The organism is Gordonia sp. DT30, assembly GCF_049844915.1.
Classification (GTDB): Bacteria; Actinomycetota; Actinomycetes; order Mycobacteriales; family Mycobacteriaceae; genus Gordonia.
On record NZ_JBNCLY010000004.1, the window covers coordinates 230687 to 287543 of the forward strand.

Consider the following 56857-nt stretch of genomic DNA (forward strand, 5'->3'; position numbering starts at 1 on the left):
CACATCCGCACCACCGACCGCTCGATGGTCGGTGGGCATCGCGAGGTCACCTTCACCGATCTCTTCGTCCCCGACGAGGATGTCCTCGGCGAGGTCGACGAGGGCTACCGCTACGCCCAGGTCCGCCTGGGCCCGGCCCGCATGACGCACGTGATGCGGTGGATGGGTTCGGCGGTGCGCTGCCAGGACGTCGCCGTCGACTACGTCTCGCGCCGTGCGGGTTTCGGCGGCAAGCTCGCCGATCTCGGCATGATCCAGCAGATGATCGCCGACAACGAGATCGATCTCGCCGCCGCCCGCGCCCTACTGGTGAAGGCCTGCGCCGAGCTCGACCGCGGTGCGCATGCATCAAACGAGACATCGATCGCCAAAACCTTTGCCGCCGAGGCGTTCACCCGGGTCGCCGACCGCGCCATCCAGATGTGCGGCGGGACGGGCGTCTCCGACGAGCTGCCGCTGGCCCGTTTGCAGAACGAGCTGCGACCGTTCCGGATCTACGACGGACCGTCCGAGGTGCATCGGTGGGCGATCGCACGCCGTGCCGTCGGCCGCGCCCGTAAGGCCGCGGCGGCCGCGGAGGGCCGGCGATGAGCACGGCCATCGACCCGCGCCGGGTGCTCGACCCGGTGGCATTGCGGAAGTTCTTGGAGCACAACGGCGTCGACGTGCAGGGAGACCTGCAGATCGACCTGATCAGTGGCGGCAAGTCCAACCTCACGTTCGCCGTCACCGACGGTGTGACGAGGTGGATCGCCCGACGGCCCCCGACCGGCGGCCTGACGCCCTCGGCGCACGACATGGCCCGTGAGTGGACGGTGACCCGGGCCCTCGGCGCCACCGACGTCCCCGTCGCACCGACGGTGGCCTTCGATGCCGACGGCGAGGCCCTCGGCGCCCCGTGCACCATCGTCGAGTTCGTCGACGGCGTCGTCATCCGCACCGCGGCCGAACTCGATGCGCTCTCCGACGACGAGGTGGATCGCAACGTCGACGGACTCGTCACCACGCTCGCGGCCCTGCACGCCGTCGACCACGAGCAGGTCGGCCTCGGTGAATTCGGCCGTCCCGCAGGATTTGCCGCCCGCCAGGTGAAGTTATGGGCGCGCCAGTGGGGGATCGTCAAGACCCGCGAACTGCCGGACGTGGAACGGTTGTGCGCAGTTCTCGCCGACCGCGTGCCGACGGACACGCGGGCGACCATCGTGCACGGCGACTACCGCGTCGACAACACCATCCTCGATGCCGCCGACCCGGGGCATGTTGCGGCGGTGGTGGATTGGGAGATGTCGACGCTCGGTGACCCGATCACCGATGTTGCGCTGATGTGCGTGTACCGGCAGCCGATCTTCGACACCGTTCTCGGTTTCGACGCCGCCTGGACCAGCCCACGCTATCCGAGCGCCGACGACATGGCGCAGCGCTACGTCACCGCGACCGGAAACGACCTGGGTGACTGGGACTTCTATCTGGCGCTGGCGAATCTCAAACTCGGAGTGATCGCCGAGGGCATCAGTCACCGCGCCCGCGCGGGTGCGTCGACGGAGGCGGGGGCCGAACAGGCGTCGGAGGCCACCGCCGAATTCATCGCCGCCGGCCTGCGGCACGTCGGGTAGTCAGCGGAAGGTCGCGACCCCGCCGTCGCGGTCGTCGAGGTGGGCGTGCTCGTTGAACGACACCACCGAGACACCACGGCGGCCGACGATCAGTTTGGTCACCGACGCGTTGATCATCGCGCGGGCCACCGTCGGCCACTGTTGCGGCGGCACACCCCAGAGATCGGCGATCCACTGGGCGATCACACCCGCCGAGGACACCACCACCACGGTCTGTCCGCTGCCGGCGTGAGCGGCCGCGTCGTGGCCGGCGGCGTCCACCCGATCGCGGAAGCCCCCGTAGGTCTCGCCGCTGTGATCGTGGGCGGCATCGGGTTTGTCGTTGCGTGCGACCCAGGCGCCGAGCGAATCGTCGAGGCGCTTCTGATAGTTGCGCCCGTCGTCGAACTCCGCCGCACTCGTCTCGCCGACCAGCGCCGGCAGCGCGTACTCGTTCCAGCGCGGATCCACGATCGGCTCGGGGGCGTTGTCGAAGCGGCCGAGCACGCCGGCGAGGGTGTCGCGCTGCCGTGGGAGGTCACCACAGATGGCGGTGGTGACCGACGGGATCTGCGCGGCGAGCAGGTCGCCGGTGAGTCCCGCCTGGACGATGCCCATCGCGGTCAGGCCACCGACCTCGCCGGAGGCACTCGCGGCTTCTGAGCCCACGATCCCGTACGCCTTCGGATCTGCCTGACCATGCCGCACCACATAGATGACACCCATGACCGAGGAGCCTATTGGCCATCCCGGCGATGAATTCGGGCGGGCCGGGTGGTCTGTCCATCGAGAGAACCCGCAGCGCGGGTGCGCCCGACAAATCGGAAGAGGTGACGGTGGCGCCGATGATGTTCGTCAATCTGCCGGTCGCCGACGTCGCGCGCTCGCGGGCCTTCTTCGGCGGCCTCGGATTCGTCTTCGACGAGATGTTCTGCGACCCCTCGACGCTGTGCATGCCGGTGAACCGCCAGGCGATGGTGGTCATGCATCGGCGAAGCCGATTCCGTGGCTACGCGTCGGCACCGGTCGCCGACCTCGGCGCGGGACGCGAGGCGGTGCTCGCCATATCCGCACCGTCGCGCGGCGCGGTCGACCGATACGCGGACGCCGCCTTCGGCTCCGGTGCCACCCCGTTGCGGGCGGCCGAGGACCTCGGCTTCATGTATTCGCGCAGTTTCTGCGACCTCGACGGCCACGCCTGGGAATTCGTGTCGATGGATGTGTCGTGAGGCGCCCGCTCAACCGCAAATGGTTCAGCGGGAGGACTCGTCCGAGGGAGGCGTCGCCGGGAGCCCGAATCGGGCGAAGTCCTCGATCATCGTGTCACTGAAAAAGGCGACGACGTGGGCTACCGACCGGGTCCGCGGGTCGAGATCGAGTACCTGCAGCTGGAACGGGCGGTGCACACCGTCGCCGGGGTCACGCATGTACAGGCCCAGCGCCGGCTGTCCGTTCGCGATGGTGGGCAAGAGGATCTGATCGCCGGCCTTCTCGGCCGGGCAGTTGCCCCGGATGAGGGCGCCGATGGCCGCGCCACCCCGATACCAACCGGTGAACGGCGGCATCTCCCAGATCGATGAGTCGGTGAACAGGTCGACGATGGCGTCGACGTCGTACCGTTCGAACGCCGAGACGTACTTCGCGAGCAGCTCGCGATTCCCCTCGTCATCGAGGACAGTGGACGAATCATCGTCGGCCCGAACGGTTTTCAGTTGCTCGCGGGCACGCTGGAGCAGACTGTTGACGGAGGTGGTGGTGACGCCGATGGTATCGGCGACCTCGGCGGCCTTCCACTGCAGCACATCCCGCAGGATCAGCACGGCACGCTGCCGTTCCGGCAGATGCTGGAGCGCGGCGATGAACGCGAGCCGGATGGATTCGCGCGCGCCGACGACGTACGCCGGGTCGGCATCGTCGCCGGGACTGATCTCGTCGACGGTGCCGGCGAACGGTTCCAGCCACGGCACCTCGTGGTCCTGCAGAAGGGTGTCGGTGGGATCGAAGGCGTCGGTGCCCAAACCCGACGGCAACGACCGGCGTTGCGCGCTGCCCAGCGCGGTGAGGCAGGTGTTGGTCGCGATCTTGTGCAGCCACGTGCGCACCGACGCCCGCCGGTCGAATTTCGGGTAGCCGCGCCACGCCCGCAAGTAGGTCTCCTGGGTGAGGTCCTCGGCGTCGTGATGCGACCCCATCATGCGGTAGCAATGCGCGTGGATCTCACGTCGAAGCGGCTCGGTCGCCGCCAGGAATTCGGTATCGGACGGCTGCGTCGGGACGGTCGCCGGGGCGCTGGTGGCGGGGATGCCGGGCATGGTGTCCAGGGTACGGCGACCCGTGTTGAGCGCGCTCCCGCTCAACGATTTACTTCCCGCTCGACGATCTCGGTGAGCGGGAAACAAATGAGTGAGCGGGAGTGCGCTCTCGGGTCCGATGGCCTGTCGCCGGGTGTGACGTCCTCGGCGCAGGCTTGCGGCGACGCACCGGCCGTTGCTAGCTTGGCTCCCATGACGTGCAGCGAACAGAGCCGCATCCCGGAGGTGTCCTACGTGATCACCGCCTTGGGCTGCCGCCTGCCCTTCGCTCGTGTTCTGTGTTGTTGTCGAATGCACTGAGTCGCCTGTTCTGAGCGTCATCTGCTGATGCCCCGAGCGATTCGATAATCCCAGCCGACAACCCCTTCCCACTTGGTCATCCACCACCGCCGCATTGATCGGTACCCGAGTGGCCGTCCGCCGCCGAGATCGACTCGAGCGTTGGACGACGATGACCGCCTGTGGCACATTCACGAGGACGCATTCACTCATGACCGCAACGATCGACCACCGCACCCGCACCGCAACCACCCCGGCCCGCACCACCCGGCCCCGACCGGTTCGGGCGGCACCCGCCCGGGTCGACGCGCGGACGTCACACAAAGGGGGTCGAGGCATTCAGATCGCGACCCCGCAACTCGAACTGTCGACCAAACCCGCCGCGCTCGTGCTGCGTACCGCACGGCTGTCGGGTCCGGTCTTCCGCGACGAGGCCGCCGAACTCACCGGACTGTCCATCTCGACCGTGAACCGGCAGGTCGGCGCACTTCTCAAGGCCGGACTCCTGCGTGAGCGCACCGACCTGGCACCCGCCGGTGCGATCGGGCGGCCGCGTCTGCCGTTCGAACTCAACGTCTCGACGTTCCTGACCCTGGGTATCCACATCGGATACAAGGTCACCTCGATCACCACCCACGACCTGCTGCATCGGGTGGTCGGTGCGATCCAGATCCCGACCCCCATCGGCGACTCGCCGGAACAGACGCTCGCCGCCATCGGCGAGAGCGCCCACCGCTTCCTCGGCCGCTGGACCAATCGCCGCGTGCTGTGGGCAGGTGTGGCCGTCGGCGGGCGCGTGGCGCGCGGCGGCCTCGTCGATCACCCCCGGCTGGGCTGGGTCAATGCACCCGTCGGGCAGGTCATCGCCGAGTCGGTGGGCCTGCCCGTGTCGGTGGCCTCACATGTGGAGGCGATGGCCGCCGCCGAACTCGTGGTGAACCCCAGCGGGTCCGACGCCGATCAGCGCTCGAGCTTCCTGTACTTCTACGCCCGCGAAATGGTCGGCATCGCCTTCAGCGTCGACGGCACCGTGCACACTCCGGCCGGTGGGCCACCGGTGATCGGCCACTTCCCGGCATCGGGTACCACGCTGCTGGATCCCAACCGGACGGGCCGGCTCGAACCGACCGTCTCCGACACCGGCGTGGTCGAGGCCGCACAGTCGCTGAACCTGGCGGTCACCGACATCGAGGGCGTCCTCGCGCTCGCCCGCAATGGTGACGCCACCGCTCGCGCCCTGTTCGAGGAGCGCGCGCAGGTGCTCGGCCGCACGGTGGCACTGATCGCCGACATCTTCAACCCCGACCACGTGATCCTCGGTGGCCAGGCCTTCACCGACAACCCGACCACCCTGCCGATCGTGGCGGCCTCCTTGCGTGAGACTTCCGTCGTACCCGGACGCGATGTGCGAGTGTCGCATTCGGGAACGACAGTGCAGCAGCAGGCCGCCGGTGCGGTGTCGCTCGACGCCGTCTACAGCGACCCGCTGGCCGCGCTGGGGGCCACCGAGTAGTCGGCGGCGGGCAGCACGGGGTCAGTCGGCCGTGCGCTTGGCGTAGTTGCGCAGCGCGAACGGGGCGAAGACCGCGGTCAGGATGATCGCCCAGATCAGTGTCGCCAACTCCGGGTGGCGCATCGGCCACGCGGCGTCGGCGGCGGCGTCGGAACCGTTACCCCACAACACGCGCATGGCCTGCACCAGCGCCGACATCGGATTCCACTCGGCGATGGCGCGCAGCCACGGCTGCATGTTCTGGGTCGGCACGAAGGCGTTGGACACGAAGGTGATCGGGAACAGGATCGAGAACATGAACCCGTTGACCGCCTCCACCGAACGCAGCCAGGAGCCGATGAGCACCCCGAACCAGATCATCCCGAAGCCGAAGAGCAGCACCAGTGCGAAGCCGAGCGCGCCCTCGCCGACCGAGGTGGTGATCCGCCACCCGATGATCAGACCGGTCACCGCCATCACCACGATGCCGATCGACGAGTGGATCAGGCTGGCGAGACTGCGGCCGACCAGGACCGACGAGCGGCGGATCGGCAGTGACCGGAACCGGTCGACGATGCCCTTCTCGATGTCGGCGGTGATGCCGGTGGCGACGATGAATGCGGTGAACACGATCGTCTGGCCCATGATGCCGGGCAGCAGGTATTCCTTGTAGCTCACCCCGGGTACCCCGAGGCTGATCGCCGGCCCGAAGACGAAGGCGAACAGCACCACGAACATGATCGGCTGGATCGTCACATCCGAGAGCATCTCGGGCATGCGTCGGGTGTGGATGAGGTTGCGGCGCACCATTATCCATGATTGCTGCGCCAAATTGGTCTGGTGCACCGCCGGGCGGTCCGGAAGTGGCCCGGTGATAGCGGTGGGCGGGGTCTCGGTGGTGGTCATGCTGCTCCTTCGTTCACCGCGGTGTCGGTGTCGGTCGAGTCCTGTTCGGCGCGATGGCCGGTGAGGGAGAGGAAGACGTCGTCGAGGCTCGGCCGGACGAGGCCGAGATCGTCGACGGCGATGCGGGATTCGTCGAACCATCCGGCGATGCGGGTGAGATCCGACAGTCCGGCGGCCGCGGTGGTGACGGTGCGGGCATTCTCGTCGACGAAGACCTCATTGCCGCTGCGTGACAACAGTTCTCGGGCTTGTGGTAGATCGGCGTCGTCGGAGACCGTGACCACCACGCTGGCAGATCCGGCCTGCTGCTTGAGCTGCAACGGGGTGCCGTGGGCGATGATCGTGCCGTGATCGATGACGACGATGTCGTCGGCGAGCTGATCGGCCTCCTCGAGGTACTGGGTGGTCAGCAACAATGTGGTACCGGCCTTCACCAACTCCCGCAGCACATCCCACAGTTCGTTGCGGCTACGCGGATCGAGCCCGGTCGTCGGCTCGTCGAGGAACAGCACGGGCGGCGCGGCCAGCAGGCTCACCGCGAGGTCGAGTCGCCTTCGCATGCCGCCGGAGTACGAGCGGACCTGCTTGTCGGCGGCGTCGGTCAGCGAGAACTGTTCGAGGAGCTGATCACCCCGTCGCGCCAGGTCACGCCGGCGGATCCCGTAGAGGCCACCGATCATCTTGAGGTTCTCGCGGCCGGTGAGGATCTCGTCGACGGTGGCCGCCTGACCGGTGAGACCCATGTTGCGGCGAACGGCTTCGGGCTCGGCGATGACGTCGTGTCCGGCGATCCGGGCGGTGCCGCTCGTCGGGGTCGACAGGGTCGTCATCATGCGGACGATGGTCGTCTTGCCCGCGCCGTTGGGGCCGAGCAGGCCGAGTACCGAGCCGGGCGCGACGGAGAAGGAGACACCGTCGACGGCGGTGAAATCGCCGAACGTCTTGACGAGGTCGACGGCCTCGATCGCGGGGCGGCCGCCACCGGTGGTCGGGGTAGAGGAGGGTGCGGTCATGGTTCTCCACGCTAGTTGACGGGGTGGGGTGGTTGGCCAGCGATTTTTACCATCGCTTGACCTTTCGGCGGTATAGACGGTCGCCGCCGCGAGAACTCATCGGTTGTGAGGAAGTCGATTCGACTGGGTCTGCATATGCGGGGTTCGATGCAGAATTTCTCCGAATGTGCGGCTAAGGTACGTCCATGGCTCCGATTCGGATTCGTGACGCGGCGCTGCTGCTGGGCGTCAGCGACGACACCATCCGTCGGTGGATGGCGGCCGGAACACTACCCGCGGGCTCCGACACGGCCGGTCCCGACAAGGGGGTGACCACCGTCGACGGCGCGCACCTGGCGCAACTAGCGGTCGCGCGGGCTCGCGCGGTCACCGATTCCTCGCCCGCGCTGACCTCGGCGCGCAACCGATTCACCGGACTGGTCACCGACGTCGAGATGGACGGTGTGATGGCGAAGGTCGGCCTTCAGTGCGGGCCGTTCGCCGTGACGTCGCTGATGAGCGCCGAGGCAGCCCGCGAACTCGGACTCGAACCCGGGGTCGTGGCCACCGCGGTGGTCAAGGCGACGACCGTGATCGTCGAGCGCCCCGCCCCGCAACACCGACCACAGGAGAACCGATGACCGCTGTTTCGAGATGGACCCGGTGGGTGTGTGTGGCGGCCTCGGCGGCGCTGATCACCGGTGTGGCCGTGGGGTGTTCGTCGTCGGATGACGCCGACGCGAAGACCCCGCTGAAGGTGTATGCGGCGGCGTCGCTGAAGAAGACCTTCACCGAGATCGAGAAAGCCTACGAGAGCCAGCACCCGGACGTGGACGTGACGATCAACTTCGACGGATCCTCGGCGCTGGTGAACCAGATCAAGCAAGGAGCCGACGCCGACGTCATCGCGACCGCCGACGAGGCCACCATGAGCAAGCTCGGTGATCTCGTCGATCCGCCGAAGATCTTCGCGCGCAACACCCTGGTGATCGTCACCGCGGCGGGAAACCCCAAGAACATCACGAACTTCGGGAGCCTGGCCAACCCGTCGATCCGCACCGTGGTGTGTGCGGTCGAGGTGCCCTGCGGGGCGGCGACCGCCCAGGTCGAACGCAACACCGGGATCGTCATCAAGCCGGTGAGTGAGGAATCGTCGGTGACGGCGGTGCTGACCAAGGTGACCTCCGGCGAGGCCGACGCCGGGCTCGTGTACGTGACCGACGCCAAGAGCGGCCCCGACACGATCGCGGTGGTCGGCGACCGAGCTTTCGCGAAGGTGGTCAACAACTATCCGATCGCCACCCTCAAGACGAGCAAGCACCAGCAGCAGGCGCAGGAATTCATGGATCTCGTACTCGCGCAGACGGGGCAGAAGATCCTGACCGACGCGGGCTTCGTCACGGCCGGGTGACGCCGGTTCGGTGACTGTATGAGACGCGTTCCCCGGTGGGTTCATCTGCCCGCGCTGCTCGGCGTCGCTCTGATCCTGATCGGACCCGTCGCGATCATCGTCCGGATGCCGTGGGCGATCTTCTGGTCGTCGGTCACATCGACGGAATCGGTTGCGGCACTGAAGCTGGGCTTCGGCACCGCCGTGGTCAGCACCGTCGTCTGTGTACTGCTCGGGGTGCCGATGGCCGTCGTCTTCGCGAGATACGAGGGCGTCGTGATCCGAATCGTCCGCGCGCTGGTGCTGTTGCCGCTGGTGTTGCCGCCGGTGGTCGGCGGCGTGGCGCTGCTCTACGCCCTCGGCCGGTATGGCCTCGTCGGCCAGTATCTCGACCGGGCCGGGATCACCCTCGCGTTCACCACCCCGGCGGTGGTGATCGCGCAAACCTTTGTCGCGCTGCCCTTTCTGGTGATCAGTGTGGAAGGTGCACTGCGCAGCGGCGACGATGGTTTCGAGCGGATCGCGGCGACCCTCGGGGCGTCCCCGACGCGAACCCTGTGGCGGGTGACGCTGCCGATGGCGCGGCCGGCACTGATCGCCGGTGGGGTCCTCGCATTCGCCCGAGCATTGGGTGAGTTCGGGGCCACCATCACCTTCGCCGGCAACCTGCCCGGCACCACCCAGACGGCTCCGCTGAAGATCTACCTCGACGCGATCAACGACCCCGCGCAGGCACTTCCGCTCGCGCTCGTGCTGATGGTCGTCGCCCTCGCGGTGGTGATCGGCGTCCATCTACGCCGCAGCCCGGAGGTCTCATGACCGAGACCGTCCCCGAATCAGCCGGAACCCCAAGATCGTCCGCAGGCGCCGAGGGATTTCGTGCCTCGGTGCGGTGCTCGGCTCCCGAGGTCACCGCACGCATCGACGTCGCGCCCGGCGAGACCCTCGGCATCATCGGACCCAACGGCGCGGGCAAGTCGACGCTGTTGTCGGTGCTGGCCGGACTGCGCCGCACCCCGGATTCGCAAATGTCCATGGGCGACCGTGAGCTACAGGGGCACAACACTTTTGTCGAACCGCATCGCCGGTCGGTGGTGTTGCTCGAGCAGAAGGCGCGGCTCTTCGGCCATCTGTCGGTGCGGCGCAACGTCGCCTTCGGTCCGGCCGCGTCGGGACTGGGCCGGGCGGCGGTGCGCAACCGGACGCAGAAGTGGATGGCGGCTGCCGGGGTGGCCGAGCTGGCCGACCGGATGCCCGCGCATCTGTCCGGTGGGCAGGCGCAGCGGGTCGCGATCGCCCGCGCGCTGGCGACCGAGCCCGACGTGCTGCTACTCGATGAACCGTTCGCTGCGCTGGACATCAGTGTGGCACAACAGATGCGGACGTTGATGCGGTCGTTGCTCGCGGAGCGCGACGGCATGACGATTCTGGTCACCCACGATCTGATCGATGTGGTGAGCCTCGCCGACCGGATCGCTGTGCTCGACGACGGGCACGTCATGCAGTCCGGACTCACCACGTATGTGCTCACCCATCCCGAAACGGCGTTCGCGGCGACGCTGGCGGGCACCAACCTGGTCGTCGGGGCCTATCGGGACCCCGACACGGTCGTCGCGGCCGACGGTCTGCCCGTCGTCGGCACCGCAGTCGAATCGTTGCGACCGGCCGCCCGCGCGGCGGGCGCCTTCTCGCCTCGTGCGGTCGCCGTGTATCCGTCGCAGCCGCACGGCAGCCCACGCAACACCTGGCCTGCGGTGGTGGGAGAGGTGGTGCCGCAAGGGGATCGGGCGCTGATCCGATGCCGTTGCGGTGACCACGACGTCGCGGCGGAGGTCACGTGGGCGTCGGTGGCCGAACTCGGGCTGGGAGCGGGTGTGGCGGTGCATCTCTCGGTCAAGGCGACCGAGGTGCGGATCTATGGTGCCGCAGAGTCGCGCGAGTAGTACTTGTTGGGCTCGAGCACCTTTGCGCGGAGCCGACGGTAGCCGCGCACCGACAATGACGGCATCGACCGCAGATAGAAGCGATCGGAGTCGGCGAGGTCGGCGGCCAATACCTCGTCGACGAGGATGGTGCCCGGGCGCGCCGACCCGCACAGCCGGGCAGCGATGTTGACCGGCTCACCGAACAGATCACCGAGGCGGCTCAGGACGGGTCCGCGGGCCAGACCGACCCGCAACGGGGGGATGGGGTCGGCGTCGCTCAGCCGCTGGATCGCCAACGCGGCGGCCGCCGAGCCACCGGCGGCCTCGAAACTGAACATCACCGCGTCGCCGAGAGTCTTGATGACCTGCCCGCCACGATCGGTGACGATGTCGAACGTGCGCTCCTCGAATTTCTCGAGCAAGTCCTCGAGTTCACCCATCCCGATGCGGCGGGACAGGCTGGTGTAGCCGACGATGTCGGCGAACCCGACCACCAGATCGTGTTCCTCGTCGGATACCCGTGTCGCATCGCGCTCGAGTGCGAGTTTCAGGTGGCGACGCCAGATCAGTCGTTGGATGACGTCGATGGCGTTGATCATCTGATCCTGCGTCCACGGAACGTCGGGATCGCGTTGGAGGTCGGTGATCTGATCGGCCTGCCATTCGGTCAGACGCGACATGGTCTGTCCGATCGCACGGGCGGTGGCGACCTGCGCCCGCTGCGGCATCGAACCCTCGGAATCGGCGAACAGTCGCAACGCGGCCACCTCGTCGGCGGTGAAGATCTTGTCGTCGGTGGTCCGATGTGCGAAACCGAAGGCATTCCACAGTCTTTGGGCGTACTCCGGCGAGACGTCGAGCTCGGCGATGAGTTCGTCGCGGGAGTATGTGGGCTCGTCGGATCCTGTGCCGGCACTCATCGGTCCCCGTCCGTCGTCGTGGTCGCGGTGAGTCTAGCAGGAGGTCCCGGGGCCGGCGCCCTATGAAGTTCTCAAACAACAGATGCGGTCCCGGCGGGCCGGGTGCGGGGGTCGGGAAGTCTTGTGGGCAGGCCTGTTTCGGGCGGCCAGTGTGGTCAGGCAGCGCTGTCGAGGCGTAGGGTGCGCCGGTTGTAGGCCGGTTGTGGTCGTCGTCTGGGGTCGACGGTGGAGGGCGGGATGAGCCACGGATGCCGGTCGAAGCCCATGACCACATCCCAGTAATCATTCGGCCCGCTCGCTTCGCTCCCGGCGCCGGCGCGGTCGTGAACGTCGTGGTGGCATGCGGTGCAGAGCAGGCACCCGTTGTCGAGGTCGGTGGCCCCGCCGTCGGCCCAATGCCGCAAATGGTGTGCTTGGGTCCGCGATGCGGGTGCACCACATTTGATGCAGCATTCGTCGCGCAGGATGAACGCTTTGCGTTGGGCGTTGGTGAACAATCGTTTGCGGCGTCCGAGTTGTAGGGGTGCTCGTTCGTCGTCGAGGATGGCGACGGTCAGTTGGGCGTCACACGTCAATGTGGTGGCGAGTTGGTCGGTGACCGGACCCATGTATTGCAGCGCGGATTGGTCGGACTGTTCGGCGTTGAGCGTCAACAGGACGTCATACCGTGATGTCGTCGACACCGTGTCGTCGGCGAGTCCGCGGGCGGCGGCTTCCAGCAGTGTCTCGAGTGCGTCGGCCTGGCGTTGCTGGACCGTGCGTGGGTCGTGGGAGCCGTCGGGCTGGGGCGTGGGGGCGGACAGCGTTTCGAGGGTGGTGCACAGCTTTTCGCCGACACTCATGTCGAGGTCGGCACGCATGTCGAGGCGGCCGTCGCTGGTCTTGGCGAGGGTGACGCTGTTGAGGGAGCGGTCTTCGGCGGCGGGTGTGCCACTGGTGTCGTCGGCGAGGGTATTGCCGAGTTGGCGTGCGTGCTTGCCGATTTCGGCGGGACTCATCCCGGACAATGCTTGCGAGACGAGTGCGCGGGTGTGGTCGCGGCGTTGTTCGGGGGTGACGGGTTCGCCGGCGCGGGATTCGATGTGGGTGAGTCCGAGGACGATGGCGTCGGCGTGGTCGAGGGATATCGCACCGTCGACGGTATGGATACGCACACCGTCGACATCCGTGGCGGTTCCGACGCGAACGAGTCGGCCGGCGACGGCGGGCGCAATTCCCATGGTGATCAACAGTTGTCGCACCGAGCGGCCTTGGGGTGCGGTCATTTTGAGGCGGTCGAACTCGCCGGTCAACGTCGCGGCGAGGTGATCGATCATGTTGCGCAAGGTGATCAGTTGCTGCATCGCCGCGAACGCGTCTCGTGAACCGATGTCCGCACGGAAGGTGCGGTCGTCGAGCTGCGCGATGAGGCCCGCGAACAGGTCGGCCGAAAGCTCTGCGGACCGTGAAGCCGAAGGCGTGGTGGCGTCGATCATGAATCCCCCCTGGATGATCTTGCGATGGGTCCAGTGTAGCAGAAGATTTGTTCGACGCGCAAGGGCTGCGAGGATTAATCCACAAGGGCTGCAACGGCTTTCGTACCACCAGTGAACAGTTGTCACAGCGGTGAACGGCTTTCCCTGCGGTGAACAGAAGTCACGCCGGTCGGCCGCGGACACGGACACGGACGAGCACGCTCAGACGTCCAGGAGCCCTTTCATCAGGTATGCCATCCGGGCCGGGAAGTCGGGACGTGACGTCCCGCGGCGCACGCGGACGGCGTCGTTGACGATCGACAGGGCGGCGTGCGCGGCCACGGCAGCCTCGGGGCGGGGCAGATCGGGATCGGTCTGGGTCAGCAGGTCGATCCAGCGCGCAACGTAATTGCGTTGTACGTCGATGAGGTCGGCGGCGGCGGACTGCCCGATGAAGACCGCGGAGTTGTTGAACCCGACCGAGAGATCCGGACTGGAGGTCAGTACGCCGACGTACGAATCGATCAGCAGGGCAAGGAGTTTGGCGCTGTCGGAGGTGGAGCCGTAGGCGGCCATCGCACCGGTCTCCAGTCGGGTGGCGCTGCGCCGGCCGATTCCGACGAGGATGGCCAGCTTGGAGCTGAAGTGCCGGTACACGCTCGGTCCGGTGATGCCGACGGCGGCGCCGATGTCGTCCATGCCGACCCCGGCGTAGCCGCTCGTGGCGAACAGTTCCGCTGCTGCGTCAAGGATCTCGTCGCGCCTGGTCCGAGAACCGGTGGAGATCAACGGTGCCGGGGTCAGTGGTGGCGCCGAATCGGGGCGCAGGGTGAGGAGCCGGTGGACGAGTGTCTTGATCGCCGCGAGCGAGCGGCCGGCCGACAGCCGGGTGTTGTGGACGCCGAGACTGCCGACGACACTCAGCGTTGCCCAGCACAATTCGACCGCCTCGCGTTCGGGGATCCCGGTGCCGGCGGCAAGTACCCCCGCCCACCGGTGGATCACCCCGCGGATGTGCAGGACGATCTCCCGATTCTGCTCGTCACTGAGATGCTGGCTCGCCGAGCGCCACAGCGAGGTGGCCGCCGGGCTGCGGACACCGATCGAGCAGACCGCGTCGACGAGGCCCGCCGGCGAGGAGTCGGCCGACAGCACCTGATCGGTGCAGGCCTCGAGTTCGTCGACCCCGCTGCGCACCGCGGCCACCAGCAGGGCGTGCTTGTCGGCGAAGTGCCGGTACACCGACGGTGCGGTGACGCCGGCGGCCCGCGCGATGTCGGCCACGGCCACCTGGGGGTAGCCGCGCTCGGCGAACAGCGACGCGGCATGGGCGACGAGTTGCCGCTTGCGGTCGGCCGGGCGGGCCCGCGGGGATGGCTTTTCGGTAGGCATGGTGAATCGACCATAGCTCAGATATGGCGGCTTCGATCAAGTCTTGACCTCGGGGTATGGTCAAGGAAGTTATTCCGCGTTAGCCTGACGGAGTAACCGTCGACAAGGTTCGTGTGAAAGGAACAGAAGCATCGTGGCCGATCAAGCATTCATCTACGAGGCGCTCCGTACGCCCCGTGGCAAGCAGCGTGGTGGTTCGCTGCACAGCGTCAAGCCCGTCGATCTCGCATCGGGCATCATCAACGAGGTCCTCGCACGGCACGGCGGGCTCGATCCCGCCGAGGTCAACGACGTGATCCTCGGTGTGGTCTCGCCGGTCGGTGAGCAGGGTGGCGTCATCGCCCGCACCGCCGCCCTCAACAGCGGTCTGCCCGAGACCGTCCCCGGCACCCAGATCGACCGCTTCTGCGCGTCGGGTCTGGAAGCCACCAACCTGGCCGCCGCGAAGGTGGCCTCGGGCTTCGACGATCTGGTTCTCGCCGGTGGCGTCGAATCGATGTCGCGCGTGCCGATGGGCAGCGACGGCGGTGCTCTCTTCACCGACCCGGCCACTGCCTACGACCACTACATCACCCCGCAGGGCATCGGCGCCGACACCATCGCCACCATCGAGGGCTTCTCCCGCGAGGACGTCGACGCCTACGCCGCCGAGTCGCAGGCCCGGGCCGAGAAGGCCTGGACCTCGGGCTACTTTGCCAAGTCGGTGGTACCCGTGCGCGACATCAACGGCGTCATCGTGCTCGACCACGACGAGCACCGCCGGCCCGGCAGCACCGTCGAGTCGCTCGGCAAGCTCAAGCCGGCCTTCGCCGCACTCGCCGAGATGGCCGGATTCGACGACGTCATCATGCAGCGCTACCCGCAGCTCGAGGCCATCAACCACGTTCACACCGGCGGCAACAGCTCCGGCATCGTCGACGGCGCCGGAATCGTCCTGATCGGTAGCGAAGCCGCGGGCAAGCGCAACGGGCTGACCCCGCGCGGTCGCGTCGTCGCCTTCGCCGAGGTCGGCTCCGAGCCGTCGATCATGCTCACCGGTCCCACCCCGGCCACCGAGCTGGCGCTCAAGAAGGCCGGCCTGACCGTCGACGACATCGATGTCTTCGAGCTCAACGAAGCCTTCGCCGCGGTTGTCCTCAAGTGGATGAAGGACCTGAAGATCCCGCACGAGAAGGTCAACGTCAACGGCGGCGCGATCGCCATGGGCCATCCGCTCGGCGCGACCGGCGCAATGATCTTCGGCACCGTGCTCGACGAGCTCGAGCGCACCGGCGGCCGTTACGGCCTGGTCACCCTGTGTATCGGCGGCGGAATGGGCGTCGCGACCATCATCGAGCGTCTCTGATACTCCGCCACGAGAGAAAGAATCTTCGAACACCATGAGTGACAACATGATCAATTGGGAGAAGGACGCCGACGGCGTCGTCGTCCTGACGATGGACGACCCCAACCAGGGCGCCAACACGATGAACGCGCTCTTCCAGACCTCGATCGCCGAGACGGTCGATCGGCTGGAGGCGGAGAAGGACGACATCACCGGAGTGGTGCTCACCTCGGCGAAGAAGACGTTCTTCGCCGGCGGCGACCTCAAGGACATGACCGCCGAGCGGACCCAGTCCAAAGAAGAGATCGCCACCCAGATCACCGAGACGACCAACGCGATGAAGAAGGTTCTTCGTCGGCTGGAAACCCTCGGCAAGCCCGTCGTGTCGGCCATCAACGGCGCCGCCCTCGGCGGTGGCCTGGAGATCACGCTGCATACCCATCACCGCGTGATCGCCGACGTCAAGGGCGCTCAGGTCGGCCTGCCCGAGGTCACCCTCGGCCTGCTGCCCGGCGGCGGTGGCGTCGTGCGTACCGTGCGACTGCTCGGCTTCCAGAACGCGCTGATGAGCGTCCTGCTGCAGGGGCCCCGTCTCAAGCCGGCCAAGGCCAAGGAGATCGGTCTCGTCGACGAGGTCGTCGGCTCGGTCGACGAGCTCCTGCCCGCCGCCAAGGCGTGGATCAAGGACAACCCCGAGGCGCAGCAGCCGTGGGATGTCAAGGGCTACAAGATGCCCGGTGGATCGGTGACCAACCCGTCGGTCGCGGCGAACCTGCCTGCCTTCCCGGCCTTGCTGCGCAAGCAGATCAAGGGCGCCAACATGCCGGCCCCGCGCGCCATCCTGGCCGCCGCCATCGAGGGTGCCTACGTCGACGTCGACACCGCCGACCTCATCGAGACCCGCTACTTCGTGTCGCTGGTGACCGGTCAGGTCGCGCAGAACATGATCAAGGCGTTCTTCTTCGATCTGCAGCACATCAACAACGGTGGGTCGCGGCCGGACGGCTACGAGAAGTACACCGCCAAGAAGGTCGGCGTCATCGGCGCGGGCATGATGGGTGCGGCGATCGCCTACGTCTCGGCCAAGGCCGGCATCGAGGTCGTGCTGAAGGACGTCTCGCTCGAGGCCGCCGAACGTGGCAAGGGCTACGCCGTCAAGATCGAGGAGAAGGCCCTCTCCCGCGGCAAGACCACCCAGGACAAGAGCGACGAGCTGCTCGCCCGCATCCACCCGACCGAGAAGGCCGAGGACTTCAAGGGCGTCGACCTCGTCATCGAGGCCGCCTTCGAGTCCGTCGAGGTCAAGAACAAGGTATTCCAGGAGATCGAGGACATCGTCGAACCCGACGCCATCCTGGGCTCCAACACCTCGACGCTGCCGATCACCATCCTCGCCCAGGGCGTCAAGCGCCAAGAGGACTTCATCGGCATCCACTTCTTCTCGCCGGTCGACAAGATGCCGCTCGTGGAGATCATCCGCGGCGAGAAGACCTCGGATGCGGTGCTGGCCAAGGTGATCGACTACACCCTGCAGATCCGCAAGACCCCGATCGTGGTCAACGACAGCCGCGGCTTCTTCACCAGCCGCGTCATCGGCACCTTCATCAACGAGGCCATCGCGGCCGTCGGTGAGGGCGTGGAGCCGGCACTGATCGAGCATGCAGGCACCCAGGCCGGATACCCGGCCGCGCCGCTGCAGCTCTCCGACGAGCTGAATCTCGTGCTGATGCAGAAGATCCGGACATCCGGCCAAGAAGGTGCCAAGGCCGAGGGCATGGAATTCCCGCACCACGGTTCCTTCGAAGTCATCGACTACCTCGTCGAGCAGGGCCGCCCCGGCAAGAAGGACGGTGCGGGCTTCTACGAGTACGACGAGAACGGCAAGCGGGTACGTCTGTGGCCGGGTCTGCGGGAGAAGTTCGACTCCGGCAGCAGCGAGCCGTCGCTCGAAGAACTCAAGGAGCGCATGCTCTTCGCCGAGGCCGTCGAGACCGCACGCTGCATCGAGGAGGGCGTCATCACCTCGGTGCCCGACGCCAACATCGGCTCGATCTTCGGCATCGGCTTCCCGGCGTGGACCGGTGGCGTCGTGCAGTACATGAACCAGTACGAGGGCGGCCTGCAAGGCTTCGTCGACCGCTCGCGCGAGCTGGCCAAGAAGTACGGCGCACAGTTCGAGCCGCCGGCCTCGCTGGTCGAGAAGGCGAGCAAGGGCGAGAAGTACTGAGCTCCTGCGTCGTCGAGCTGAGCTGAGCTGAGCCGGTAGCCAAAAGTGGGGGACGAATGTTCGTCCCCCACTTTTGTTTTCGTCCTCCAGAAGTTTCCGGGGGACGAATACGAAACCCACGGAAGAACGATTCTTCCGTGGGTTTCGTCGTCAGCGGATCAGGCCGCGCTCGAAGGCCACCCGCACCGCCGCTGCCCGGTCCTTGACGCCGAGCTTGGGATAGAGCCGGAGCAGGTGTGTCTTCACCGTCGCCTCGCTGATCATCAGTTCGGCGGCGACCTGCCGGTTGGTGCCACCGCGGGCAACTGCCCGCAGCACCTCGCATTCCCGATCGGTCAGTGTGTCGAAGCGGTTGCGGCTCATCAGACTTGCCGCCGCAGTCGGGTCGAGGACGTGCCGGCCGGCAGCCGCACTCCGCACCGCGCCGATCAGGTCCGCCCGCGGTGTGGCCTTGAGGAGGTAGCCGTCGGCGCCGGCGTCGACGGCGGCATGGATGTCGGTGTCGGTGTCGTAGGTCGTCAACACGAGGATGCGTGGACGATCGGGATCCTGCGCGCGCAGTCGCCGGATCGCGGTCACCCCGTCGGTCCCCGGCATCCGCAGATCCATCAGCACCACATCCGGCCGCAGCCTTGCGATCTCGGTGAGTGCCTGTGCGCCGTCGGCGGCTTCACCGACCACCGACATCCCGGGCTCGCGTTCGAGCATGCCCCGGATTCCGTCCCGGACGACCGGATGGTCGTCGACGACGACGATGGTGATCGGGGTGTCGGGTTCGGGGTTCATCGGGGCACCGACACCGAGATCACGCACCCCGCACCGGGTTCGGATTCGATCGCCAACTCGCCGCCGATGAGGCCGGCGCGCTGGGCCATGGTGGTGAGGCCGAAGCCGTTGTCCGTGCCGCGTCGCACAGCATCGGGGATGAAACCGCGCCCGTTGTCGCGGATGTCGAGCAGCAAGGTGTCGTCCAGATAGGTCAGCGTCGTCACCACCTGCGTGGCACCGGCATGCTTGGCGACATTGGCGAGTGACTCCTGTGCGATCCGCAACAGCGACTCGTCACCAGGAAGGTGCCGTGGGTTGCCGTCCACGCGCAGGGTGGCCGCGATGGCGTTGCGGCGGGAGAAGGCGGTGAGAGCCTCCTGGAGTGCGGTGGCCAGCGGCCGGGATTCCAGTGGCACCGGGGCGAGGGCGTTGACCGCCCGCCTGGCTTCGCCCAATCCCTCGCGCGCAAGCGATTTCGCGTTCTCGACCCGCTCACGTACCGGCGGCGACAGGTGATCCTCGTCGATCGATTCGAGCTGGGTGACGACGGCGACGAAGCCCTGCGCGACGGTGTCGTGCAGTTCGCGTGCGAGCCGGGCACGTTCGTCACGCACCCCGGTGCGCATGGCCTGCCCGACGAGTTCCTCCTGTAGTTCGGCGTTGCGGGAGCGCTCGGCGATCAGCTCGTCGGTGAGTTCGCGTCGACGCAGGAGTGTGCTCTCGCGGGCGTCGATGACGGCCACCGCCGCGACTCCGACGACCACGTTCAGCACCCAGCACAGGATCGACACCCACCACGGGTCGGCGATGTGGTGCCAGCCGTTGCGCTGGGTGGCCGTCATCAACACACACGACACCCCGACGCAGAGCAGCATCGGGGCACCGGTGAACAGCGAGGCGTAGAGCATGTATCCCGCCCACGACGCGATACCGGCCATCGGGGTGACCGCGATCGCTGCCGCGAGCAGTGCGGTGTTGACACCGAATACGGCGCACCGTCGCCACATCGGTCCGATGTCGATCCGGATCCAGAACTCGGTGAAGAGTATCAATGCGACCATCAGGGCCGCGCTGATCAGATGATGGCGCTGGCCGGCCGGAACGCATTGGGCGACAATGAGTCCGGCGACGTTGAGGATTCGCAGGCCCCATACCTCCGACTCCGGTGGCAGCAGGGTGTCGGGCCACGACAGCCCCGAGCGGGCATCGATCCACCGGCCGTGGGGTTCGCGTTCGGGGATGCGGTGCAGGGTGATGCTGCCGGTGGCCAGGTGACCGCGCGACACGGCTACTCCCACTTGAAGGTCCGTATCGCGATGACCGTCGCGAGCGCTCCCCACACGATCAGTGTGCCGAAGAAGCCCACCGGGGGCCATCCGCTGGTCGCGGTGTCGGCGAGGGCCTGGGTGCCGGCCCCCGATGCCGTCAGATTCGAGATCGTGTGCAACCAGCCGGGCATCGTCGAGCGCGGAATCCACAGACCGGCGAAGAACATCAGCACGAAGAACATCAACGTGCCGCACCCGGCCGCCACCTTCGCGTTGCGGAACAACGACGCGATCACCATCCCCAGGCCCAGAAAGGCCCAGCAGGACAACAGAAAGCTGACGACGAAGCCCAGCAGGTGATGCGGCCATTGTCCGGAGATGATGCCCGGGATCACCACGATCAACACCAGGCAGACGATCGAGACGCCCGTGATCAGCACGAAATGCGCGACGAGCAGGAGGGCAGGGGAGACGGGCGTGGTGCGCAACCGCTTGAGAACTCCCATCTCTCGATAGCGGGTCAGCATATCGGGCATGGCCTGCACGGCGAGCAGCGACAGCACGAACAGCACCAGGATCGGTTGGTACACCTGAAATGTGCTCAGACCGCCGAAGGCGGTGACGGGTCTGCGCGCGGCCGGAATCGACGCGATCACGATCGCCGCCGCCACCGGCAGTATCGCCGTCCAGATGACGACACCGGGATTGCGGGCCAGCAGACGTGCTTCCGAACCGATCATGGCGGTCACTGCGCTCATCGGTGAACTCCTCAGTTCTCGGTTGCGCCGGGGTCGGTTGCATCGGTACGGGTCAGGGCGAGGAAGGCGTCGTCGAGACTCGGTTGGTCGACGCGCAGTTTCTGGCATGCGATGCCACGCTCGTGCAGGGCGATGACGACCGCGGCGGCCACGTTGTCGGTGCCGGTGGCGATCACCCGGTCGCCGACCCGATCGATCCGGTGGACGTCGGGCAGCGTGCTCAGCGCGGCGGTGTCGACGGGTGCGGTGGGCACGAACGACATTCGCTGATCGGCGTGAACCGAGGCGGCCAGGTCGGCCGGGGTGTCCAGCGCGACGACCCGCCCGTCGTCGATCACCGCGACCCGGTCGCATAGTCGCTCGGCCTCTTCCATGAAGTGGCTGACCAGCAGGAGCGTCACGCCGGTGTCCTTGAGATCCTCCAACAGGCCCCAGACCTCGCGGCGGGCACCGGGATCGAGGCCGGTGGTCAGCTCGTCGAGGATCGCGACCTTCGGATTTCCGATGAGCGCCAACGCCACCGAGAGCCGTTGCTTCTGTCCGCCGGAGAGTTTGGCGAAGTATGTCCGCTCCTGCGATGCGATGTCCAGACGCTCGAGGAGCTCGCGCCAGTCGCGGGGCGCGGAATAGAAACTCGAATACAGCCGAATCGCCTCGCCGACGGTCTGCTTGTCCGGAAGCCGGCTCTCTTGTAACTGGATTCCCAGCTCCTCGCGGAGTCCGCGGTCCTCGTCGGCGGGGTCGAATCCGGCGACGCGGATGTGGCCGGCGTCGCGGGTGCGCAGGCCGCCGATGCACTCGACGGTCGTCGTATTTCCGGCACCGTTGGGACCGAGGATCCCGAAGATCTCGCCCTGTTGCACCTCGAAGTCGATGCCGCGCACCACCTGGCTGTCGCCGTAACTCTTGGTCAGTCCATGGACCTCGATCATCGCCATGTTCTCCAGTCTGGACCCGAGACCGGTGGATGTGGATCCACCGGACGGTCGGACGTGCGTCAACCGATCGGTGGACGTCGGGCGAGACGATGTGGGTGGCGGCGCATCGCCGGCCGAAAGTGGGGGAGGAAAGTTCGTCCCCCACTTGTGGTTTCGTTCCCCAGAAGTTTCTGGGGAACGAAACCAGAACCCACGGAAGAACCGTTCTTCCGCGGGTTTCGGTCGCCAGGAAAAGGCGGCTCAGCTCGCCAGGAACGCGGCGACGGTCGCCTCGAAGGCGTCGCTGGCCTCGATCATCACCCAGTGACCGCAGCGGGGAAAGATGTGCAGCTGCGCGTCGGGGATCAGCCGCATCGGCGCCAGCGCCATGTCGGGCGGGCTGACGCGGTCGTCGCGTCCCCAGGTGAGCAGCGTCGGACAGGCGATCTTGTGCATCATCGACCAGTAGGGCGGGGTGTCGGCGCTCGCCAGGAACTGTTGCTGCATCTCGAAGGCCGCCGACCCGTACATCGCCCGCCCGGTCGCCAGGGCGTCGGGGTTCATCGCGGCCTCCCAGCGTTCGGCGATGAGTTCGTCGGTGACCAGGGCGCGGTCGTAGACCATCGCGTTGAGCCACCGGACGAGTTTGTCGCGATCGGGGTCGTCGGCGAACTCCTGCAGCAGGCGCAGGCCCTCGCTGGGGCTCGGGCTGAACAGGTTGGGCCCGACCCCGCCGATGGTCACCAGCTTCTCGACGCGGTCCGGTTTGCGGATCGCCAGGTTGACGCCGACGACGCCGCCCATCGAGTTGCCGATCATCGGCGCCTTGTCGATACCCAGGGCGTCGAGGAAGGCGATGACGGACTTACCCGCGGTCAGCACCGGCATCCCCTCCCACGGATCACTGACGCCGAAGCCTGGGAACTCGAGGATGTAGCAGTGGTGGGTGCGGGCGAAGAAGTCGAGGTTGCCGCGATAGTTGCGCCAGCCGGTCACGCCGGGACCGGAGCCGTGCAGCAGGATCAGCGGCGGGGCGTCGGCAGCGCCGGCCTCGTGGTAGCGCAGCACGCCGCGGTCGGTGGTCAGCTCGCGTCGGGTCGATTCGTAGGAGACATCCACCCCACCAGACTAGAACGTGTTCTAGTTGGTTGTCATCGGGGCTCGCGCCTGCTCACCCACCGAGCGACTCGGCCTCTTCCTCCCCGAAGCGTTCTTCGAGTTCGGCGGGCGAATAGTCCAGATCGATCTCGGCGACGTCGCGTCCGCGGGCGGATTCGATCGCGTGCAGCCGGCGTTGGGCGCGGTCGGCGGCGAACCCGAGGAATTCGTTGTTGTCCAGGCCGAACGGCTGCTCGTCGAACTGCTCGTTGACCCAGGTGATCATGCCGAGGGCCATCGGCATCAACTCGGCCATCCGGGCGTTGACGACCTCCCACAGCGAGTCGTCGGCGGCCACGTGGCGCCGGCAGGTGAACGTACCCCACGCCATGTGCCGGCGTTCGTCGTCGCCGATGAACCGGATCAGCCGCTGCATGCCGGGAAAGATGCCGTGCCGGGTGCACACCGTCTGCCAGGCGTGATAGCCGGTCAGCGCGAGCGATCCCTCGATGACGTGGTTGTAGGTGACGCTGGCGCGGATCTGGTTGCGCGGTGACGGATCGTGGTCGAGGACATGCAGACTCTGGGGCAACTCCTCGTAGAACAGCTGCCGGTAGTACGGATTGTCGGCGACGAACGACTGCAGATCACCGTCGAGGCCGACCGCATCCATCCACCGCCGGAACACCTGGGTGTGTTTGGCCTCCTCGAAGCAGAACTGCGACAGAAACATCTCGTCGCCGAATCGCCCCTCCGCGGCCATCGCCTTCATGAACGGCTGGATGTCCTGGGTGACCGCCTCCTCGCCGGCGATGAACTGACTGACCAGAAATGTGGAGCTGCGGCGCTGTTCGTCGGTGATCGCCTTCCAGTCCTCGGCGTCCCGGTCGAAATCGATGGCGGCCGGATCCCAGAAGCGCGCATTGCCCTTCACGAAGAGGCGCAACGGGAACGATTCCCAGTTCAGGCCGCCGCGGCGCAGCGAGGCGAAGTCGGCACGCATCGGCGTGGAGTGTTCGGCGAGGGTCATCGGGTCACCTGCTTTCGCATCGCGATGAATCCGACGCTATCGGGTTACCCGCGGGTTGTGGCCGGAATGCCACAAGCCTTGGCCGTCGGGGTCCTCGGACGAGGAATCGCCATCGGCTGTCGCTCCGGTCGAGAATGCCGGAGTCGGAGTGCGGCAACAGATCTCGCCGTTCCCATGCCGATGGCCGCATGGATGGACGACGATGGCCGCAGGGCGCCGCAGTGCGCCGAAAAGGAGCAGAGCATGAAGACCAAGGGCGCGATCCTGCGCGAAACCGGCCGGCCGTGGCAGATCGAGGAGATCGAGGTCGGTGACCCGATCGCCGGTGAGGTCCAGGTGCGCCTGGCCGCCTCCGGACTGTGCCACTCCGACCATCACCTGCGCACCGGCGACAGTCCGGCCCCGATGCCGGTGCTCGGCGGGCACGAGGGCGCCGGCGTCGTCACCAAGGTCGGGCCCGGAGTCACCCGACTGCGCGAAGGCGATCACGTCGTCACCGCGTTCATCCCGGCGTGCGGCACCTGCGAGCCGTGCTCCCGGGGTCTGCAGAATCTCTGCGACGAGGGCTCCCGGCTGTTGACCGGGATGTCGATCTCCGACGACACCCATCGCCTGCACACCGCCGACGGGACACCGCTGACGCCGATGTGCCTGCTGGGGACCTTCGCCCCCTACATCACCGTCAACGAGGCGTCGCTGGTGAAGATCGAGGACGACATCCCGCTCCGCGAGGCGGCACTGCTCGGATGCGGGGTGGCCACCGGCTGGGGGTCGGCGGTCGAGATCGGCGACACCCACACCGGTGACACGGTCGTGGTGATCGGCATCGGCGGCGTCGGGATCAACTCGGTCCAGGGCGCGGCCGCGGCGGGCGCCCGCTATGTGATGGCGATCGATCCGGTGCCGTTCAAACTGCAGATGGCCGAAAAGCTGGGCGCCACCCATACCTTCGCGTCGATCGAGGAGGCGGCTCCGGTTCTCGGCGAGATCACCTGGGGCCGGATGGCCAACACCACGGTGATCACCGTCGGCGAGATCTCCGGCGACATCATCGCACCGGCGCTCGGACTGACCGGCAAGGGCGGCCAGGTGATCGTCACCGGCATGGGCAATTTCGCCTCGCTGGACACCAAACTCAACCTGTTCGAGCTGACGCTGCTGCAGAAGCGGGTACAGGGAGCCATCTTCGGTGGCACCGGCCCGCGTACGCAGATCCCCAACCTGTTGCGCGAGTACCGGGCCGGTCGACTCAACCTGTCCGACCTGATCACCACCACCTACCGACAGGACCAGATCAACGAGGCCTACGACGACATGCTGTCGGGCAAGAACATTCGCGGCGTGATCGTCTACGGCGACGACGACTACTGACCCCGGCCTCTCAGTCGCCGACCGGGCCCGAGTGCCCGGTCGGCCGCCGCCGGGCGTTGACGAGCAGGGTCAGGAAACGGATTCCGAGGCCCAGTAGGACGAAACTGCTGACCATCTGCACCGACACCACGATGCGGGCACCCTGCGATACGGCCACGATGTCGCCGAACCCGGTCGTCGTGAACACGGTGAGACTGAAGTACAGCGCATCGACGCGGGTGAGCTTCTCGGTGAAGCTGTGCGCGGTGTATTCCGAGGACACGAAATACGCCGTGGCGAAGGCGACGATATAGAAGGTCGCGAGTGCCACGAGCATCTCGAGTGCGGTCACCACCGGGTAGCGCGACCGCAGGAAATGCCGGATCTCGTAGGCGCAGAACGCCATGAGCAGTGCGACGCCCGCGACGAAGCCGATCAGTTTGGAGTTGCTGGCCGCGTTGAAGGGCAACAGGAAATAGCCGACCAGCAGGAGCACCCCCGCCGCGATCGGCCGCAGGACGGCCGAGACCATCTCGCGGCGGGTGATCTCGTGCCCGTCGATGGTTCGACGGCGCCGCCGGTCACCAGATCCGGACACGGTCGGCGTCCGGGAGATACAGGGCATCACCCTCGGACACGCCAAACGCGTCGTAGAACGCGTCGATGTTGCGGACCACGCCGTTGCACCGGAACTCCGGCGGTGAGTGCGGGTCGATCGACAGCCGCCGGATGGCCTCGGCGTCACGGGTTTTGGTGCGCCAGATCTGCGCCCACGAGTAGAACACCCGCTGAACGCCGGTCAGGCCGTCGATCACGGGGGGCGGCGAAGATGTCGTGGCGAGCCGATAGGCGACGAGCGCGATCGACAGCCCGCCGAGGTCACCGATGTTCTCGCCGATCGTGAACTCGCCGTTGACCTTGTACTCCGTGTCGAGGCCCAGTGGCGTGAACTCGTTGTATTGATCGATGAGTTTGCGTGTACGCGTGGAGAATTCGGAGCGGTCCGCATCGCTCCACCAGTTGACGAGGTTGCCATCACCATCGTATTTGGCGCCCTGGTCGTCGAAGCCGTGGCCGATCTCGTGCCCGATGACCGCGCCGATCCCGCCGTAGTTGGCGGCGTCGTCGGCATCCGGGTCGAAGAACGGCGGTTGCAGGATCGCCGCCGGGAACACGATCTCGTTCATCCCCGGGTTGTAGTAGGCGTTGACCGTCTGCGGGGTCATGAACCACTCGTCGCGATCCACCGGTGCCCCGATCTTCGCAAGCTCCCGTTCCTGCTCGAAAGATGCTGCACGGGCGACGTTTCCGACCAGGTCGCCGCGATCGACGGTCAGCGCGCCGTAATCGCGCCAGCGGGCCGGATAGCCGATCTTCGGGGTGAACTTGCCGAGCTTGGTCAGGGCCTTCTCGCGGGTGGCCGGGGTCATCCAGTCGAGGTCGGAGATGTTGCGCCGGTAGGCCTCGACGAGATTGTCGATCAACTCGTCCATCCGGGCCTTGGCCTCGGGCGGGAAGTGTTGTTCGACGTAGAGGCGCCCGACCGCGAATCCCATTGCGTCCTCGACGAAGCCGACACCGCGTTTCCACCGGTCGCGGATGGTCTGCGCTCCGGTCAGGGTGCGGCCATAGAAATCGAAGTTCTCGTCGACGAACGCAGACGAGAGATATGGTGCGGCCGAGCGCAAGAGACGCCAGGTGAGCCACGTCTTCCAGTCCGCGAGCGGGGTCTCCTCGACCAGGGTGGCGACGTCGGTGACGAACGACGGCTGACCGACCACCACCTCGGCGAAGGTGTCGTCGCCGACGGTGCCGAGCCCGCCGAACCATGCGTGCAGGTCGAAACCGGCTGCAGCGGAGGAGAATTCGTCGAGACTCATCAGGTTGTAGGTGAGCTCGGCGTCGCGGCGGCGCACTACATCCCAATGGTGTCCGGCGATCGCGGTCTCCAGCCGCAGCACGGTCTGTGCGCGCTCGTCGGCGCCGTCGAGCCCGGCGAGGCCGAACGCCCGGCCGATGTGCGCGACGTACTGGTCGCGAGTCTGGGCGTGCTTGTCCTCGCGGTAGTAGGACTCGTCGGGTAAGCCCAGTCCTGATTGCACGATGTGGACGAGGTACCGGTCGGATCGGCGGGCGTCGGTGTCGACGTAGAAACCGAACAGCCCGCCGACGCCGTGTCGCTGAAGCCGTCCGATCCGGGCGGACAGTTCGGCGACATCGGAGATCGCGGCGATCTTCTCCAGTTCACCGGAGATCGGTCCGATGCCCAGGGCCTCGATGTGCTCGGTGTCCATGAACGACCCGTAGAGATCGCCGATCTTGGCGGCGTCGGTGCCGCTCGGCGCATTCGACTCGGCGGCGTCGGTGATGATGTCGCGGACGTTTTCCTCGGCGCGGTCGCGCAGCACGTGAAACGCGCCGTCGACCGAGCGGTCCTCGGGGATGACATGTGATGCCAGCCATTTACCGTTGACGTGGGCGAACAGGTCGTCCTCGACGCGCACGGCGTCGTCGACCCAGTCGAGGTCCAATCCGGATTCGGGCAGAGAATGCTTCGACACAGTCACGCCGTCCATCCTGTCATCGCTGTGGCGATTCGTCACCGGGTAGTGCGCTCGGCGGTCATATCTCGCCCCGGCTCAGAATTCACCCAGTGCGCTGTCCATCGCCCAGTAGAGGATCTCGGCATCCGAGCGCGCCACCAACCGGACGTCGCCGACGTCGGTGCCGCGGGCGGCATCGCCGGCCGACAACTCACCGGGCCCGTCGAGCTGCACCGATCCGTTGACGACGAACAGATGCGTGAAGCGGGCGCCGGGCAGTGTCAGTGTGCGACCGGACGCCGGGCGGGCGGCATAAAGGGTCGCGCCGGCGTTCGCGATGGCGATCGCGGCCGCATGGTCGGGATTGCCCGAGGCGACCGGCACCAGCTCGCCGGTCGCCAGCTCGGTGGAGATGTCGCGCTGCGCGTATGAGGGGGCAAGGCCATGCCGGTCGGGCATGACCCACATCTGGACATAGTGCGTTCTCGTGGTGCCCGAGCCGGGAAGGTCGGGCCAGGGTTCGTTGCGTTCGGAGTGGTCGACACCGCTGCCTGCGCTCATGCGCTGGGCCAGACCCGGGGGCACGACTCCGGAGTTGCCCGCGGAATCGCGATGTACAAGCGATCCCGAACTGACCCATGTGACTATCTCGGATTCTTGGTGATGGTGTGTTTCGAACCCGCATTTTGGCGGTAAATATTCTTCGTTGGATGCAATTAAGGCACCATGGTGGGTGTTGGCTGGATCGTAGTGATCGCCGAAGGAGAAGCAATGGTAGGAGGTGAGCCAGGCGGTCGACGTCAGGCTCCTGTCTCCGGCCCGGATGACCGTGTAGCCCATACCCCATTATGGGCACCCGAGAGCGACGCGGACGCGGGCCCACCCCGGCCTGCTCGGATGCGTGGCCGCATTCCGGCGAATTCTTCTCAGATCCCGCGCACCCCACCTGCCCCGAGGACGCCGCAGTCGGGCCGCCACCGGGCCGGCGATGACGATCCGCAGCCCGCCGTCGATCGGCGGTCGACGAGTTCGCCCCGTGCCCGGTCCGGTTCTGCTGCCCGGTCCGGTTCTGCGGCCCGGTCCGGTTCTGCCCAGCGCCCGCGCGCCACGGCGGGCCCGGCCGCGGCCGGGCCCGCTGCGGGTTCGGCGGCGAAGGCGTCAGCGAAAGGCAAAACTGCAGTACGAGACCCGATCGTGACCGGTCCGAAGCCCGACTGCAAGCCTGCGGCATCGAATTCTCGTGTGACTAGAGTGAAAATTGTGACTATGGGTACTCGGGTGAAATGGGCGGCGCTCGCCGCGTGCGTGGTGCTGATCTGTGCTGCCGCGTTCGGGATCAAGGAGTTGGTCTCGCAGACCCCCGATACCGGCGCCAAGGCCACCGCGAACGAGTTCGCCGCGGCCTGGGGTCGCCAGGACGCCGCCGCGGCCGCAAAGTTGACGACGGCGCCGGGACAGGCCGGTGAGGCGCTGACCCAGACCTTGCAGGCGATGAATGCCCGCGAGGTCGATGTCGCGGTGGAGAAGCCGGTCGAGTACAGCGACGGCACCGCGTCGTTCTCGCTGCGGACCACCTGGAAGTTCGATTCCGATCACACCTTCACCTCGAACAGTTCGGGCTCCGCGCGGCATCTGTCGACCGGGTGGAAGATCACCTGGGAGCCGAGCGTGATCTACCCGGGACTGCCCGTCGGTGGCAACCTGCGCGAGATCCGCACCGACGCAACGCCTGCGCCGACGGTCAACAGCCGCTCGGGTAAGCCCCTGATGTACCTGCAGCCGGTCAACGAGATCGTCCTCGACCCGTCCCAGACCCGCGACGTCAATGCGTCGGCGAAGGCGCTGGCCACCACGCTCGCACCGATCGCCCCGCTGGTCACGACCTCGGTCATCGGCGAGAAACTGGCCGCAACGCCCGGTAAGCCCATCACCGCGGTGACACTGCGCAACTCCGATATGGGCGTTCTCACCAGCGACCCGGCCTCGGTGCCGGGCGTGACCGTGCGCAAGGCGGGCATGCTCGTCATGGCCGATCGTCGGCTCTCCTCGCCGCTCGAGAGCGGTCTCACCAACTACTGGCAGGCGATCCGCAACGCAACCGCCGGGTGGCAGGTACAGATGGTCGGCCCAGGGATGGCGCCGCAGCGGCTCGCCGGCGAGCAGGGTCCCCCCGGCCCGAACGTGCCGACGTCGGTGGACCAGGGCGTACAACTCACGCTGGGCGATGCCGCGGTCGAGGTCGGGCAGCCGGCCACCATCATGGCGCTCGACGCGAAGTCGGGTGCGATTCTCGGTGCGGCACAGAACACCTACGCCGCCGAGCGTGGCAACAACCCCGACGCCGCGTATCCCGTCGGGTCGACTCTCGACCCGGTGCTCGCCGCCGTCGACCGCAGCGCGCGGGCCAATCAGGAGACCCCCGACTCGGTGCTCGACCGGCTCGGTCTGGGCGTGCAGTTCACCGTTCCGGGGGCCAGCGCTCCGGCCACGGGCACCGGGGTGGCGACGATCGATCTGCGCTCGGCCGCAACACAGATGTCGATGACGAACATGGCCGCGCTCGGTGTGGCCATGGCACGCAGCGCGTCCGGAACCGCCGACTCGGTGGCGCCCTACGTCGTCGACGGGGTGCCGACCAAGGTGGCCGGTGGCCGACTCGGCGGCTTGAATCCCGATCTGACCGGTCCGATCTGGGATGCGATGACCACCACCGCCAAGACCGGTGACGCCAGCGACCTCACCAACGATCCCGGACTGCGGGCACTGGTCGGCACCAACGGTCCCGATGGGCCCGGGTGGTTCGTCGGAGTCCAGGGCGGCAAGGTCGTCGTGATCTATACCGAGGGCCCGAAGTCGGGAACCGCGGCGCTTCAGGTGGCGCAGAAGTACTTCCGCATCCAGTGAGCGGCGCGGGCCGCAGGTCGCGGACCGTCAGGGGGCCGCGTCCGCGGCCGGTGTCGGCCGGTGCGACTCGAGCCGCCGCAGGATCAGAGCGGTCAGCGCGCGCCAGCCGAGCAGGAACAGGCCGAGCACGACCGTGGTGACGACGATGAAGCTCACCTCGGTGCCCTCGTGGAACAGGTAGCGCAGGATCATGCCGACCGTGACCGCGCAGAACCAGATCGCCAGCCCGGCGGGCACCACCCGCTCCGGGCGGAAGTCGCGGCCGAACCAGTCACTGGACCGGACGTGGGAGTACACGTAGACGATCGACCAGCCGACGGCGGCGCCTGCGACGAACGGCCACAATGTCTGGACAACCGACAGCGGTGCGTAACCGTGATGATGCGACCCGCGACCGATCAGCACGAACACCGCAATCGCGACGACGTCGGCGAAGGCGGTGACGGGCAACCGGACGGTGGTCGACGCGTGCGATGTGGACCGGGCCACCCTGCTGGCCATGTCAGAACTCGACATGGTGACCAACGGTAGCCGAAGTCGGCGTCAAGCCGAATTCGCCTCGTCGTCCGGAGGGTCGACATCGCGTTCGGCGTGTGACCGGCGCCGGTCCCCGGGGTCTGATTCGCCCGGGTCTGATTCGCCGGGCTCCGATCGGCCGGGGTCTGATCGGCCGGGGTCTGATCGGCCGGGGTCTGATCGGCGGGAGTCTGATTCGTCGAGCTCTTCGATGGTCTGTTCGCGGTCGTGGTCGTACTCGGCCTCGAGTTCGGCCTTGTCGCGGATCCCCGACCGGAACTTCGCCATGATCACCACCCACCCGAGCACGGAGATCAGGACGTAGCTGACGATGCGGTACACCAGTACCGCGGTCAGTGCGTCCGCCGCGGGCATCCCGGCCGTGGTCAGCGCCGGCACGAGGACGGCGTCGACGACGCCGATGCCGCCCGGCAGCAGCGGGACCGCGGTACCCACCGCCTTGCCCGCGGCATAGGCCACCATCACACCGGAGTACGACGGATGGACACCGACGGCCCAGCACGCGAACATCAGGCAGGCGATGTCGGTGATCCAGTTGAACAGGCTCCATCCGAACGCCGTCGCGGTGTCGCGCCGGGTCAGCTTCACCGCCCGCAGCTGCTCGAGGATCTCGTGGAGACGTTCCTTTCCCGAGTCCTCGGGCTTGTTGCGCAGGTGGTTGTACCAGCCCAGCATCCGCTCGCCGGTGGACCGTAACGACTCGGGATGGGTGGCCAGGTATTGCAGGACCAGGGCGACCGCGACGAATCCGACGATGGAGAACACCAACGTGAACGGATTGGTCTTGGCCCCGGCGAGGACCGCACCACCGAAACCGAGGACCGCGAGCCCGACACCGGCCAGCAGCCCGGACATCACCACCTGCCACGACGCGACGACCGGGGTGGCGCCCCACTTGCGGGTCTCGCGGTAGGTGAACGCCGGCGCGAGTACCTGACCACCGGGCATCGTCTGCGACAGCGAATTCGCGGCCAGCACCACCGCCAGCGACTTCATCTGCTTGACCATCACACCGGCCGAGCGCAGCAACGCCCGCTGCACCTGGGCGAAACTGTCCATGGAGAGGACGGCCGCCATCATGCACGCCACCAGCCACACCCAGTCGAGGTCGCCGGTCCGGTGCCACACCTGTTCGAGCTTGGGCCAGATCAGGACCACCTCGACGGCGAGGATCACCACCACGACCGCCAAGACCACCCAGCGCAACCACCAGAATCGGCGGCGGGCCGGCGGGGTGCCGACCGTCGGTTGGTCCGATGACATAGGCATCACCCTATCCACCGCTACTCTGACGTTCGTGGACGATGGTTCTTCGGCGGTCGCGCCCGACGGCGATGGTGATTCTCGGCGGGCCCGGCGAAGCCTCGCGGATCTGGATCGTTCGGCGGTCCATCCGATGGTGCGCAAGGCCGCCGAATGGAGTTGGCGGCTTCTGCTCATCCTGGCCGTCGTCTACATCGCGGGACGCCTCTTCCAGAAATTCGACGAGGTGACGGTGCCGCTGTCGCTGGCGATTCTGCTCTCGGCATTCCTCATGCCCGCGGTCGATTTCCTCAACCGGCGCCGTGTGCCGCGGTCGTTGTCGGTGGTCATCGTCATGCTCGCCGCGCTCGGTGTGGTCGGCGGGGTGTTGACCTTTGTCGGCCGGGCCTTCGTCAGTGGATTCCCCCAACTCACCGACGAGGTCGTCTCGACGATCAACGAGACCCGAAAGTGGTTGACGGACGGCCCGTTGCGCATCGACGAGGGCCAGGTCAGTCACCTCGGCAACAACATCATCGACCTCATGCAGCACAACCAGGCCAAGCTGGCCAGCGGTGCGCTGGCCACCGCCACGACCGCAACCGAACTGATCACCGGGCTGCTGCTGATGGTGTTCCTGATGATCTTCTTCTTGTACGGCGGCGGCAATATCTGGGAATTCTGTACCCATCTCGTGCCGCGGGGATCCCGGGACAAGGTGGTCTCGGCGGGAGTCGCCGGGTTCGGAACGCTCGTCGCGTACGTCCGCGCGACCGTCGTCGTCGCCCTCGTCGACGCCGTCTGCATCGGTATCGGACTCGCGATCCTGCGAGTGCCCCTTGCTCTTCCGCTGGCGACGGTGATCTTTCTGTTCTCGTTCATCCCCATCGTGGGTGCACTGATCAGCGGATCGCTCGCGGTCGTCATCGCGCTGGTCACGCAAGGCTGGCTGACCGCGGTGATCGTGCTGGCCATCCTGATCGGTGTCATGCAGCTCGAAGGGCATGTGCTGCAACCATTCCTGATGGGCCGCTCGGTGCGGCTGCATCCGGTTGCGGTCATCCTGGGGATCGGTGCGGGCATCGTCGCCGCCGGGATCGTCGGCGGCCTGCTCGCCGTCCCGGTGATCGCCTTCACCAACACTGCCGTGCGCTATTTGAGGGGCACGCCGCTCGATGAGGTGATCAAGGGCGACGGGGCCTTCGAGGCGAATCCGGACCCGCCGATCTGGGACCGGCTACACCTTGAGCAGGCGATCCTCGACGCCGAACAACTCGCCGACGAGATCACCGACGACAAGCCGGACGGCGGCGGCGACGACGGCGACGACGGCGACGGCGGGCGCGACAACGGCGCCCGCCCTCCGGACTGAACAGCGGAGCCGCGCTCCGGTCGCCGGCTACTCGCTCTGATCCCCGCCGCGGCTGCGCCGCAACAGTTCGTGCACGCTGATGCGGTTGTCGTCGGCATCGCGGGCGTGCCGGTCGCCGGTGGATCGATCGGGTCCGGCGCCGCGGGAGACCGGCGGTTCCGGCTGATCGGGCACATCTGCGGTCACGGTCGGATCGTTGCCGACCTCACGTGGCGGCACGAGACGTGCCGAGCCCGGCGTCAACCCACGGTCCATCGGCGAACGGCCGGTCCGGTCCGCACGCGAATCGGATGACCGACCGGATTGGGGCCCGCCACTCGGGGACATGCCGCGGCGGGCGCGTTCCTCCGGGCTCACCGACGCGGCCAGTGGGCGTCGGCCCGACTGGTCCAGTTCGGGCCGGCGTGACAACGGGGACGGGCCTCCCGCAGACGAACCTCCCGACGAATCACGCGCCGGCGGCGCGCCACCGGGGGTGCCGGCCGGTGCCTGAGGCGGTGCCGATGGGCGCCGGGTCGTCTCCGGCCGGGGCCGCGGTGCCGGGCGCGCGCCGGCCGCCGGCCCGGGACCGCTGAGGCGGATACCGCCCTCGCCGAGGCTCCAGCCGCCGGTGTCGGGCCGATCCTGCTTGGGCATCGAGTAGGGCCGCGGCGGCATCGGCCGGGACTCCGGGGGTCGGGACTCTGGGGGCCGGGACTCTGGGGGCCGGGGCTGGGTGGGCCGCGGCTGGGTCGCGCGCGGTGCACCGATGTCGCCGGACGGTGGTGCCGAGGTGCCGCGACGAACCGGAACCTGTTGTGGCCGTGCGCGATTCGATTCACTCGGCGGAGCAGCTGGCTCCAGGGTAGCGGTCGCGGACACGGTTTCGGTGGTGGCGCGGCGCCGGGTGGCCGGGGCCGCCGCGGTCATCACCGAGGTGGGTACCTCCGCGACGAGGGCGCCGGCGCTCAGTGGGCGGGACGTGCCGGCCGCGGGCAGTTTGTCGCCGGGCTGCTCGTCGAGGATGGTCTCGCCCAGGCCGATCTTGCGCTGCAGCGAGCTCATCCAGCGTGGTGCCCACCAGCAGTCGTCGCCGAGCAGTTTCATCACCGACGGCACCAGCAACATACGAATGATGGTGGCGTCGAGGATGAGTGCCGCGATCATTCCGTATGCGATGTACTTCATCATCACGATGTCGGAGAGCCCGAAGGCGCCGGTGACCACCACGAGGATCGCCGCGGCGGCCGTGATGATGCGGCCGGTCAGGGCGGTGCCGGTGCGGATGGCCTCGGTGGTCGAGGCACCTCGCTGTCTGGCCTCGACCATTCTGGAGAGCAGGAATATCTCATAGTCGGTCGACAGACCGAAGACGATCGCGATGATCAGCACCAACACCGCGGCGAACAGCGGGCCGGGCGTGAAGTTGGCCAGTCCGGCGCCGTGGCCGTCGACGAAGATCCACGTCAGGATGCCCAGGGTGGCGCCGAGTCCCAACGCCGACATCAATGCCGCCTTGATCGGCAGCACCACCGATCCGAATGCGAGGAACATCAGCAGGCCGGTGATGAGCACCAACATTATCGTCATCAACGGAAGCCGTTGCAGCAGTGCGTCGATCGAATCCTGGGTCAGGGCCGGGGTGCCGGCCACCCACATTCGCATGCCGCCAGGGATCTGGATCGAACGCAGATCCTTGATCGCCTCGCCCGCGGTATTGCGATCGACGAGTCCCGCCGACATCTGCATGACCGGTGGACCGTTGGCGCCGCCGTAGTTGCCGGTGAGTGCACCGTCGTTGGCCGAGGAGCTGAACTTCTTGGTGAAGCCGGGGACCTTGTTGGCTTCGTCGGCGATCTGCTGGAGTTTGTTACCTGCCGACGGGTCGTTGTCGTCATAGAGGATGACGAGCTTGATCTCTTCGGTGCGTTCGGTGGGGAAGTATTTGTCGAAGGTCTCCTGCGCGACGCGCGCCGGATTGTCCGGCGGGAGGTACGTCTCGCTGATACCGCCGAATTTGATGCCGCCGAACGGGATGGTCAGCACGAGGAGCAACAGGACGGTGGGCACCGCGGTCGCCACCGGATGCTTCATCACCCAGCCCGACAACCGCCCCCAGAAGCCGTTCTCGATCTCCTCGCGCGACTTGGTGCGTCCGGTGAGGTCGGCGACCCGGTGGTCGAGGCGGTCCGCGCCCGACGGGGAGAACTTCCGGATTATCGGGAACAGCGTGTAGGAGAGCATCCACCGCAGCGAGAACGCGTCGACCCGCGGGCCCAGGATGCTCAGCAGCGCGGGCAGGACCGTGAGCGACAGGATCGCGGCCAACGACACCGACGCGATCGCGCCGTAGGCCACCGACTTGAGGAAGCCCTGCGGCATGATCAGCAGACACGCGATCGCGGCGACGATGATCGTCGCCGAGAAGACCACCGTCTGCCCGGCGGTCATCACGGTTCTTCGTACCGCGGCCTTCGTCGAATAGCCTTCGGCAAGTTCCTCACGAAAACGGCTCACGATGAACAGGCCGTAGTCGATGGCGATACCCAGGCCGATCAGGGTGACGACCGACTGCGCGAAGATGTTCAGTTCGGTGACCTGGGCGATCGCGTTCATGATGCCCAGCGACCCGGCGATCGTCAGGCCACCGATCAGCACCGGCAGACAGGCCGCGATGACACCGCCGAAGATGAAGAACAGCATGAGCGCCACCAGCGGCAGCGCGATGATCTCGGCGCGCGAGATGTCGGCGTCCATGCCGCGGGCCATGGCCCCGGCCACCGGCTGCAGCCCGGCCAACTGGAACTGTGTTCCCGCGGGCAGGCCGTATCTCTCGGCGATGCCGGAGAACTCGGGTTCGATCTTCTTGAAGTTGCCGAGGACCGTCGTGTCGTCGTTGCCCGCGACACCGATGCTGATGAACGCCCGCTGGCGGTCGGCGGTGATCGTGCGTGATCGGACGATGTCCTGCGCGGCCTGCGAGGCCGCGTCCTTGGGCTGGTAGAAGGGGTCGATGATCTGCTGGTTGTTCTGCAACGCCTGCTGCTGGCCTGCGTCGGTGGAGCTGTCGCCGTTGTAGGCGCGCTGCACGATCGACGGGTACTTCGCGAGCAGGTCGTCGACGAACTTCTCGACCTTCGGTGCGATCTGGGGATCATCGACCGTCTTACCCGGCGGGGCGGTGATCAGCAGGATGACGTCGGAGCGGTGATCGCGGCCCAGCGCCTTGTCGGCGACGACCGAGCCCTTCGACGACTGCGAGGTCGGGTCGAACCAGCCGCTCTGACTGAGGTGCTTGCTGAGACCCAGGCCGTAGAGGCCCAATCCCGCCATCAGCACGACCATGACGGCGATGACGGCAAAGCGCATCCGATAGACGAATGTGCCGATGGCTCCGAACACGCCCAGTCCTTTCTCGAGTCCGGGGAAAGATTGTCGCAGCGCCTCCTGAGCGCTCCCTGAGGCCCCCGCAACCCCTGGCCTGCCGCGTCGCGCGACGGCGCGCGGCAGGGCTACATCGTCGGACTCACCGCAGGAGCGCGGTGAGCGGGCGGAACGGCGCGAGCCACGCACCCTCGTCGGGCAGTGAATCGAGCCCGATGCGTGGCAGCGGTTCGCGGAACACGCCAGGGATGTCTTCGAGGTCGACGAACTCGAGTCCGTCGGTCGTCAACGCCCAACTGGCGTGCTCCCGAAATCCGATCACGGTGACCGGGACGCCGTCGGCGACGATGCCCAACAGCGGTTCCCGGAAGGCCTGCCCATCGGCAGACGCCACGATCAGTCCGGCTAACCCCACAGTGTGCCTGCGCAACTCGATGTGGTCGAGCATGTCGGAGTCGACGTCGCTGTCGTCGGACACCTTCGGTTTGGCGAAGACGGCGTAACCCACGTTGCGCAACGCCTCCACCCACGGCCGTACGACATCGGCGCTACCAGGCACGATGTTGGTGAACACGGTGGCCTCGGGTTCGACGATGCCGCGGGGCCGGTCTGCGGTCGTCGGCCCGGTGTCACCGGGACCGGATGTGGGAAGTCCCACCACGCCCCGGTCCGCATCGGCCGGTTGCGCATCCACCGGGCCGCCATCGCCTGCGCGGACCGCGTGCTTGCCGGAGACGTCGGCGGTGCGCGTGAGCAGCCACCGTCCGAGGGCGTCGAAACGGGGTCGGTGCGCGGCGGTGGGCCGGCCGCCGAGGATGGCCCCGAGACCCATGTCCATGTTCGGGGCATCCCAGATCAGGAGCATGCGCGGTGCGCTGCTGTTCCCGGAGATGGAATCGGCGAAACGGCTGCCGGGCGGCGTCGGTGCGGCGTCGTTCATCGGTTCTCCTCGGTGTCGGCGCCCCGGGTCGGAGCCTCCTGCGTGGGTGTGTCGTGCGGGTGTGCCGGGCGTGGGGGCCGGACGTACACGAACTCGTTGACCGCGCGGCCCTCGCGGTCGGCCCGGCCCTCGAACTTCGTGGTGGGACGGCTCAGCGAGATGGGCGTCGGACCCGTGGCCCCGACGACGTGTGGCGCGGCAGGGTCCTGGGTGGCGAGGATCTCCGCGATCCACTCGGCGTAGCCGGCATGGTCGGTGGCGATGTGCAGGATTCCGCCGTCGGCCAGGCGGTCGGCCATCAGTTCGACGGTTCCGCGCTGGATGAAGCGCCGCTTGTGGTGCCGTGATTTGGGCCAGGGGTCGGGGAAGAAGACCCGGATGCCGGTCAGGCTCGCGGTGGGGATGAGTTCGCGCAGCACCACGACGGCGTCACCGCGGATCATCCGGATGTTGGTGAGGCCGCCGCGCTCGATCAGGCCGAGCAGTTGTGCGAGGCCGGGTTTGTAGACCTCGACGGCGAGGACGTCGAGGCCGGGTTCGTCGTGGGCCATCGCGGCGGTCGAGATGCCGGTGCCGCTGCCGACCTCGAGAACCCGGGGCGCCTGCCGGCCGAACGTCGCGGTCAGGTCCAACGGTGGTTCGGGGGTCTGGGTGACCCCGGTGGCCAGGTCGCGGCCGAGCTCCGGCCAGCGGGTTTCCCAGTTGCGTTGCTGATTGGGTGTCAGTGACCCGCGCCGGAACCGGAAACTCGTGACCCGCGGATAGAGCCGGGACCGGTCGGTGTGCTCGTGTGGCGGTTTCTCCTGCTCACGCGGCTGCGCCTCGGCGGTGTTGGGCACCGGTCCATCGTTGTTCACCGGTCCATCGTGGCCTATCGCCTCAAACGGATCATCCCCGACACCCTCTGCCTGTGTATTTACCTGCCACACGTCGGCCTTGTCGGGGTTAGGCTGCGAGACCAGGGGCGATGTGGGGAGACACGAATGACCGAGCGGGGCGGCGAACTGGCGCGGGTGCTCGACGGGGCGCCGTCGACGCCGCGCTCTGCCATGCGGGGCGACGGGCTGCCGGCGTCGGTCCGTGCCGAATTGGCGTCGTCGGCGACACGTTATGCACGGGGTCTGACGGTGGCGGTTTCCGGACGGGCGGGCACCGGGCGCGACACCATGACACGCGCGCTGCGGCAGCGGCTGCGCGTCGGCGCGCTCGGCCCCGGCGAGGACGGCACCGCCGTTGCCGCCGCCGACCTCTGGGTTCACATGATCGTGGCCGCGCCGCGCCGCGCCGATCACGTCATGCTGGCCGCGCTACCGGCCGATCGGACGATCGTCGTGCTCGGTAAGGCCGACACGTTCGCCGATCCGCATATCGCCCTCGAGGCGTCGGCCGCGGCCGCACACGAGCTCGCACGGCCGGTGGTCGCGGTGTCGGCGCTGCTGGCGTGCGCCGACATCACCGAGGTGGAGTGGACATTTCTGGCCGACCTCGCCGCCGCCGGCGAGCACATGCCGTCGATGTCCGGGCAATTCCTCGTCGGGGCCCCGGGCAGCCGGGAGCGTGCCCTGCGGCTCGGTCTCTTGCGACGACTCGACCGGTACGGCGTCGACACCGCACTGGAGTTGCTCGGTGATCGCGCCGTCCCCGACGCCGCCGCGCTCAACGCGGTGATGCATCGCCTCAGTGGCATCGATGCGCTGGTGCCCGCCTTTTCCGACCGCGTCGGAATCGTCCGGGGACGGCGCGAGGCGCTGGTCCGGGAGCGCCTCGATCTGCTCGCCGCCGCGGGTCCCGGGCGTGCCGGGATCGAGCAGTTGCTGCGTGTGGGGGAGGTGACGTGGTGAGTGGTGACGTGGTGAGCACAGCTGTGGACGACGTGTATCTGCGGGTGCGTGCGATCACCGGTTTCGATGCGGCCGCCATTCCGGTTCCGGGTTCCCGGATCGTTGTCGCCGGCGTCGTCGGCGACGCCGTGGACGAGTTGCTGACGGTATGCGCCGACACTGCGCCCGACCTTTCGGTGTCGGGGTTCGGGGGTGCCGGGGCCGGGGGAATGGAAGCCGGGGGAATCGGGGCGGGCGTGATGGTGCTCGATCCGTCGTCGGACATCGATGACGAGGATGTGGCGCTGTTCACGCGGCTACGGACACAGGTCGGCACCGTCGCCCTGGTCTGCGTCGGTATCGACGCGTTCTGGGAGTGGCCGCGCCGATTGCGTGCGGCGCGCGCGGTGCTCGATCCGGCCGAGGACGTGCCGGTGTTCGCGGTGTCGGCGGCGGCCGCGATGGCCGGTGAGCTCGACGAATCCGGTATCGGCGACCTCGTCGGCTGGATGCGTGCTTGCGGCACGGGTCCGGCCGGGCTGCGTGCCGAACGAGCCCGGCTCGGCGCGTGCCTGACCGCGCTGGACCATCTCGCCACACCCGGTCATCCCGCTCCCGATCGGCGCGGCCCCGACGAGTTGATGCGGCGGCGTCGCATCCTGGTCGCCACCCGCGACCGCGGGCGTACCGACCGGCTCGCCGCGGTACGTGCCGGGGTGTCGGGCGTCCGGTCGGCCACGATCGCCGATGTGCAGGCCGGCTTCCGGGCACTGGCCGCGGCCGCGAATCGTCGGTGTGCCGACGCGGGAGGGTCAGAACCCGATGCGCACGGGAGGTGGCTCGACGCCGAGGTCGGCCGGATCGCCGAACGGGTGGACGCGGTGACCGACGAGCGGCTCGAGGAGGTTGCCGCGACCACGCTGCTGGGGGTCGACATGGCCGAGCCGGGTCCGGTGAGCGTTTCGGCGGATTCGTCCTCGCCCCCGCTGATTCGCCGCGCCACGCCGAGTGGACGGCGCGGCGCCGAGGATGCGCTGCTCGTCTTGTTCGGCGCGTCCACCGGCGTGGGAATCGGTCGACTGGCCGTTGCGCCGATGGCGTCGGTCCATACCCTGCAATGGGTGTCGATGCCGTTGACGCTGCTGGTGGGTGTCGCCGCGGCCATCTGGGTGATCCGGTTGCGGCGTGCGACCGTGCGTCGCGCCGACCTGCGGGCGTACTCCACCGATGTTCTCGCCGAGGCGCGGGGCCGACTCGAGCAGCGTGTCGCCGCCCGCACGGCCGAGGCCCAGTCACGTCTGGCCGGCCAGATCGACCGGCACCATGAACGACGGATGCGGCAGGTCGCCGCCGACGTGGCCGAGATCGACGAGCGGCTACGTCGCCTGCGTTCGCCGCGATCGGCCGGCGGCGCGACCGATCACGAGCGGGTGCAACAGTTGCGGGCGCTCATTTCGGCGAGTCTGCACGAGAACGTCGGCCGAGTGCAGGAACGAGGGGAGGTCCGTGATGGATCCATTTGTGCTGGGTGAGGGCGAGGACGGCGAGCCGGCGATGGAGGAGGCCGCGCATCTCGTCGGCCTGCCGGAGACGGCCCTGCCGGGCGAGGACGAGGTCCCCGGTTCCGACGACCACCTGTGGATGTACGACGACGGCCGGATCTGGGATCTGGGCCCCGCCGACGTCGACTCCGATGCCGACGGCATTCCCGACTCGTTGACGCGGACCGGACCCGACGGGATGACCGTCTACACCGACCGCGACCACGACGGGCGCGTCGACACGGTGACCCGCATCGGCGCCGACGGCAGCTACGACGCGCACCGGCTCGACGCCGATACCGGCAACTGGGTACCCACCGATTCGGGCCGCCTCGACTGACGAGGCAACCCCCGGACCTAGCGGACGTTCGGTGGCCGTATCCTGGGGCCAAGCCGTCGTACCCCCGGTCACCGTCGGTGGTGGCCAACTCCGAGGAGGAGATATGACCTCAACAACGATTCCCGGACTGGACCCGAGCAGCGCGCCCACCACACACGCGGAGTTGTTGGCGTGGGTGGCGCAGGTCGCCGAGCTGACCCAGCCCGACCGGGTCGTGTGGTCCGACGGCAGTGATGAGGAATGGGACCGTCTGACGGCCGACCTCGTGGCGGCCGGGACGATGGTCAAACTCAACGAGGAGCGCAAGCCCAACTCCTACCTGGCCTCCTCCGATCCCGCCGACGTCGCCCGCGTGGAGTCGCGCACCTTCATCTGCGCCAAGAACCGCGAGGACGCCGGTCCCACCAACAATTGGGTCGAACCGGGCGAGATGCGCCGCACCATGACCGAGCTGTACCGCGGCAGCATGCGCGGCCGCACCATGTTCGTCATCCCGTTCTGCATGGGCCCGCTCGGCTCCGACGATCCCAAGCTGGGCGTGGAGTTGACCGACTCGGAGTACGTCGTGCTGTCGATGCGCATCATGACCCGCGTCGGCCCGCAGGTGCTCGAGACGCTCGGTGACGACGGCTTCTTCGTGAAGGGGCTGCACTCGGTCGGCGCCCCGCTGGAGCCCGGACAGGCCGACGTGCCGTGGCCCTGCAACCCCGACAAATACATCACCCACTTCCCCGAAGACCGCGAGATCTGGTCTTACGGTTCGGGTTACGGCGGCAACGCGCTGCTCGGCAAGAAGTGCTACGCGCTGCGGATCGCATCGGTGATCGCCCGTGACGAGGGCTGGCTCGCCGAGCACATGCTGATCCTGAAACTGACCAGCCCGCAGAACAAGGTGTACTTCGTCGCCGCCGCGTTCCCGAGTGCCTGCGGCAAGACCAACCTCGCCATGCTGCAGCCCACCATCCCGGGCTGGAAGGCCGAGACCGTCGGCGACGACATCGCCTGGATGCGATTCGGCGACGACGGCCGCCTCTACGCGATCAACCCGGAGTTCGGCTTCTTCGGTGTCGCCCCGGGCACCAGCAACGACTCCAATCCGAACGCGATGAAGACCATCGAGGCCGGAAACACGCTCTACACCAACGTCGCCCTGACCGACGACGGGGACGTCTGGTGGGAGGGCATCGGCGGCGAGACCCCGGCGCATCTCACCGACTGGCTGGGCAAGAGCTGGACCCCGGAGTCCGATCATCCCGCCGCCCACCCGAATTCGCGATACTGCACCCCGATTTCGCAGTGCCCGTCACTGGCGGCGGAATGGGACGACCCGAACGGTGTGCCGATTTCGGCGATCCTGTTCGGTGGTCGCCGTAAGACCACGGTGCCGCTGGTGACCGAGGCGCGCGATTGGCAGAACGGTGTCTTCATGGGCGCCACCGTCGGCTCCGAGCAGACCGCCGCCGCGGAGGGCAAGGTCGGCACCGTCCGCCGCGATCCGATGGCGATGCTGCCGTTCATGGGTTACCACGTCGGCGACTACTTCGCGCACTGGATCAATCTCGGTAAGAACGCCGACGCGTCCAAACTGCCGAAGGTGTTCTACGTCAACTGGTTCCGCCGCGGTGACGACGGCCGGTTCCTGTGGCCCGGTTTCGGCGAGAACAGCCGCGTCCTCAAGTGGATCATCGGCCGCATCGAGGGCGAGAACGAGGGCGTGAACACCCCGATCGGCATCGTCGCCAAGCCCGATGAGATCGATATCAGCGGGCTCGATCTCCCGGCCGAAGATCTCGCTGCCGCACTGGATTTCGACGAGGACGAGTGGCGGCGGGAACTGCCGCTGATCGAGGAGCTCTTCGAGTTCGTCGGAGAGAAGCTGCCGACCAGCCTGGCCGATGAGCTCGCGCAGCTCAAGCAGCGCCTGGCCTGATCATCGAGCGCCGACCCGAGATGGGCGGCGTCACTGAGGTAGTGTTGCCCCCTATGAGACTTCGCTCATGGGGGGCAACGCTCGTTTCGGTGGGCGTCGTCATGACAGCTCTGGGCACCGGCGTGGCGGCCGGCGCACCGAGTGCACCGGCGGTGACCTCTCGGTATGTCGATACCGAGAACATGCCCGCCATACCGTCTTTCGGTGCCATATCGGGTATCGACCGGATCGGCAACGGTGACTACGCGATGATCTCCACCGATGTGGGCCGGGCCGGGCCGGCGCGGTTCTATACCGCCCACATCGGCTACTCGGCCCGTCTCGGGCAGCTCGGCGCCCCGCGCCTGACCGGCGGCGGAACGGTACTCAGCCCGCTCGAGCTCCCGCTGCTGCCGGGCGACGCACAGTTCGAGGGCATCCGCTCGATGTCCGGCGGATATGTGGTGGCCAGCGGCGGTGCACATCAGTTCGTCCGGGAGATCGGCCCGGTCGGTACGTTCGTCCGGGATCTGGGTCTGCCGGCCGCGTGGCGGCCGACCCGTACCGGGGGAGTCAACGGGCAGAAGGGCATCACCGGTGTCGCCGTCGGACCGCGGGGAGCGATCAGCGTTCTCACCGCCGGCGGATTGCGTCAGGATCCGGGTAATGCGGCGCGGCTGCTGACCTTCGGCCCCGGCCGGGCGCAGAGCGAGTTCGTCTACCGCACCGACCCCGACAAGGTCGCCGCCGATGTCCTCGCCGTCAACGACACCGACTTCCTCGTTCTCGAACGCGGACGGGGCCGGGTGACCAGCATCTACTGGACCACCACCCGCGGCGCCGACGCGGTCACCGGGAAGGCCGAGCTCGCCGGTGACGAGCGGGCGATGGGCAAGACGCAGATCTTCTCGGCCGACCCGCTGCCGCATCTGGCGACCGGTAACATGTCCGGAATGGCTTGGGGCGATTGGCTTCCCGACGTTCGCGGACAGAACTATCGGGCGCGCACGCTCTACGTCGTCACCAACGACATGTTCGCCGGGCCGACCCGCGTGCATGCCCTCGAGGTCCGGTTTCCGCGGCGCTGAGGTTTCGCCGGCCGGACCGGGGGCTCGACCTCAGGGAAATCCCCGATGGCCAATCGGGCGCCGACCTGGCAGCGTGGTGCGCATGACATCAGCGGGCGTAGACATGATGAAGCCGGACGGGGCTGCCGTTGCGGCCGGTTCGCGGGATCTGACGAAGACCTATGGCATCGGCGACACCGTGGTCCACGCGCTGCGCGGCGTGACGATCGAGTTCGCGGCCGGCGAGTTCACCGCGATCATGGGACCGTCCGGTTCGGGGAAGTCGACGCTGATGCACTGCCTCGCCGGACTCGACGAGGCCACCGGCGGCCGGGCCTACATCGGTGACGTCGACCTGACCGGTCTCTCCGACAAGGAGATGACGACCCTGCGCCGCGACCGGATCGGCTTCGTGTTCCAGTCGTTCAACCTGGTGCCCACACTCACTGCGGCCGAGAACATCACGCTGCCCCTCGACATCGCCGGGCGGCCGGTCGACAAAGAGTGGTTCGACACCGTGATCGGCCGACTCGGCATCGGTGACCGGCTCACCCATCTGCCCACCGAACTTTCCGGTGGCCAGCAGCAGCGCGTCGCGTGTGCGCGCGCACTCGTCGGCCGCCCCGACATCATCTTCGGCGACGAACCGACGGGCAACCTCGATTCCCGGTCGTCCGGTGAGGTTCTCGACATCCTGCGTGCGGCCACCGACGAGTTCGGCCAGACGGTCGTGATCGTCACCCACGATCCGCGGGCCGCGTCGTATGCCGACCGCGTGGTCTTCCTCGCCGACGGCAACGTCGTGCGCGAGCTCGCCCGGCCGAGCGCCGACGATGTCTTCGAGGTCATGCGCCACCTCGACGACAAGCCGGCCGACCAGCCGCACGGCCGGCACGAGGTCAGCTGACCCATGGCCGCCTCATCGGCGTTGCGCAAGGTCTCGCTGCGAAATCTGCGGGCGCACAAGCTCCGGCTCTTTCTCACGGTCTTCTCCATCGTGCTCGGCACGTCGTTCGTCGCCGGATCGATGGTGTTCACCGCCACCATCTCCAACGCCTTCAACTCGATCTTCGACAACACGATTCCCGGTGTCGCGGTACAGCTCACGCCGGAGCGCTCGACGTCGGACGGGGTGCCCGAGCAGGTCGTGGCGCAACTGCAGGACCGCCGGCAGCAACTGGGGATCGCCAAGATCGTCACCAATCAGAGTGGCCTGGTGACCCTCGCGGCCGCCGACGGCAAGGCCCTGCAGACCGGCGGCGCGCCCAGCATCGGCACCGCCTACACCCCGCCCGAGCAGGCGATCTCGCCGGACAGACTGAAGCCCGGTGGTCGGGCACCGAACGGCCAGAACGAGATCGTCCTCAACTCCTCGGCCGCGGCGAAGGCCGGGCTGAAGGTCGGCTCCAAGACGAAAGTCGTGATCGGACAGGGCAGTACCCATCCGCTGGAGGTGACGGTGGTCGGCCTGGTCGATCTGCCCGCCGCCACCGGCGGCTACGTCAACGTGCAGTTCGATCAGGCCACCGCGTCGGATTTCTTCTCCGACGGTTCCCATGTGGCACTCATCGACATGTCCGCGGTGCCCGGGGTTTCCGATGAGGAACTCGCTGCGCGGGTCTCGGCGGCCCTGCCCGCGGACCAGTACAAGGTCCGCACGGCCGCGCAGGTCCGTCAGGAGCAGAAGGATCAGGTCAACCAATTCCTGACGATCTTCACCGGAATCCTGTTGGCGTTCGCGGCGATCGGGCTCGTCGTGGGCACCTTCATCATCTACAACACGTTCTCGATGATTGTCGCCCAACGCAATCGCGAACTGGCGCTGCTGCGTGCGATCGGGGCCAGCCGGCGCCAGGTGTCGCGGTCGGTCCTCTTCGAGGCGTTCGTGGTCGGCATCATCGGCGGTGTCATCGGCCTCGGCGTCGGTGTCGGTCTGGCCGCGGGACTGAAGGCGGCGATCGGTTCGTCCTCGGGCCTGCCCGACGGCTCACTGCAGGTGGGTCTGCCGGCGATCCTCGCGGCACTGCTGGTCGGCGTCGTCGTCACCATGATCAGTGCGGGGGTGCCGGCGGCCCGCGCCTCCCGCGTCCCCCCGGTGGAGGCCATGCGCGCCGGTGTCACCGAAGGTGCTGCGCCGCTGCGCAATCGAACATTCGTGGGAATCGTGTTCCTGCTGATCGCGATCGGCACCATCGCCTGGGGCGCGATGGGCGAGGGTCTACTGCGCGCGGTCGTGGTGGGCGTGGGGGCGGGCGCGGCGATCGTCGCCTCCGTGCTCGCCGGGCCGGCGCTCTCGCGGCCCATCGTCGGCGGAGTCGGCCGGGTCTTGGGGGCACCGTTCGGCACGGTCGGGCGACTCGCCCGGACCAATGCCGTGCGCAATCCGCGGCGCACCGCGGCAACAGCATTCGCATTGACGCTCGGCCTGATGCTGGTCGCGATCATCGGCACACTGGGCGCCTCGTTCAAGGGCACCGTCGATGACGCGGTCGACAGCGGCATCCGCGCCGACTACATCGTCGCAGGCAGCAATGGTCAGCCGGTGCCGGCATCGGTGGCCGCCGCGGTCAAGACGGTGCCGGGAATCTCTGACACCGTGTCGTTCGGCATCGTGCAGACCCGCATCGACGGGCAAGCGCGCACCGGTTTCGCCGCTCTCGGTGGCGATCTCAACGGTGTGGCGGCGGTGACGATGCGGGACGGCGCCTCGGATCAATTGCCCCCCGACGGGATGTTCATCAGCGCCCGGACCGCCGATCAGATGGGGTGGAAACGCGGCCAGACCCTCCCGTTCACGTCGCCGGACGGCACCGTCGTGCCCGTCACCATCGCCGGGGTGTACGAGGACAACGAGGCGTTGGAGCCGTGGCTGGTCGGTCCGCAGGTCTACGAGAAGGTGATGCCGGCCTCGAGCCGGGTCACGTTCGGTCTTTTCGTCAAGGCGGCGCCGGGGACCGACCTCGGCACCCTGCGTACCGGGCTGGAGAAGGCGACCGATCAGTATCTGACCGTGCAGGTCGAGACCCGCGAGCAGTTCAAGAGCAGTATCTCCGAGCAGATCGACCAGATGCTCGCGGTGCTCTACGGCATGCTCGGTCTCGCACTGCTGATCGCGGTGCTCGGCATCATCAACACGCTCGCCCTGTCGGTGGTGGAACGTAAACGCGAGATCGGCATGCTGCGCGCCATCGGCACGTTGCGCGCCCAGATCCGGCGCACCGTCTACCTCGAGTCGGTGCTGATCGCGATCTACGGTGCCGTCCTCGGGGTGGTGCTGGGCGCAGTGATCGGGTGGGCGCTGGTACGGACCCTGGCCCGCTGGGGCCTCGGCGATCCCGTCCTGCCGTGGAGTCTGATGGGATGGACCATCCTGGCGGCGGCCGTGGTGGGTGTGCTGGCCGCGCTGTGGCCGGCGGTGCGGGCGGCACGCACCAAACCGCTTGAGGCGATCGCAGAGGGATGATCGCAGAGGGATGATCGCAGAGGGATGACGACCGCGTTTGGCACAATCGGCCCATGACCCAGCCACCGGGAGATCCGTACGATCCGAATCAGCCCCCGCCGCATACGCGGGCGTTCGACCCTGAGCAGAACCCGGCGCAATATCCGGGATCCGGCCAGTACCCGACCGGCCAGTATCCCGAGTCGGGCCAGTACCCGGAGTCGGGCCAGTACGTGCCGCCCGTCGACCCCGGTTCCGGTGGCGGCGGGCATCGCACGCTGTATCTGGTGCTCGCGACGATCCTCGCGCTGGTGCTGGTCGTGGTGGCCGCGGTCCTGATCGTCCGGAACACCGGAGGCGGCGGCGACAACACGACGGCTGCACCGAGTGTCACCACCACGGTGTCGACGACGCGCTCGAGCGCGCCGACGACCACCAGCACCACCGAGACGACGACCCGGGAGACGACGACGTCACGGGCGCCGTCCGGCTCGGTCGTCTACCAGTTGACCGGCGGCGGGACGGTGGCCGGACTGCGATACCGCAAGGGCGCCAACTTCGTCCTCGATCCCGTCACATCCGCGCCATGGTCGATCACCACCACCGTCGCCGGCCCCACCGCCGAACTCACCGCGATCGTCGTCAGCGGTCCGGTGACCTGCACCATCATGCATGGGGGGCAGCAACTGTCGTCGACGACCAGCAATGGCGGCCTGCTGCGGTGCGCCGCCGACCTGCCGAACTGAGCCGGCCGGTCAGGTCTTCCACAGCGCCTACTTCTTCCGTAACACCACGACCAGATTGGTGGCGAGTACCTCGCGCAGGACCGGGACGCGCAGTACCCACCACATCCATGACGGCAGATACCGGGGAAAGGCGGCAAGCAGCTCGGTGGCGCCGGAGCGGGAGTGGGCCCACCGCAGGCCCTGTGTGGCGGTGACGGCGAAAAGGGAAGTGCCGTAAAGGTTCTTCGGGGGAGACCCGTGCCGGCGGGTGTACCAGCGGGCGGCGCGGCGGCCGCCGGCGTAGTGCGTCAGCCCCATCTCGTGGCCGCCGAACGGACCCCACCACAACGTGTAGCTGACGACGACGAGCCCGCCCGCGCGCGTGACCCGAACCATCTCGTCGCACATCTGCCACGGCCGGCCGGTGTGTTCGACGACGTTGGACGAGAGCGTCACGTCCATCGAGTCGTCGGCGAAGGGCAGGTGCTGGCCCGAGGCACGCACCGTGCCGCGATGTTCGAGACCGCCGGCGTGCATCTCCGTCGGATCGGGTTCGACGGCGAGGTAGTGGGCGCCCAGCTCACCGAACGCATCGGCGAAGTAGCCCGGACCGCCACCGACGTCGAGGACCACGGCACCCCCGAGTCCGTCGTGGTTGAGAGCGCCGTGGGTGAGGGCGTCGACCATCGCCGCGGTGTCGCGCGCCAATGCGCCGTAGAAGCGCGCCGGATCGGATTGCTCGAAGCGGAAGTCGGAGAGCAGCCCGGCCGCCCGGGCGAAGGTCGCGTGGGCCCGCATCGTCGCAGTTGGTGCGGGCACGCGGGTTCGGGGCACGGGCGAGATGCTACCGACCGCATCCACCCGCTCGGTACGCTGGTGAGGCGATGACACCTCCCACCCACGTCCTGCTGCTCTGCTGGCGCGATACCGGCCACCCGCAGGGCGGCGGCAGCGAGACCTACCTGGAGCGGGTCGGCGCCGAGATGGTGGCGCGCGGGATCGAGGTGACCTATCTGACGGCGGCATACCCGGACGCCGCGCGGCAGGAGCGACGCGACGGAATCCGGTTCGTCCGGGTCGGCGGGCGTATCACCGTCTACCCGCGGGCGCTGGCCCTGCTTGTCGCCGGACGATTGGGCCGCGGCCCGCTGGCCGGGCGGGCACCGGATGCGATCGTCGACACCCAGAACGGCGTGCCCTTCTTTGCCACGCTCACGCGGGTGGCGCCCACCGTCGTGCTCGTACATCACTGCCATCGGGAACAGTGGCCGGTCGCCGGCCGGGCACTGGGCCGGCTCGGATGGTTCATCGAGTCCCGGCTCTCCCCGTGGATTCATCGGCGCTCGCGCTATGTCACGGTGTCGGCGCCCTCGCGCCGGGAGCTGGCGCAGTTGGGTGTCGACGAGACCCGCATAGACGTCATCCGCAACGGCCTCGACCCGGTCCCGCCGCAGGTGCGCACATCTGCGGCGGCGACCCCGCCGCGCCTCTGTGTGCTGTCGCGTCTGGTGCCACACAAGCAGGTGGAGCACGCGTTGACGGTGGTCGCCGACCTGCGGCGCACCGGGGTCGACGTCGCGCTCGACGTCATCGGCGACGGCTGGTGGTCCGACGAACTACGCACTGCCGCGACCGAACTCGGTGTCGACGAGGCGGTGACATTTCACGGGCACGTCGACGAGGTGACCAAACACGAGATCCTCGCTCGCGCTCGCGTCCATCTCATGCCATCGCGCAAAGAGGGCTGGGGTCTGGCGGTGATGGAGGCCGCTCAGCACGGTGTCCCGACCATCGGCTACCGGAGTTCGGCGGGACTCGCGGAGTCGATCGACGACGGGCAAACGGGTCTGCTCGTCGACAGTATCGACGAATTCACCAGTGCGGCACGTAAACTCGTCGAGGATCCGGACGAGTCCCGGCGGCTCGGGGAGGCGGCGCAAGCGAAATCGCGCCACTATTCGTGGTCGGTGACCGGCGCCCAGATGCTCAACGTGCTCGGCGCCGTGTCGCGCCGATGAGCCCGCGCCGCGCGGCGGCGGTGCCCGCGGCGAGTCCACCGGCGACGATCAGCGCCGCCCACACCAGGTGCGCCGTCCACGCCGATACGCGGGCCGCCGCCGTCGCGCCGGCGGCCGCGGGGCCCTCGACGCGTAACAGTTCCAGGTCGGCACCGGCGAAGACCGGCGTGAGGCCGGCCGGGCGGGCCGGAAGGTCCGCCCCACCGCGGACGTCACGTTCGACGAGCACCCACCCGACCCCGAGCGCAGCCAGCGTGGCCGGGTCGGCGCCGTCGTGCAGCGCCCGATCCACCTCGGCGGCACCGGGTTCGGCCCGGTCCACCACCACTCCGTCGACGCGCAATTCGCCGGACTCGATGACGGGCGCACGCAGCATCCGGGGCGCCGGGTCCAGTGATACGCCGTCGGCGAAGGTGTAGTCGCGGACCGTACCGGGCGGCCACAGGGCGACCGCGCCGGAATCGGCGGGCACGATCGCCGCGACCCGAGCCCAGTCGGCGGGATAGTGCACCGGCGTGATCCGGCCGCCGACACCCCATCCCAGATCCGGCAGCGGCGCCACCACCAGCAGCGCCACCGCCGCCAGCGCGAACCCGGACGGAACATGGCGGCGTAGCGCCATCACCGCGCCGGCGGTGGCGACCGCGATGAACGGCATCGTCAATGCCAGGAACTTCTGCGTGTCACGTACGAGGCCGGCGCTCGGTACGGCGTCGACCAGCATGCCCAGCGCGCTGCGTCCCGGACCCGACGCCGTCGCCGCCACCACGACCACCGCGACCACCGCCAGGGCGGCCGAGGCGCGGATCAGCGGACGTCGGTGGCTGTCGATCCGGCTGCGCCACAACGTCACCGACCCGGCCACCACCACCAGGAGCAGACACAGCGTCGCCACCGCCGCCCACCAGATCGTGCGGCTCGCGGGTACGGCATCGGAATTCCAGATGCCACCAAGGCCGAGTGCGGTGCCCCAGGAGCCCAGGCCGGGTTCGGGGCGTAACCCGAAGGCGGCCACCCCGGCCCGTCCGTCCGATCCCGCCGATCCGCCGCCGATGGCGGCGGCCACCAACCACGGCAGCGCCGAACACACCCACAACGCAACGACCGCCGCCGAAAGCCGCAGCCGGTGCCCCGTCTCCGACGCGGCGACCGCCACCACGCCCGTCACCAGCGCAAGCACCGAGCCGGTCGGGGTCAGTCCGGCGGCCGCAAGTAGCGCACCCAACTGCAACCAGCGCACCAACGAAAGAGGTTGTGCCACCAGGTCGGCGGCGGCAACGACGATCCATCCCAGCGCCGCGAACCCGACCAGCAATCCCCAATGGCCCTGCAACAGGCGTTCGGCGACAAAGGGATTCCACACCGACACCACGGCCGCGGCCACCGCACCCGTGCGACCCGCACCCGGGACCAGACGAGCCGCCAACCGGCCGTAGCCGACCGCCGCGCACGCCAGGGCCGCGGTGAGCACCACGGCAACGACGATCCCGCCGTCGACGACGGTGCTCGTCACCGCGACGAACCAGTCCTGCGGCGCCGCGCGCGGTGCGAGAGGTCCGATGCCGAGCGCCGCGTCGGTCACGAAGGACCGCGGCGTCGACACCGCGTCCCGGTAGAGCAGGTGGCCACCGTAGAGCGGTGCCAGGATCACCGCGGCCAGCACCGCGCCGACCCCGTAGAGGATCGGCAGGAGCCGCGGAGTCGTCACGGGCGCAGAATCATCGGGCCGCAGCAGCTCAGTAATGGTAGGTGTCCGACGGCGCCGACGCATGCCCCGGATCGACCTCGTAGTCGGCCTCGGTCACCGCATAGGCACGCGCCAGGTCGAGGATCTTCGTGGCGCGGGCGATGCGCGGCAGATCCGACCCGTTGCGGATCTCGCCGCCGGCCTTCTCGAACTCGGCGAAGAACTCACGCGCCCAGCTGATGTCGTCGGGAGAGGGTGACAGGCCCTCGTTGACCGGCGCGCACTGGTCGGGGGTCAGGCAGATCTTGCCGGTCATCCCGAACTCGACGCTGACCGCTGTTGCCTCCGAGAGCTTCAGTGCGCCCGACCCCACCGTGGGCCCGTCGATCGCGCTGGGCAGGTGTGCGGCCTTGGCCGCGATGGTGAAACGCGACCGCGCATAGGCGAGCGTGGTGGGATTGTCGCCGAAGCCGGTGTCCCGCCGGAAGTCGCCGATACCGAAGGCGAGCCGGAAAGTGCCCTTCGCCCCGGCGATCTCACTGATGCGCTCCAGCCCGCGGGCGGTCTCCACCAGGGCGACGATCGGCACATCGGGCAGCCGGTTGGCGGTTTCGGTGACGTGGTCGACCGATTCCACCATCGCCAGCATCACCCCGCCGACCGACGTCGTCGTCAGGGCATCGAGGTCATCGGCCCACCATGGCGTCCCGAAACCGTTGACACGCACCCAATCTCCGGCACCGCCGGGATGATCTTCGGATTCCTCGGCCAGCCAGCGGATCACGTTGTCGCGCGCGGAGACCTTGTCCTTGGGGGCGACCGCATCCTCGATGTCGAGGACGACGACGTCGGCGCGCGAGCGGGCAGCCGGCGCGAACCGCTCGTATTGGATGCCGTTGACCAGCAGCCAGCTGCGGGCGAGTACCGGGTCGATACGCGATCCGATGTCGCTCGTGTCGGAGTCGACGGTGGTGTTCTGCTGGTCGTACATCCTGGCCTTCTCGAGTGGTGATCGCCGGTGAACGGTCTCCATGGTTTCACATCCGCAAGCCGCGGTGAGCGTTGCGCCGAGAGCCCGGCGGTGAACCCCGTGCGGCACACTTGACGCCATGGCGAGGGCGGTCCGGGTGCGCGGTGTGGTGGGTGCGCTCGGGTGGGTCGCCGTCGGCTCGATGGTGTCCAACGTCGCGGCATATGTCGTGTATGTCGGGGCCGGGCGGTGGTTGCTGCCCAGCGACTACGGGCAGTTCGCGCGCCTGCTGTCGGCGATGCTCGTGCTGGGTGTGCCCGCGCTGGCCCTGCAATCGGTGATCGCGCGGGAGGTCGTGCGACGTCGCGGTGGGCGGTTGGCCCGGGTCACCGCGACGACGACCGCGGCCGTCGTCGTGATCGCGATCGCCGCCGCACCGGTCGTGGTGGCGGTCGCCCGCACCGGGACCGCGGCCACCGTCGCGGCGCTCGGGGCGGCCCCGCTGCTCGTCGTGATCGCCGCTGGTCAGGGGGTGCTGCAGGGGCGCGGCGAATTCCGTGCGCTCGGCTGGGTCCTCGCCGTGGTCGGGCTCCTGCGCTCGGTGCCGATGCTGGTCGCGTTCGCCGTCGGCGCGGGCCCGGCGGCGGGTCTGCTGGCCGGCACGATCGGTGCCGCCGTGGCCGCAGTCGTCGTGTGGTCGGCGGTGGGCACCGTCGTGCGGGCCGAGCACCGGACCGTCGGGCCGGACGACGCCGGCGTGAGTGCCGTCGGCGTCCTGCGGGCATCGCAGGTCCAGCTGGTGGCGATCGTCGCGGTCTCGATCGACCTGTTGTTGTCCGGGACGGCGCTCGGTGCCACCGATGCCGGTGTCTACGCCCTCGGCGCGGTCGCGACGAAGGCCGCGTTCTGGCTGCCACAGGCGATCGGCGTCGTGTTCTATCCGCGGCTGGCCGACCCGGCGTCGTCCCGCACGGCGCTGCGGCAGGCGGTGACGGTGGTCGCGGCGATCGGCGCGGTCCTCACCCTGGGTGCGGCGCTCCTCGGGCCGTTGGTGCCGATCGTCGTGGGCGCGGCATACCGGCCGCTCGTGCCGATCCTGTGGCTGTTCGCCTACACCGGCTCGGCGATGGCGGTGCTGCAGGTGCTGCTGTTGTCGGCGATCGCGGCCGATCGCACCCGTGCCTCGGCGGTGACGTGGTTGGTCCTCGCCGTCGAGGTGGTGGTGATCGTCGCGTTCGTCGACTCGGTGGCCACGCTGGCGGCGACCGCCGCGATCGCCGTCACCGTGGCGGCGGCGTCGACCGGCGTCGTCGTTGTCCGGTCCATGCGCGCATCGCCTCACGCCACCCCGGCACGGTCATGACGAGTCCGCCCGCCACCGCGGCGACTCCCAGGATTCCCGCGACGATCGGCACGACCCGGCCCCAGACCACAATCGGGGTCGCGAGGCGGCCGGCGAGATCCGAGAGCCGGTCGCGGGTGGCGTCGTCGTAGGCGAACGTGGCGCGCAGGTTCACCAGGCTGTAGTGGGCGAGTGCAGGATCGGTGAGTGTCGGGTCGGCGATGCGGTAGGCCTCCTCGACGGTGACGCGCTCGTCGAGGACGGTGCCGGTGGTGGTGTCGACGGCGAGTTCCCATCTCGAGGACTGATGCAGCGTCGCGGTGAGTTCACGCGCGGGGTCGCCGCCGACGCCGAACCACGACGCGGGGCGGGTGATCCGGGTCGGCGGGACACCGTCGGCGACACCCGATCGGGTTGCGTCGAGGTCGGTGTCGGCGACGTCGGCGACGAATTGCTCCGCGCTGCGACCGTCGACCTGGGTCTCGCCCCGGTGGACCAGTGGCACCGACTTCCGGGTCGTCGGATCGAAGAAGGTGTGGTCGTCGCCGGACACGCCGAAGGGCAGGACGTAGGTGTATCCGGTGCGGTCCGGGGCCGGCACCGGTACCGCATTGCTGTCGTACTGGATCTCCGAATTGCCGCGCACCCCACTGGGGTTCGCGCCCAGGTCGGGTAGGGCACTGCGGCGGTCGAGGGTCACGCGGTCCTTGGATGCCGACAGCGTCGGATCGGTACACGGCGTCTTGCCCGGCGCCGGGGCGGTCTGCGAACCGGGACGTGGGGCGTCGGTGTCGGCGGTCCGGCCGTCGAGCCGGATCCGTTCGGCCTGCACCGATGTGCCGGCCTGCAGGGTGATGACCCGTTTGTCGGCGGGCCGCACCGCGACGACGCGCTGCTGGCGGACCAGCGCGGCACCCACGGTGCGGGCGGTGGGGGTGTTGAGCGAGCACCGGTCGAGGATCGTCGCCGATGCACCGGGTGCCGACCCGGCCGGTGTCGCGGTGGCCGGGACGCTGGTCGCGACGGTGGTGACGTCGGTGGACAGCGGGATGAGCTTCAGTTGCGGAACGAGCAGGGTGGGCAGCGCCAGCGCGGCGGCCAGCAGAAATCCGCCGACGAAGATCATCGTGGGTCCGAGCAGGTCACGCGTGGACCATCGGCTCGGGCGGGGGCGGCTGTCGGCGGCGCCGGGCTCGGGCATACGGGCGAGCGTACGCGGCGGCATTCCGGCTCCGGTTACCCTGTGACCCAGCATGTCCACCCACCCCGTCACCGATGCCGTCCCCGAGTACCGGCGGTTCTTCCCGCAACTCGAGGGGATGCGTGCGGTCGCGGCGCTGGGCGTGCTGACCACCCACGTCGCCTTCCAGACCGGCGCGGTACGCACCCCGATCCTCGGCCCGATCCTGGGCCGGCTGGATCTGGCCGTCGCCCTGTTCTTCGCGTTGTCGGGATTCCTGCTGTGGCGCAACTGGGTCGCCGCGGCGCATCGCGCGGCCCGGCCCCCGTCGGTGCGGCGCTATCTGCGCCACCGATTCGTGCGTATCTGGCCCGCCTACGTGGTCGTCGTCGTGGTCGTGCTGACGTTGCTGCCGGAGGCGCGCGGCGCCGATCTCACCGTGTGGCTGGCCAACCTCACCCTCACCCAGGTCTTCGTGCCGCTGTCGCTGACTGCGGGCCTGACCCAGATGTGGAGTTTGT

At 68.2% G+C, this 56857-nt stretch carries 50 protein-coding genes and 1 pseudogene (2 of these 51 cut by a window edge); 25 read left to right on the top strand and 26 right to left on the bottom strand.

All coding sequences use genetic code 11. From position 1 onward, the window contains the following. Together ACLQ3C_RS06315 and ACLQ3C_RS06320 are read left to right on the top strand one after the other, a co-directional pair. Positions 1-591 carry the 3' portion of an acyl-CoA dehydrogenase family protein gene (locus ACLQ3C_RS06315; RefSeq protein ID WP_425704183.1) on the top strand. It extends 627 nt beyond the left edge of the window, so the window shows 591 of its 1218 coding nt (coding positions 628-1218); the start codon falls outside the window, past its left edge; the stop codon is at positions 589-591. After that, entirely contained in the window at positions 588-1613 is a 1026-nt protein-coding gene (locus ACLQ3C_RS06320; RefSeq protein ID WP_425704184.1) for a phosphotransferase family protein, read from the top strand. Before ACLQ3C_RS06315 ends, ACLQ3C_RS06320 begins: the two co-directional genes overlap by 4 nt. Here the strand turns inward: ACLQ3C_RS06320 and ACLQ3C_RS06325 are convergent, their stop codons facing one another. Next, positions 1614-2318, bottom strand: a complete 705-nt coding sequence (locus tag ACLQ3C_RS06325) for a histidine phosphatase family protein (protein ID WP_425704185.1) — start codon at positions 2316-2318, stop codon at positions 1614-1616. A gap of 110 nt (positions 2319-2428) precedes the next feature. On the opposite strand from ACLQ3C_RS06325, the gene ACLQ3C_RS06330 reads away from it, so the two are divergent. Further along, positions 2429-2821, top strand: coding sequence for a VOC family protein (locus ACLQ3C_RS06330; protein ID WP_425704251.1), 393 nt, complete (start codon positions 2429-2431; stop codon positions 2819-2821). Positions 2822-2845: 24 nt separating this feature from the next. Here the strand turns inward: ACLQ3C_RS06330 and ACLQ3C_RS06335 are convergent, their stop codons facing one another. After that, entirely contained in the window at positions 2846-3904 is a 1059-nt protein-coding gene (locus ACLQ3C_RS06335; RefSeq protein ID WP_425704186.1) for a sigma-70 family RNA polymerase sigma factor, read from the bottom strand. Positions 3905-4394: 490 nt separating this feature from the next. On the opposite strand from ACLQ3C_RS06335, the gene ACLQ3C_RS06340 reads away from it, so the two are divergent. Beyond that, positions 4395-5696, top strand: a complete 1302-nt coding sequence (locus tag ACLQ3C_RS06340) for an ROK family protein (protein ID WP_425704187.1) — start codon at positions 4395-4397, stop codon at positions 5694-5696. Between the two features lie 21 nt (positions 5697-5717). On the opposite strand, the gene ACLQ3C_RS06345 is transcribed toward ACLQ3C_RS06340, so the two are convergent. Both ACLQ3C_RS06345 and ACLQ3C_RS06350 read right to left on the bottom strand, forming a co-directional pair. Then, entirely contained in the window at positions 5718-6581 is an 864-nt protein-coding gene (locus ACLQ3C_RS06345) for an ABC transporter permease (RefSeq protein WP_425704188.1), read from the bottom strand. After that, entirely contained in the window at positions 6578-7594 is a 1017-nt protein-coding gene (locus tag ACLQ3C_RS06350; RefSeq protein WP_425704189.1) for an ATP-binding cassette domain-containing protein, read from the bottom strand. Before ACLQ3C_RS06350 ends, ACLQ3C_RS06345 begins: the two co-directional genes overlap by 4 nt. 185 nt (positions 7595-7779) lie before the next feature. On the opposite strand from ACLQ3C_RS06350, the gene ACLQ3C_RS06355 reads away from it, so the two are divergent. The 5 genes and pseudogenes from ACLQ3C_RS06355 to ACLQ3C_RS06375 all read left to right on the top strand — a co-directional run bounded on the left by ACLQ3C_RS06355 (position 7780) and on the right by ACLQ3C_RS06375 (position 10906). Further along, positions 7780-8214: a TOBE domain-containing protein gene (locus ACLQ3C_RS06355; protein ID WP_425704190.1), complete on the top strand. Its 435-nt coding sequence runs from the start codon at positions 7780-7782 to the stop codon at positions 8212-8214. Beyond that, the gene (modA, locus tag ACLQ3C_RS06360) at positions 8211-8984 is read left to right on the top strand and encodes a molybdate ABC transporter substrate-binding protein (protein WP_425704191.1); all 774 of its coding nucleotides are present in this window, start codon (positions 8211-8213) and stop codon (positions 8982-8984) included. The genes ACLQ3C_RS06355 and modA overlap by 4 nt, the downstream gene beginning before the upstream one ends. 18 nt (positions 8985-9002) lie before the next feature. Further along, positions 9003-9782 carry an ABC transporter permease gene (locus tag ACLQ3C_RS06365; protein WP_425704192.1) on the top strand — a complete coding sequence of 260 codons (780 nt, stop codon included), beginning with the start codon at positions 9003-9005 and terminating at the stop codon, positions 9780-9782. 107 nt (positions 9783-9889) lie between these two features. Beyond that, positions 9890-10300, top strand: a pseudogene (locus tag ACLQ3C_RS06370) (ATP-binding cassette domain-containing protein); the annotation flags it as partial. 162 nt (positions 10301-10462) lie between these two features. Next, positions 10463-10906: a TOBE domain-containing protein gene (locus tag ACLQ3C_RS06375; protein WP_425704252.1), complete on the top strand. Its 444-nt coding sequence runs from the start codon at positions 10463-10465 to the stop codon at positions 10904-10906. Here the strand turns inward: ACLQ3C_RS06375 and ACLQ3C_RS06380 are convergent. The 3 genes from ACLQ3C_RS06380 to ACLQ3C_RS06390 form a co-directional block, all read right to left on the bottom strand. Continuing rightward, positions 10879-11808: an adenylate/guanylate cyclase domain-containing protein gene (locus tag ACLQ3C_RS06380; protein WP_425704193.1), complete on the bottom strand. Its 930-nt coding sequence runs from the start codon at positions 11806-11808 to the stop codon at positions 10879-10881. The two genes, ACLQ3C_RS06375 and ACLQ3C_RS06380, sit on opposite strands and share 28 nt — an antisense overlap. A 155-nt stretch (positions 11809-11963) precedes the next feature. Beyond that, entirely contained in the window at positions 11964-13283 is a 1320-nt protein-coding gene (locus ACLQ3C_RS06385; protein ID WP_425704194.1) for a DUF222 domain-containing protein, read from the bottom strand. Positions 13284-13484: 201 nt separating this feature from the next. Next, positions 13485-14654 carry a TetR/AcrR family transcriptional regulator gene (locus ACLQ3C_RS06390; RefSeq protein WP_425704195.1) on the bottom strand — a complete coding sequence of 390 codons (1170 nt, stop codon included), beginning with the start codon at positions 14652-14654 and terminating at the stop codon, positions 13485-13487. Between the two features lie 133 nt (positions 14655-14787). Between ACLQ3C_RS06390 and ACLQ3C_RS06395 the strand changes: the two genes are divergently transcribed. Both ACLQ3C_RS06395 and ACLQ3C_RS06400 read left to right on the top strand, forming a co-directional pair. After that, on the top strand, positions 14788-15999 hold the full coding sequence (locus tag ACLQ3C_RS06395) for an acetyl-CoA C-acetyltransferase (protein WP_425704196.1): 1212 nt from the start codon (positions 14788-14790) through the stop codon (positions 15997-15999). Positions 16000-16033: 34 nt separating this feature from the next. Continuing rightward, positions 16034-18205, top strand: a complete 2172-nt coding sequence (locus tag ACLQ3C_RS06400; RefSeq protein WP_425704197.1) for a 3-hydroxyacyl-CoA dehydrogenase NAD-binding domain-containing protein — start codon at positions 16034-16036, stop codon at positions 18203-18205. 150 nt (positions 18206-18355) lie between these two features. Here the strand turns inward: ACLQ3C_RS06400 and ACLQ3C_RS06405 are convergent, their stop codons facing one another. From ACLQ3C_RS06405 to ACLQ3C_RS06430, 6 genes are all read right to left on the bottom strand, one after another. Next, positions 18356-18991, bottom strand: coding sequence for a response regulator (locus ACLQ3C_RS06405; RefSeq protein WP_425704198.1), 636 nt, complete (start codon positions 18989-18991; stop codon positions 18356-18358). Next, positions 18988-20259, bottom strand: coding sequence for a sensor histidine kinase (locus tag ACLQ3C_RS06410; RefSeq protein ID WP_425704199.1), 1272 nt, complete (start codon positions 20257-20259; stop codon positions 18988-18990). The genes ACLQ3C_RS06405 and ACLQ3C_RS06410 overlap by 4 nt, the downstream gene beginning before the upstream one ends. Positions 20260-20261: 2 nt before the next feature. After that, a complete protein-coding gene (locus ACLQ3C_RS06415; protein WP_425704200.1) occupies positions 20262-20999 on the bottom strand; it encodes an ABC transporter permease in 738 nt (245 codons plus the stop codon). An 11-nt stretch (positions 21000-21010) separates the two neighbouring features. Beyond that, a complete protein-coding gene (locus ACLQ3C_RS06420; protein ID WP_425704201.1) occupies positions 21011-21937 on the bottom strand; it encodes an ABC transporter ATP-binding protein in 927 nt (308 codons plus the stop codon). A 240-nt stretch (positions 21938-22177) separates the two neighbouring features. Next, on the bottom strand, positions 22178-23035 hold the full coding sequence (locus tag ACLQ3C_RS06425; protein ID WP_425704202.1) for an alpha/beta fold hydrolase: 858 nt from the start codon (positions 23033-23035) through the stop codon (positions 22178-22180). Positions 23036-23087: 52 nt separating this feature from the next. Beyond that, a complete protein-coding gene (locus tag ACLQ3C_RS06430) occupies positions 23088-24044 on the bottom strand; it encodes a R2-like ligand-binding oxidase (RefSeq protein WP_425704203.1) in 957 nt (318 codons plus the stop codon). 243 nt (positions 24045-24287) lie between these two features. On the opposite strand from ACLQ3C_RS06430, the gene ACLQ3C_RS06435 reads away from it, so the two are divergent. After that, positions 24288-25415, top strand: a complete 1128-nt coding sequence (locus ACLQ3C_RS06435; protein WP_425704204.1) for an NDMA-dependent alcohol dehydrogenase — start codon at positions 24288-24290, stop codon at positions 25413-25415. A gap of 10 nt (positions 25416-25425) precedes the next feature. Here ACLQ3C_RS06435 and ACLQ3C_RS06440 read toward each other — a convergent pair whose 3' ends face one another. From ACLQ3C_RS06440 to ACLQ3C_RS06455, 4 genes are all read right to left on the bottom strand, one after another. Then, positions 25426-25992, bottom strand: coding sequence for a potassium channel family protein (locus ACLQ3C_RS06440; protein WP_425704205.1), 567 nt, complete (start codon positions 25990-25992; stop codon positions 25426-25428). Beyond that, a complete protein-coding gene (locus tag ACLQ3C_RS06445) occupies positions 25976-27970 on the bottom strand; it encodes a M13 family metallopeptidase (RefSeq protein ID WP_425704206.1) in 1995 nt (664 codons plus the stop codon). Before ACLQ3C_RS06445 ends, ACLQ3C_RS06440 begins: the two co-directional genes overlap by 17 nt. A 63-nt stretch (positions 27971-28033) precedes the next feature. After that, positions 28034-28777 carry a pirin family protein gene (locus ACLQ3C_RS06450; RefSeq protein ID WP_425704207.1) on the bottom strand — a complete coding sequence of 248 codons (744 nt, stop codon included), beginning with the start codon at positions 28775-28777 and terminating at the stop codon, positions 28034-28036. 86 nt (positions 28778-28863) lie between these two features. Next, a complete protein-coding gene (locus ACLQ3C_RS06455) occupies positions 28864-29109 on the bottom strand; it encodes a hypothetical protein (RefSeq protein ID WP_425704208.1) in 246 nt (81 codons plus the stop codon). A 94-nt stretch (positions 29110-29203) separates the two neighbouring features. Here ACLQ3C_RS06455 and ACLQ3C_RS06460 point away from each other — a divergent pair, with 94 nt between their 5' ends. Continuing rightward, on the top strand, positions 29204-30841 hold the full coding sequence (locus tag ACLQ3C_RS06460) for an NTF2-like N-terminal transpeptidase domain-containing protein (RefSeq protein ID WP_425704253.1): 1638 nt from the start codon (positions 29204-29206) through the stop codon (positions 30839-30841). A 27-nt stretch (positions 30842-30868) separates the two neighbouring features. Here the strand turns inward: ACLQ3C_RS06460 and ACLQ3C_RS06465 are convergent, their stop codons facing one another. After that, a complete protein-coding gene (locus ACLQ3C_RS06465) occupies positions 30869-31357 on the bottom strand; it encodes a DUF3054 domain-containing protein (protein WP_425704209.1) in 489 nt (162 codons plus the stop codon). A 27-nt stretch (positions 31358-31384) separates the two neighbouring features. Beyond that, positions 31385-32641 (bottom strand): lysylphosphatidylglycerol synthase transmembrane domain-containing protein, encoded by a 1257-nt coding sequence (locus tag ACLQ3C_RS06470; RefSeq protein ID WP_425704210.1) that lies wholly within the window; start codon positions 32639-32641, stop codon positions 31385-31387. Between the two features lie 133 nt (positions 32642-32774). Between ACLQ3C_RS06470 and ACLQ3C_RS06475 the strand changes: the two genes are divergently transcribed. After that, a complete protein-coding gene (locus ACLQ3C_RS06475; RefSeq protein ID WP_425704254.1) occupies positions 32775-33992 on the top strand; it encodes an AI-2E family transporter in 1218 nt (405 codons plus the stop codon). A gap of 27 nt (positions 33993-34019) precedes the next feature. Here the strand turns inward: ACLQ3C_RS06475 and ACLQ3C_RS06480 are convergent, their stop codons facing one another. The 3 genes from ACLQ3C_RS06480 to trmB all read right to left on the bottom strand — a co-directional run bounded on the left by ACLQ3C_RS06480 (position 34020) and on the right by trmB (position 39152). Continuing rightward, the gene (locus ACLQ3C_RS06480; RefSeq protein WP_425704211.1) at positions 34020-37373 is read right to left on the bottom strand and encodes an MMPL family transporter; all 3354 of its coding nucleotides are present in this window, start codon (positions 37371-37373) and stop codon (positions 34020-34022) included. A 124-nt stretch (positions 37374-37497) separates the two neighbouring features. Then, entirely contained in the window at positions 37498-38295 is a 798-nt protein-coding gene (locus ACLQ3C_RS06485; protein WP_425704212.1) for an NYN domain-containing protein, read from the bottom strand. After that, the gene (trmB, locus tag ACLQ3C_RS06490; RefSeq protein WP_425704213.1) at positions 38292-39152 is read right to left on the bottom strand and encodes a tRNA (guanosine(46)-N7)-methyltransferase TrmB; all 861 of its coding nucleotides are present in this window, start codon (positions 39150-39152) and stop codon (positions 38292-38294) included. Before trmB ends, ACLQ3C_RS06485 begins: the two co-directional genes overlap by 4 nt. 126 nt (positions 39153-39278) lie before the next feature. Here trmB and ACLQ3C_RS06495 point away from each other — a divergent pair, with 126 nt between their 5' ends. The 8 genes from ACLQ3C_RS06495 (at position 39279) to ACLQ3C_RS06530 (ending at position 49160) form a co-directional block, all read left to right on the top strand. Next, the gene (locus ACLQ3C_RS06495) at positions 39279-40136 is read left to right on the top strand and encodes a hypothetical protein (protein ID WP_425704214.1); all 858 of its coding nucleotides are present in this window, start codon (positions 39279-39281) and stop codon (positions 40134-40136) included. A gap of 11 nt (positions 40137-40147) precedes the next feature. Beyond that, on the top strand, positions 40148-41647 hold the full coding sequence (locus tag ACLQ3C_RS06500; RefSeq protein WP_425704215.1) for a hypothetical protein: 1500 nt from the start codon (positions 40148-40150) through the stop codon (positions 41645-41647). Beyond that, positions 41625-41996, top strand: a complete 372-nt coding sequence (locus ACLQ3C_RS06505) for a DUF6802 family protein (RefSeq protein WP_425704216.1) — start codon at positions 41625-41627, stop codon at positions 41994-41996. Before ACLQ3C_RS06500 ends, ACLQ3C_RS06505 begins: the two co-directional genes overlap by 23 nt. A gap of 103 nt (positions 41997-42099) precedes the next feature. Next, a complete protein-coding gene (locus ACLQ3C_RS06510; RefSeq protein WP_425704217.1) occupies positions 42100-43926 on the top strand; it encodes a phosphoenolpyruvate carboxykinase (GTP) in 1827 nt (608 codons plus the stop codon). A 53-nt stretch (positions 43927-43979) separates the two neighbouring features. Further along, complete coding sequence (locus ACLQ3C_RS06515) at positions 43980-44993, top strand: esterase-like activity of phytase family protein (protein WP_425704218.1); 1014 nt, start codon at positions 43980-43982, stop codon at positions 44991-44993. A gap of 82 nt (positions 44994-45075) precedes the next feature. Continuing rightward, positions 45076-45879, top strand: a complete 804-nt coding sequence (locus tag ACLQ3C_RS06520) for an ABC transporter ATP-binding protein (RefSeq protein ID WP_425704219.1) — start codon at positions 45076-45078, stop codon at positions 45877-45879. Between the two features lie 3 nt (positions 45880-45882). Beyond that, a complete protein-coding gene (locus ACLQ3C_RS06525) occupies positions 45883-48435 on the top strand; it encodes an ABC transporter permease (protein WP_425704220.1) in 2553 nt (850 codons plus the stop codon). 53 nt (positions 48436-48488) lie between these two features. Beyond that, the gene (locus ACLQ3C_RS06530; RefSeq protein WP_425704221.1) at positions 48489-49160 is read left to right on the top strand and encodes a hypothetical protein; all 672 of its coding nucleotides are present in this window, start codon (positions 48489-48491) and stop codon (positions 49158-49160) included. A gap of 27 nt (positions 49161-49187) precedes the next feature. Here ACLQ3C_RS06530 and ACLQ3C_RS06535 read toward each other — a convergent pair whose 3' ends face one another. Continuing rightward, entirely contained in the window at positions 49188-49937 is a 750-nt protein-coding gene (locus ACLQ3C_RS06535) for a class I SAM-dependent methyltransferase (RefSeq protein WP_425704255.1), read from the bottom strand. Between the two features lie 86 nt (positions 49938-50023). On the opposite strand from ACLQ3C_RS06535, the gene ACLQ3C_RS06540 reads away from it, so the two are divergent. Then, positions 50024-51157, top strand: coding sequence for a glycosyltransferase family 4 protein (locus ACLQ3C_RS06540; RefSeq protein WP_425704222.1), 1134 nt, complete (start codon positions 50024-50026; stop codon positions 51155-51157). Here ACLQ3C_RS06540 and ACLQ3C_RS06545 read toward each other — a convergent pair. Beyond that, positions 51126-52865 carry a hypothetical protein gene (locus tag ACLQ3C_RS06545; protein WP_425704223.1) on the bottom strand — a complete coding sequence of 580 codons (1740 nt, stop codon included), beginning with the start codon at positions 52863-52865 and terminating at the stop codon, positions 51126-51128. The genes ACLQ3C_RS06540 and ACLQ3C_RS06545 overlap by 32 nt on opposite strands. 28 nt (positions 52866-52893) lie before the next feature. Further along, a complete protein-coding gene (locus ACLQ3C_RS06550; protein ID WP_425704256.1) occupies positions 52894-53835 on the bottom strand; it encodes an HpcH/HpaI aldolase/citrate lyase family protein in 942 nt (313 codons plus the stop codon). A 118-nt stretch (positions 53836-53953) separates the two neighbouring features. Between ACLQ3C_RS06550 and ACLQ3C_RS06555 the strand changes: the two genes are divergently transcribed. Then, positions 53954-55177, top strand: coding sequence for a polysaccharide biosynthesis protein (locus tag ACLQ3C_RS06555; protein WP_425704224.1), 1224 nt, complete (start codon positions 53954-53956; stop codon positions 55175-55177). Here ACLQ3C_RS06555 and ACLQ3C_RS06560 read toward each other — a convergent pair. Further along, positions 55095-56357 carry a DUF3068 domain-containing protein gene (locus ACLQ3C_RS06560; protein ID WP_425704225.1) on the bottom strand — a complete coding sequence of 421 codons (1263 nt, stop codon included), beginning with the start codon at positions 56355-56357 and terminating at the stop codon, positions 55095-55097. The genes ACLQ3C_RS06555 and ACLQ3C_RS06560 overlap by 83 nt on opposite strands. Positions 56358-56409: 52 nt before the next feature. On the opposite strand from ACLQ3C_RS06560, the gene ACLQ3C_RS06565 reads away from it, so the two are divergent. Continuing rightward, a protein-coding gene (locus ACLQ3C_RS06565) for an acyltransferase family protein (protein ID WP_425704226.1) crosses the window boundary here: on the top strand, positions 56410-56857 show its 5' end (the start). 821 nt of this gene lie beyond the right edge of the window; only the first 448 of its 1269 coding nucleotides appear in the window; its start codon is at positions 56410-56412; its stop codon lies beyond the right edge, outside the window.

Bases quoted from the DNA above. Each gene is read 5' to 3' on its own strand.
- ACLQ3C_RS06520 (WP_425704219.1), top strand. From the start codon at position 45,076: ATGACATCAGCGGGCGTAGACATGATGAAGCCGGACGGGGCTGCCGTT.
- ACLQ3C_RS06415 (WP_425704200.1), bottom strand. From the start codon at position 20,999: ATGAGCGCAGTGACCGCCATGATCGGTTCGGAAGCACGTCTGCTGGCC.
- ACLQ3C_RS06525 (WP_425704220.1), top strand. From the start codon at position 45,883: ATGGCCGCCTCATCGGCGTTGCGCAAGGTCTCGCTGCGAAATCTGCGG.
- ACLQ3C_RS06485 (WP_425704212.1), bottom strand. From the start codon at position 38,295: ATGAACGACGCCGCACCGACGCCGCCCGGCAGCCGTTTCGCCGATTCC.
- ACLQ3C_RS06470 (WP_425704210.1), bottom strand. From the start codon at position 32,641: ATGTCATCGGACCAACCGACGGTCGGCACCCCGCCGGCCCGCCGCCGA.
- ACLQ3C_RS06505 (WP_425704216.1), top strand. From the start codon at position 41,625: ATGGATCCATTTGTGCTGGGTGAGGGCGAGGACGGCGAGCCGGCGATG.
- ACLQ3C_RS06365 (WP_425704192.1), top strand. From the start codon at position 9,003: ATGAGACGCGTTCCCCGGTGGGTTCATCTGCCCGCGCTGCTCGGCGTC.
- ACLQ3C_RS06325 (WP_425704185.1), bottom strand. From the start codon at position 2,318: ATGGGTGTCATCTATGTGGTGCGGCATGGTCAGGCAGATCCGAAGGCG.
- ACLQ3C_RS06550 (WP_425704256.1), bottom strand. From the start codon at position 53,835: ATGTACGACCAGCAGAACACCACCGTCGACTCCGACACGAGCGACATC.
- ACLQ3C_RS06510 (WP_425704217.1), top strand. From the start codon at position 42,100: ATGACCTCAACAACGATTCCCGGACTGGACCCGAGCAGCGCGCCCACC.
- ACLQ3C_RS06345 (WP_425704188.1), bottom strand. From the start codon at position 6,581: ATGACCACCACCGAGACCCCGCCCACCGCTATCACCGGGCCACTTCCG.
- ACLQ3C_RS06390 (WP_425704195.1), bottom strand. From the start codon at position 14,654: ATGCCTACCGAAAAGCCATCCCCGCGGGCCCGCCCGGCCGACCGCAAG.
- ACLQ3C_RS06435 (WP_425704204.1), top strand. From the start codon at position 24,288: ATGAAGACCAAGGGCGCGATCCTGCGCGAAACCGGCCGGCCGTGGCAG.
- ACLQ3C_RS06540 (WP_425704222.1), top strand. From the start codon at position 50,024: ATGACACCTCCCACCCACGTCCTGCTGCTCTGCTGGCGCGATACCGGC.
- ACLQ3C_RS06555 (WP_425704224.1), top strand. From the start codon at position 53,954: ATGGCGAGGGCGGTCCGGGTGCGCGGTGTGGTGGGTGCGCTCGGGTGG.
- ACLQ3C_RS06375 (WP_425704252.1), top strand. From the start codon at position 10,463: ATGCAGTCCGGACTCACCACGTATGTGCTCACCCATCCCGAAACGGCG.
- ACLQ3C_RS06445 (WP_425704206.1), bottom strand. From the start codon at position 27,970: ATGGACGGCGTGACTGTGTCGAAGCATTCTCTGCCCGAATCCGGATTG.
- ACLQ3C_RS06560 (WP_425704225.1), bottom strand. From the start codon at position 56,357: ATGCCCGAGCCCGGCGCCGCCGACAGCCGCCCCCGCCCGAGCCGATGG.
- ACLQ3C_RS06340 (WP_425704187.1), top strand. From the start codon at position 4,395: ATGACCGCAACGATCGACCACCGCACCCGCACCGCAACCACCCCGGCC.
- ACLQ3C_RS06515 (WP_425704218.1), top strand. From the start codon at position 43,980: ATGAGACTTCGCTCATGGGGGGCAACGCTCGTTTCGGTGGGCGTCGTC.
- ACLQ3C_RS06350 (WP_425704189.1), bottom strand. From the start codon at position 7,594: ATGACCGCACCCTCCTCTACCCCGACCACCGGTGGCGGCCGCCCCGCG.
- ACLQ3C_RS06405 (WP_425704198.1), bottom strand. From the start codon at position 18,991: ATGAACCCCGAACCCGACACCCCGATCACCATCGTCGTCGTCGACGAC.
- modA (WP_425704191.1), top strand. From the start codon at position 8,211: ATGACCGCTGTTTCGAGATGGACCCGGTGGGTGTGTGTGGCGGCCTCG.
- ACLQ3C_RS06495 (WP_425704214.1), top strand. From the start codon at position 39,279: ATGACCGAGCGGGGCGGCGAACTGGCGCGGGTGCTCGACGGGGCGCCG.
- ACLQ3C_RS06400 (WP_425704197.1), top strand. From the start codon at position 16,034: ATGAGTGACAACATGATCAATTGGGAGAAGGACGCCGACGGCGTCGTC.
- ACLQ3C_RS06430 (WP_425704203.1), bottom strand. From the start codon at position 24,044: ATGACCCTCGCCGAACACTCCACGCCGATGCGTGCCGACTTCGCCTCG.
- ACLQ3C_RS06450 (WP_425704207.1), bottom strand. From the start codon at position 28,777: ATGGGCTACACGGTCATCCGGGCCGGAGACAGGAGCCTGACGTCGACC.
- ACLQ3C_RS06420 (WP_425704201.1), bottom strand. From the start codon at position 21,937: ATGGCGATGATCGAGGTCCATGGACTGACCAAGAGTTACGGCGACAGC.
- ACLQ3C_RS06530 (WP_425704221.1), top strand. From the start codon at position 48,489: ATGACCCAGCCACCGGGAGATCCGTACGATCCGAATCAGCCCCCGCCG.
- ACLQ3C_RS06535 (WP_425704255.1), bottom strand. From the start codon at position 49,937: ATGCGGGCCCACGCGACCTTCGCCCGGGCGGCCGGGCTGCTCTCCGAC.
- ACLQ3C_RS06460 (WP_425704253.1), top strand. From the start codon at position 29,204: ATGGGTACTCGGGTGAAATGGGCGGCGCTCGCCGCGTGCGTGGTGCTG.
- ACLQ3C_RS06465 (WP_425704209.1), bottom strand. From the start codon at position 31,357: ATGTCGAGTTCTGACATGGCCAGCAGGGTGGCCCGGTCCACATCGCAC.
- ACLQ3C_RS06355 (WP_425704190.1), top strand. From the start codon at position 7,780: ATGGCTCCGATTCGGATTCGTGACGCGGCGCTGCTGCTGGGCGTCAGC.
- ACLQ3C_RS06475 (WP_425704254.1), top strand. From the start codon at position 32,775: ATGGTGCGCAAGGCCGCCGAATGGAGTTGGCGGCTTCTGCTCATCCTG.
- ACLQ3C_RS06320 (WP_425704184.1), top strand. From the start codon at position 588: ATGAGCACGGCCATCGACCCGCGCCGGGTGCTCGACCCGGTGGCATTG.
- ACLQ3C_RS06335 (WP_425704186.1), bottom strand. From the start codon at position 3,904: ATGCCCGGCATCCCCGCCACCAGCGCCCCGGCGACCGTCCCGACGCAG.
- ACLQ3C_RS06380 (WP_425704193.1), bottom strand. From the start codon at position 11,808: ATGAGTGCCGGCACAGGATCCGACGAGCCCACATACTCCCGCGACGAA.
- ACLQ3C_RS06385 (WP_425704194.1), bottom strand. From the start codon at position 13,283: ATGATCGACGCCACCACGCCTTCGGCTTCACGGTCCGCAGAGCTTTCG.